This window comes from Sinomonas albida (assembly GCF_004919045.1).
Lineage (GTDB): Bacteria > Actinomycetota > Actinomycetes > Actinomycetales > Micrococcaceae > Sinomonas > Sinomonas albida.
In genome coordinates this window covers 1-41,246 of record NZ_SWDW01000021.1, presented here as the reverse complement: position 1 = coordinate 41,246, position 41,246 = coordinate 1, and the positions used below count along the sequence as shown (strand labels likewise).

Genomic DNA, 41,246 nt, shown 5'->3' with positions numbered 1-41,246 from the left:
CTTCGTCCCTCGCAGCGGCCTCCGCCGCCCGAGCCCAGAAACCGAAGTGCCTACAACGTCCTGAGACATCAAGTGTCAACAACGTCCTGAGACAGGAAGTGTCCACGAGGTCCTGAGACATCACACGGCCTGACGCGCGAGTAGCTGTACCCGAGACGGGAAAGGGCGGGCGGGGGCTACTCGACCGTGACGGACTTGGCGAGGTTGCGCGGCTGGTCCACGTCGAAGCCCTTCGCGGCCGCGAGCTCCGCCGCGAAGATCTGCAGCGGCACGGTGGTGAGGAGCGGCATGAGCAGCGGAGGCGTCTCCGGCACGTACACGACGTGCTCGGCGTACTCGCGCACGGCCTCGTCGCCTTCCTCCGCGATCACGAGCGTGCGCGCCCCGCGGGCCCGCACCTCTTGGATGTTGGAGACGACCTTCGCGTGCAGCGAGTCGCGGCCGCGCGGCGACGGCACCACGACGAAGACCGGCTGCCCCTCGTCGATGAGCGCGATCGGGCCGTGCTTGAGCTCGCCGGCGGCGAAGCCCTCGGCGTGCAGGTACGCGATCTCCTTGAGCTTGAGTGCGCCCTCGAGCGCCACGGGGTAGCCCACGTTGCGGCCGAGGAAGAGGACGGACTTCTCGTCCTTCATGCTCCGGGCGAGCTCGCGGAGCGGCTCGGCGCTGTCGAGGACGGTCTGGATCTTCTCGGGGATCTTGTTGAGGTCCGCGAGGACGTCCTTGATCTGCCCTGTGAAGATGTTCCCCCGGAGCTGCGCGAGGTACAGCCCCAACAGGTACGCGGCCGTGATCTGGGCGAGGAACGCCTTCGTCGAGGCGACGGCGATCTCGGGACCGGCGTGGGTGTACAGCACCGCGTCGGACTCGCGGGGGATCGTCGAGCCGTTCGTGTTGCAGATGGAGACCGTCTTGGCGCCCTGCTCGCGGGCGTACCGGACAGCCATGAGCGTGTCCATCGTCTCGCCGGACTGGCTGATCGAGACCACGAGCGTGTTCTTGTCCACGATCGGGTCGCGGTAGCGGAACTCGTGCGCCAGCTCAACCTCGGTGGGGATCCGGCACCAGTTCTCGATCGCGTACTTCGCGACCATGCCGGCGTACGCGGCGGTGCCGCACGCGAGCACGATGATCTTGTTGACCTGCTTGAGCTCGGCCGCGTCGATGCGGAGCTCGTCGAGGATGAGGTGGCCCTGGACGTCCGAGCGGCCCAGGAGCGTGTCGTGCACCGCAGCAGGCTGGTCGTGGATCTCCTTCTCCATGAAGGAGGAGAAGCCGCCCTTCTCCGCCGAGGCCGCGTCCCACGAGACCTCGAACTCCTTGCCCTCGGCGGGGCGACCGTAGAAGTCCGTGATGACGAACGAGTCCGGCGTGATCGTGACGATCTGGTCCTGCCCGAGCTCCACGGCGCGGCGCGTGTGGTCGATGAAGCCTGAGACATCGGAGCCGAGGAAGTTCTCCCCCTCGCCGAGGCCGACGACGAGCGGCGAGTTCCGCCGCGCCGCGACGACGACGCCGGGCTGCTCCGCGTGGACGGCGAGGAGCGTGAACGCGCCCTCGAGCCGCTGGGCGGCGAGCTCCATCGCCTTGGTGATGTCGCCGTCGGCCGCGCCGCGGTAGAAGTCGCCGATGAGCGCGGCGGCGACCTCGGTGTCCGTCTCGGACTCGAACTTCACGCCCTTCGCGACGAGCTCCTGCTTGAGCTCCGCGTAGTTCTCGATGATGCCGTTGTGGATGACGGCGAGGCGGCCCTGGTCCGCGAGGTGCGGGTGGGCGTTCGCGTCGGTCGGGCCGCCGTGGGTGGCCCAGCGCGTGTGTCCGATCCCGGTGAGCGTCGCCGGCAGCGGGCGCTCCCCCAGCTCGGCGATCAGGTTGCCGAGCTTGCCGGCCTTCTTCCGCGATTCCACAGCCCCATCCGCCACGACGGCGACGCCCGCCGAATCGTAGCCCCGGTACTCGAGGCGGCGCAGACCCTCGATGACGACGTCAAGGGCACTGTGATCTCCGTTTCGACGCGCTTGAGCGCTGCCGACGTAGCCGACGATTCCACACATGCGCTTCATCCTACCGGGCACTCATTTCGCTCTAGGCGGCCGTGTTGGCAGAATCACCCGAGTGAGTCTGCACAGGACTGAGTTCGACGGCGACGGCGCCACGCCCTTCGTCGAGCTCGACCGTGTCCGCTGGTCCCAGCTGGCGAACCGCATGGAACAGCCGCTCAACCAGGAGGACATCGACCGCCTGCGCGGCCTCGGCGATCCCCTCGACCTGCGCGAGATCCGCGATGTCTACCTGCCGCTCAGCCGGCTCCTCTCCCTCTACGTCGAGGCCTCGGGCGCGCTGCATTCGGCCACGTCGCAGTTCCTCGAGGAGCAGACCCAGCGCACGCCGTTCGTGATCGGCGTGGCTGGCTCGGTGGCCGTGGGCAAGTCAACGATCTCCCGCGTGCTGCGCGAGATGCTGCGCCGCTGGCCCTCCACGCCGGACGTCCAGCTCGTCACGACCGACGGCTTCCTCTACCCGCTCGCCGAGCTCACCCGACGTGGCCTCCTGGAGCGCAAGGGCTTCCCCGAGTCCTACGACCGCCGCGCGCTCTTGCGCTTCGTCGCGGAGATCAAGTCCGGCGCCGAGGAGGTGCGGGCGCCCTGGTACTCGCACCTCACGTACGACATCGTGCCTGGCCGCGAGGTCGTGGTGCGCCGCCCGGACGTGCTCATCGTGGAGGGGCTCAACGTCCTCGCGCCGGCGCGCCCGCGAATCGACGGCACTACCGGCCTGGCCCTGAGCGACTTCTTCGACTTCTCGATCTACGTGGACGCGAAGACGAGCTACATCGAGGAGTGGTACGTCCAGCGCTTCCTCAAGCTCCGCTCTGGCGCGTTCGCCCAGCCCGAGAGCTACTTCCACCGCTACGCCTCCCTGTCCGATGCCGAAGCGGTGAAGACCGCCCGCGGGATCTGGAAGAGCATCAACGAACCCAACCTCGTCCAGAACGTGCTGCCCACGCGGGGGCGGGCCCAGCTCGTCCTCACCAAGGACTCCGACCACTCGATCCGCCGGATGCTCCTGAGGAAGGTCTGACCCACGGCCGACGGCGGCGATCGCCCTTCGGGGGGCGCGACACATGGCGCGGGTTACCCGAAATTCACATAACAGTCCATATGGCCACGCTATTCTTGGCGCCATGCTGAGCGGATTCAAAGCTTTCATCATGAAGGGCAACGTCGTAGACCTTGCCGTCGCCGTCGTCATGGGCGCCGCCTTCGGCGCGGTCGTGACGACCTTTGTCAACAACGTCCTCATGCCGATCATCTCCCTCATCGTGGGGCAGCCGAACTTCGACAACTTCCTCGTCTTCGGTCCGGTCAAGGTCGGCGTCTTCCTCACGGCCCTCGTCAACTTCGTGCTCGTTGCGGCGGCGATCTACTTCGTCATCGTGATGCCCATGAACCACATGATCGAGCGCCGCAACCGCAAGCTCGGGATCAAGGAGGTCACGGAGGAGGCGCCCGTCGACCCGCAGGTCGCCCTCCTCACGGAGATCCGCGACACCCTGCAGGCCCGGCAGAACTGACCAATCAGGCCCGGCGGCCGCCTACCCTCGCAGGGTGGGCGGCCGCTTTCGTTGCTGCCAGAGAATTCCCAGCAATACGGAATATGTGAAAATGAAATTTGCACATTCGGGCGGGGGTCAATTTGCGATCCAATGTGAGGACACCTAGACTAACGCGAACCGCCCTGTGCCCCGTGGCCTACTCGCAGCTTGACCTCAGGAGCCGCCCATGGACCCCTTGGCCGATAACTTCCCACCAATTTCACATCGCGTTCGCGGCCGCCGGGTCGTGCCGCTGGGTCCTGCCGAGACGGCCCCTCCCCCGCAGATCAGCCTGCCGGAGGAGTGGGAGCCCCGCGACCCCGAGTTCGACGGCTCCCAGGACCGCCGCCCCGCCGGCCGCGGCCGCCGGCCGGCGGACCGCCCGCGCCGCCGGGGGCGCGTGCGCAGGGTCCTCAAGGTCACCGGGATCGTGGTGGTCGTCGCGTTCGTCGCGAGCATCCTCACCGCCATCGCCTACAACTGGATCACGCCGCCCCGGACGTCCTACATGCTCCAGGCTGGCGAGCCCACGGTCTATCAGTACGTCTCGCTGGACCACATCAGCCGCAACACCATCGCGGCCGTGATCGCCCACGAGGACGAGGAACTCGGGAGCCGGGTGGGTGCTTTCACGGAGGCGGACTTCCAAGCCCGGGCCCAGGCCTTCATCGACGGCCAGCCCGATCCGAGCGGCTCGACCGTGCCGCAGCAGCTCGTCAAGAACATCTTCCTGTGGCCGAGCCACGACGCGCTGCGCAAGGCGATCGAGGCGCCCCTCTCCGAGGAGTTCGACCTCCTGCTCCCCAAGCAGCGCATCGCCGAGCTCTACCTCAACTACGCGCAGTTCGGCCCGAAGCTCTTCGGCATCTGCGCCGCAAGCTGGTACTACTACAACACCCCGCCGTCGCAGCTCAACACCTACGAGTCAGCCCAGCTCATGGGCGTGCTCCCCGACCCCGACAACGTGCGGCGCGCGCCCGGGGGCGGCCTCGACATCAGCTCGAAGGCCGACCCCATGGCGGTGGACCTCATCAATGGCGCCGCGAACGTGTGGCTTCCGCGCCAGCTCGCGGGCATGGGCGGATGGCAAGCGGCCGTCGCGACCATCGGCATCAAGGACGAGGCCTCGGCGCACGCCGCGACCGAGGGAGGCCCGGACGGATGCTCGACCATGCCGCAGAGCGTCACCGAGAGGCTCAAGTCGGAGGGCGCCAAGTAGCGCGACCTGAGCCGAAGAATTGAGAAAGGCCCGCGTGGAAGAATTCCACGCGGGCCTTTCTCATGGCGAATTCAGACCGCCACCAATTCGACAATTCCATAGGCACCGGAATCGATCACGCGGCCCCGGATAAACCCGGCCCCCGATGCGAGTTCGAAGAATTCCTCGGCCGAACGCTGCCGCCCCTCGGTCTGCGCGAGCATCATCACGTCGGAGATGGACACGGGGAACTCGGCACGGTTGGGCTCCTGGAGCCACTCGAGCACGAGGACCTTCGCGCCGACCGGGGCGGCCGAACGCACCGTGCTCAGGATGCGCCGGCACTGGGCGTCGTCCCAGTCGTGGAGCACGTCCTTGAGCAGGTAGAGGTCCGCGGGAGCGTCGAAGCCCGTGAACAGGTTCCCCTCGACCGCGGTCACACGCTCTGCAACGCCGCGCGCCGCGAGGTACTCCCCCGCCCCGCGGAGCGGCCCGGGCTGGTCCACGAGCATGCCGCGCAGGCTGGGATGCGCGCGCAGCACCTCCGCGAGCATGGTCCCGACGCCGCCGCCCACGTCGCACACGGTGCCGGTAGCGGGCCAGGGGTACGCAGCGACGAGGAGGGGCGCAGCCATGAGTGTGAGCTCGCGCATCGTGCGGGCGAACCCCGCCTCCTCCTCGGGATGGGCCGCGAGGTACTCCCAGATGGTCTGGCCGGTTGCCGCGTTGAAGGCCGGCTGCCCGTCGCGCAGTGTCTGCGGGAGCCGCGCCCAGCCCGCGAGCACCATCGGCGACGTCGAATAGCGGATCCACGCGGCCATCGAGTGCGGGTGGTCCTCCAGGAGATGCCTCCCGGTCGGGGTGAGCGAGAACCGGCCGCGCCGATCCAGACGGGTCAGGCCATAGACGGCGAGGCCTCGCAGCACGCGATGGACCGTGTCGGCGTGGAGGTCGAGGCGCCCGGCCACGCCAGCCGCCGTGAGCGGCCCGGAGGCGAGGGGCTCAAGGAGTCCCGTGTCGACGGCGGCGCGGAGCAGCATGAGCGGCGCGACCCCGCCGCTCACCTCGAGCACCCTCGCCTGAGGCGACGTGAGGACGGCACTCGCCCGCCCGAGCGCGGAGCTGAGTCGCTGGGCAAGACGAACCATGGGCCGCTGGGCGAAGCGGACGACGGCGGCTGGCGGCGTGCGCATGGCGCTAGCCTACGCGCGTGGTTCAGCCGTGTGGTCGGGCCGGGTTGGACAGGCCGGGTTGGACAGGCCGGGCCGCGCCGCGGCGGCCGGGTCAGGCCTGCTCGATGCGGACCATGTTGCCGGCGGGGTCGCGGACGGCGGCGTCACGCGCGCCCCAAGGCTGGGTGGCCGGCTCCTGCAGCACCTCGACCCCGGGTGCCGCGGCGACCTTCTCGAACGTCGCGTCGAGATCGTCGGAGCGGAACTGGACGGTGCGGAATTCGCCCTTCGCGAGCAGGGCGGCGAGCGCGTCGCCGTCCTCCTGCGAGCGGCCCGCATGGGGCTGAGACAGGACGATCTGGATCTCGGGCTGGCTCTCGGTGGTCAGGACGACCCAGCGGAAGCCGCCGTTCGCCACCTCATTGAATACCTTGAGGCCCAAGGTGTCGCGATAGAAGGCGAGGGCGGCCTCAGGGTTGTCGACGAGGATGTGGACCGTGCTGATGGAGATTGTCATGGGACTGACATTAGGCGGGCGTGGTCGCCGGCGCTTCTCCGAAACTGCTCACTTCCCCGGGCTTCTTCGTCGGGGCCTTCCGAGGGCGGGTCAGAACCATGGTCTGGCATCCGGGGACGCCGCGCAGCTCCTCGTGGCTGCGCGCGCGGTACTGGGACGGCGTCTCGCCCACGAGCTCGGTGAATCGGGCCGAGAACGAGCCGAGACTCGTACAGCCGACTGCGATGCATACGTCAGTGACGCTCAGACCGCCCTGCCGGAGCAGCGCCGTCGCCCGTTCGATGCGACGCGTCATGAGGTACGAATACGGCGTCTCCGAGTACACGTCACGGAAGCGCCGGCTGAAGTGCCCCGGCGACATGAGGGCCGTGCGGGCCAGCGCGGGCACGTCGAGCGGCTCCGCGAACTCGCGGTCCATCCTGTCGCGCGCGCGGCGGAGACGGCGGAGCTCGTCAAGGTCGGCACTCATGGGTCCATTCTGCAACGAGGCGCGGCGCAGCGCCTCACCCCGTCACGCGAGCGCGAGCTGGTTCTGCACCACGGCCGCGAGGCGGCCGGCGATGGCCTGCGCCGTCTCGTGGTCGGCCGCCTCAACCATGACCCGAACCACCGGCTCGGTGCCGGACGGGCGCAGCAGCACACGCCCGGTCTCCCCGAGCTCGGCCTCGGCCGCCGCCACGGCCAGCCGCACGCCGTCGTCCGCGGTGACCCGCGCCTTGTCCACGCCCTTGACGTTGATGAGCACCTGCGGAAGGCGGGTCATGACGGAGGCGAGGTCCTTGAGCGAGCGGCCCGTCTTCGCGACCTGCGCCGCGAGCTGGAGTCCCGTCAGGACGCCGTCGCCCGTCGTCGCATGGTCGAGGAAGATCACGTGCCCGCTCTGCTCACCGCCCAGGGAGTAGCCGTGGGCGCGCATCTCTTCGAGGACGTAGCGGTCCCCGACCGCGGTCTCGCGGATCTCGATTCCGGCTTCGCGGAGGGCGATCTTGAGGCCGAGGTTGCTCATGACCGTGGCCACGAGGACGTCGTCGCGGAGGCGCCCGTCGGCCTTGAGGGCGAGGCCGAGGATCGCCATGATCTGGTCGCCGTCCACGATCGTGCCCTCGTGGTCCACGGCGAGGCAGCGGTCGGCGTCGCCGTCGTGCGCGATGCCGAGGTCCGCGCCGTGGGCGACCACGGCGTCCTGCAGCACGCCCAGGTGGGTGGAGCCCACACCGTCGTTGATGTTGAGGCCGTCCGGCTCGGCGCCGATCACCACGACCTCGGCGCCCGCGTCCTTGAACACCTGCGGCGAGCAGCCTGAGGCCGCACCGTGCGCGCAGTCGAGGACCACCTTGAGGCCTTCGAGGCGGTGCGGGAGGGTGGTCAGGAGGTGGACGATGTAGCGATCTTCGGCGTCGGCGAAGCGACGCACGCGACCCACGCCCGCACCCGTAGGGCGGACCGGATCGTTCGCGAGCTCGGCCTCGATCTGATCCTCGATCTCGTCCGCGAGCTTGTGGCCACCCCGAGCGAAGAACTTGATGCCGTTGTCCGGGGCCGGGTTGTGCGACGCCGAGATCATGACGCCGAAATCGGCATTGAGGTCAGCGACCAGATACGCGGCGGCCGGCGTGGGGAGGACGCCCGCGTCGTAGACATCGACGCCCGCGCTCGCGAGCCCTGCCTCGACGGCGGCGCTCAGGAACTCCCCGCTGGCCCGCGGATCGCGGGCCACAACGGCACGTGGCCGCACACCCTCCGCCACCTGACGGTGCCCGAGCACCATTGCGGCCGCCTGTGAAAGCTTGAGCGCCAGCTGCGCGTCGAGGAGGCCGTTGGCCAGCCCACGCACGCCGTCCGTACCGAAGAGCCTAGTCATCGGGAATAGTCTACGTGGCGCATCAAGCCGCTTCTTCCGGCACATGCCTTGGAGGGAATGCCTGTGATGGCATGCCTGCGGGGGAAGCATGCCCGCGGGGCGACCGGGAGGCCGCCCCGCTGGAGCTGCGAATAGGCCCCGCATCCCTTCGTGGACCCGAGCTGAGGCTCTCACGGACGGAGCGCCGGCGCACCACTTGGACGGCGCCCCCGAGTACTCGACTTTTGCACGTGCTTCGGGGGCGGTACGGGTCATTACCCGACTTTGCCGGGGGCTGTACTCGTCTTTGTCCGAGGCTCTAGTAGAGGCTTCCGGGCGCACCCTACGGTGAACGCCATGATCAGCAGCACTGGGGAGCTCGCGATCGACATCGTCGTTCCGGTCTTCAACGAAGAACGCAGTCTCGCGCACTGCGTCACGACCCTTGTCGAGTATCTCCGAGGGGCCTTCCAGGTCCCTTGGCGCGTCACCATCGCGGACAACGCGAGCACGGACGGCACCCGCGGCATCGGCGAGGCGCTCGCTGCCGAGCACGAGGGCGTGGTCTACCGCAGGCTCTCGACTAAGGGCCGCGGCTACGCCCTGCGGGACGCGTGGGAGGCCTCCCCCGCCCGGGTCCTCGCCTACCTCGATGTGGACCTCTCGACTGATCTCGCCGCCCTCCCACCCCTCATCGCGCCACTGCTCTCGGGCCACTCGGACCTGTCCATCGGCACTCGGCTGCGGCGGGATTCGCGCGTGGTGCGCGGGCCCAAGCGAGAGTTCATCTCGCGGACCTACAACGCGATGCTGCACGGCGCGCTCGGGGTCCGCTTCTCCGACGCGCAGTGCGGATTCAAGGCCGTGCGGGCCGACGTCGCGCGGGCGCTACTGCCTCACGTCGAGGACAACAAGTGGTTCTTCGACACAGAGCTCCTCATCCTCGCGGAGCGGGCCGGGCTGCGCATCCACGAGATTCCCGTCGACTGGACGGACGACCCCACAAGCTCCGTCGACATCGCCCGAACCGCGCTCGACGACATGCGCGGGATCGTCCGCGTGGCGCGCTCCCTCGCGCGCGGCCGCGTGCCGCTTGCGGCAATCTACTCCGAGCTCGGACGGCGCCCCCTTCTGCCCGGGCGGGCGCCGTCCTTCTTCGGCCAGGTGCTGCGCTTCGGGGCCGTCGGGATCTTCTCGACGCTCGCGTTCGCCCTCCTGTACCTCGTGTCGCAGCCTCTCATGGGCGCGCAGCTCGCGAACTTCGCGTGCCTCCTCGTCACCGCGGTGCTCAACACCGCGGCCAACCGGCGCTTCACGTTCGGCATTCGCGGGCCGGACAACTACGGCATCCAGCAGTTCCAGGGGCTCATCGTCTTCGGGCTCGCGTGGGCGCTCACCTCGTCCTCCCTGCTCGTGCTGCACGCCGCCGCAGCGCAGCCCGGCGCAACCTCCGAGCTCGTGACGCTCACCGCCGCGAACATCGTCGCGACCGTTCTGCGGTTCGCCCTCCTCAAGGCGTGGGTCTTCAGGGCGCGGACGACGGCGGGGCGGGGCGTTGGCGTCGAGGCTCGCCGCGCGGCCCCGGCGGCGGAGGCCGCGTGATGGCGGCGGTCGCCGAGCTTCCTCGTCTTGCCCTGACTCGGCGGGCGGTCGGCTCCGTCAGCCGCCGGGAACGCTTCCTCCTGGCAGCGATGCTGGCGGCGACGTTGCTCTCCTACCTCATGGGCTTGGACCACAATGGCTGGGGCAACCCCTTCTACGCGGCCACGGCGCAGGCCGGTGCACGCGATTGGACAGCCTTCTTCTTCGGCTCGCAGGACTGGAACAACGTCATCACCGTTGACAAGCCCCCGCTGTCGCTCTGGCCGGTGGCGCTCTCGGTCCGCATCTTCGGGCTCAGCTCGTGGTCGGTGCTCATCCCGCAGGCCCTCATGGGGACTGCCACCGTGTGGCTGCTGTGGGCGACGGTTCGCCGGGTCTTCCCAGCGACGGTTGCCTTCATCGCGGCGATGATCTGCGCGACGGCCCCAGTGTTCTTCCTCATGAGCCGGTACAACAACCCTGAGCCCATGATGGGCCTCCTCATCGGCTTGGGGCTCTACTTCGGCGTGCGGGCAGCCCAGGATTCCCGATGGCACTGGTACTTGCTCATGGGGACTTCCTTTGGCTTGGCGTTCCTGGCCAAGCAGTTTCAGGGGCTGGTCCCCGTGCCTGCCATCGGCTTGGCGATCCTCCTCCTCGGGACGGGGCGGCTGCGCGCGCGTCTCGCTCGGCTGGCTGGAGCGGGGGCGGCGATGGTCATTGCCGCGGGATGGTGGGTTGCGATCGTTGAACTCACACCGGCATCCGCTCGGCCATACATCGGGGGCTCCCTGACGAACAGCGTCGTCGAGCTCACGCTCGATTACAACGGCGCGGCCCGCCTCCTCCAGTTCCCTATGGCAGTCGGCGGAGGCCCGGCCACGGCAGATTCGGAACTGTCGCCTTACGACGGCGGATTCGCCCGGCTCTTCAATGGGAACTTCGCGCCTGAGAACGGTTGGCTTCTGGCCACTGGCATTGCAGCGGTGTTCATCCTCGCGCTCTATGGCAGGGGTCTTGGCGGTCGGCTCCAGCACGCTTTGGTTCTCGCTGCCTGCGTGTGGTTCATGTCGGCATGGCTGCTGATCAGTTTCATGGGCACGATGGTCCACTCGTACTACGTCTACACTGTCGTGGCGCCGATGGCTCTGGTCGTCGCTTTGGGCCTGTGGGCTGCGTGGAGCCGATCCGACGCTCTTGTAGGACGCCTGTTCGGTGTCTTCCTGATGGGCGCAACCGCGTTCATGGGCATCAGGGTCATGCAGTACAGCGACGCGTGGAGCTGGTGGGGACCAACGCTGCTGCTGGTCCTAGCGACGGCCGGGTCGGGTATCTGGCTCGTCAAGGGCCGCGAGGCGCCTCAGGAGATCTTCTGGGCGATGGTGCTCGGATCGATCATCGCTGGCCAGGTAGCGACCGACGTGTTCACTGCCTCTGCGTCGATTGAGGGCACCCAGCCCCTCTCTGGACCGATCAGCAACAACCCGGACGCGATGTCTCGGCATCTTCGCGACATCAAGACGACCGGCCAGCCGGATTGGGCTCCCCACGTTGCGTTCGGCGTGACTCCGTCGCCCGAGCTGCTCAAGGTCTTTTCGTCGGAGGGGAGCGGTACTGGACGCTGGATAGCCGCAACGTACCCTGCCCAGGACGCCGCCTTGACCCAGCTGACGACCGGCCGCGCAACCCTGTCGATCGGCGGCTGGCTTGGCCTCGACCCTGCGCCCACTCTCGACCAGTTCAAGTCCTGGGCGCTCAAGGGCGACATCGAGTTCTTTGTCGACCACCCGGCGATGAAGGCCTACGGCCTCGGGCAGCAAGCTGAAGCCATCGAGGCTTGGGTCCAAGCCACCTACCGCGGGGAGAAGGTGAACGATGCTGTCGTCTATCGTCTCGACGACGCCCACCGGAAGTAGGCTGGCGTCCCGCCTTCGGCCTCCTGAGGTCGCTGCTTTGGTCGGTGTCCTGTCCCTGAGCGCCGGCCTCAACTTCTGGAACCTGAGCGCGAACGGTTGGGCCAATGCCTTCTACACGGCCGCTGTGCAATCGGGGCTGCACAGCGGCGAGGCCTTCCTGTTCGGCTCAAGTGACTGGGGCAACGCGATCTCTGTCGACAAGCCACCGTTGAGCTTGTGGCTCATGGGAATCTCGGTCCGCATCTTCGGGTTCAACAGCTGGGGAATCCTCATCCCGCAAGCGCTCCTGGGAGTGGCGACGACCGCGCTCCTCTATTTCGTGGTGCGGCGCCGAGCGAGCGCTGCGGCGGCCGTCACGACAGCCCTCGCCTTCGCGACGACCCCCATCGTCGTGCTCCTGTCGAGGTACAACAATCCCGATCCCCTCTTGATCTTCCTCATGGTGCTCGGCCTCGCTGCCACCTTGCGTGGTATCGAATCGCGACGCGTCCGCTGGTTCTTGGCTGCAGGTGCAGTTTTGGGGTTGGGGTTCTTGGCCAAGCAGTTCCAGGTCCTCCTCATCGCGCCAGCGCTGGCCGGCGCCGTGCTCTCAACGGGGCGCTGGGGTTGGCGAAAGTCGCTTCTCAATGGCGGCGCAGCGATTCTCTCGTTCGCCGTCGTGGCCGGCAGTTGGCTCGCATTCGTCGACCTCACGCCCGCAACGTCGCGACCCTACGTGGGGGGCTCGACAGCCAACAGCCTCACTGAACTCACCGTCGGATACAACGGCATCAACCGCATCACTGCCGCCGACGGTTATGTCACAAGCCTCATTCCCCAGGAGTTCGGTGGCACAGGGTCGGATGCGGGCTTGCTGCGGTTGTTCAATGCCAACTACAACCAAGAAGCATCGTGGATTCTCTTCCTCGGACTGGCATGCGGAGCAATGAGTGCCTGGTGTCTCAGGCGTACGCGCGCCAAGGCTATCGCGATTGCCTCGGCGTTGTGGCTCGTGACTGCCTACGTCTTGCTTTCCTTCATGGGGCTCGACATCCACACCTACTACACCGTCAGTCTCGCGCCCCCGCTCGCCCTCACCGTGGGCTTGGGGCTCGAGGCCCTGTCTCTCGCCCCTCGCTCAGCGCGGCGAAGAGCGACCATGGCGCTCGGTATCGGCGTCAGCGCGCTGGCGTCCTGGTTGACGCTTGGGTCGCTCGTCCCGAGCGAGCCGATGCACGGTCTCGCGGTCACCACGCTAGTACTCGGACTCGGCGGAGCCGTTCTCACCGCCATCCCACCGCCCCTGCCGTGGATCAACCGGGCAGCCGCCTGCGCTGCAGTCATCGGTCTCAGCATCGGCCCCGTTGCCACGGATTTCGCTACGGTCAGTCGCGGTCAGACGGGCTCGAGTCCTGCGTCAGGCTCGCTCACGGCAAGCCCGAGTTCAATGAGCCGATTCCTTGCAAGCCTGAGAAATAGCGATCCGAAATGGGCCAGCGAACTGGCGCTCGGAGCTTCTCCCCCCGCACCTCTCGTGGAAAGATTGGCAGATTCCAACAGTTCTTGCCGTTGGGCAGGCGCAACCTTTCCGGCGCAGACGGCCGCCAATTGGCAGCTCGCCATCGATCGCCCGGTAATGCCGCTAGGCGGATTTTCGGCAATTGACCCGAGCCCGACGCTTGATCAATTCAAGAAGCTGGCCGGCGAAGGGTCAGTCTGCTATTTGATCGACTACCCAGAAATGGATCCCATCACCAGCAATCAACCGGCAATATCCGAGATCATTGCCTGGGTCCGGAACACCTTTTCCGCGTACACCGTGGAGGGCGCGACGGTATATCGGCTAAGAGCCGCGCAATAACCGGATGTGGATTTAGCCAGAAACAGCGAAGGCCCGTTCCGCGAAAGCGGAACGGGCCTTCTGTTGAAGTACTGAAATCAGCGCTTCGAGTACTGCGGAGCGCGGCGGGCCTTCTTGAGACCGGCCTTCTTGCGCTCGACCACGCGGGCGTCGCGGGTCAGGAAGCCGGCCTTCTTGAGCGCCGGGCGGTTGTTGTCAACGTCGATCCCGTTGAGCGCTCGGGACACGCCGAGGCGAACGGCACCGGCCTGGCCCGAGGGGCCACCGCCGTGGATGCGGACGATGACGTCGTAAGCGCCCTCAAGGTCGAGGAGCTTGAACGGGTCGTTGACTTCCTGCTGGTGAAGCTTGTTCGGGAAGTAGTTCTCCAGCGAGCGGCCGTTGATGGTCCACTGGCCGGAGCCCGGGACGACGCGCACGCGGGCCACAGCCTGCTTGCGGCGACCGACGGCGGCACCGGCCACCGTGAGAGCCGGACGCTCGCGCTTGGCGGCCTCAGCCGCAGCCGGGGCGCTCTCGGAGGTGTAGCTGGTCAGGTTCTCCTCGGCCTCTACGGCCGTGTTCAGCTCGTCGTTCTGAGCCACAGTGTTCTCCTTGGTGATTCTTGGGTAGTGGCCAGGACTACTGAGCGACCTGGGTGATCTCGAAGGTCTTCGGCTGCTGGGCAGCGTGCGGGTGGTTCGGACCCGCGTAGACCTTGAGCTTGGAAATCTGCTGGGCCGCAAGCTTGTTCTTCGGAAGCATGCCCTTGACGGCCTTCTCGACCGCGCGAACCGGGTTCTTCTCGAGGAGCTCGGCGTAGCTGACGCTGGTCAGACCGCCCGGGAAACCCGAGTGGCGGTACGCGCGCTTCTGGTCGAGCTTGGCACCAGTGAGGGCCACCTTGTCGGCGTTGATGATGATGACGAAATCGCCCATGTCCATATGGGGCGCGTAGGTCGGCTTGTGCTTCCCGCGCAGCAGTGTTGCGGTCTGGCTGGCAAGACGACCAAGGACGACGTCAGTGGCGTCGATGACGTGCCACTGACGGTCGGCGTCGCCGGGCTTCGGAGTGTACGTACGCACAGTAATTGCCTTCGTTCTCGGTCTTTGTAGGCGCCGTGAGGTGCACCTGTGTACTTCGGTGCGCTACCGGAGAAGAGGTGAGGGCTCTACCGACCAGTCATCCCTGAGCCTCGAATGCGCCGGCGGGCTGGTTCGTCCTGCAACTGGACACCCTCCGGACGCGTCCCATCGAGGTAGGACACGCACAACGACTATCAAGCGTACCCCGGGGCGGTAGGCGGGGTCAAAGCGGCCAGCGAGTACCTCGCCGGCCGCCACCCCAGAGTACTCGCCCCGAGTACTCAGCGTCCGAGCCAAGTACCGACCGTAATCGCGTCTGCAAAAGACAAGTACCAATACGGATGGTGGCCATGGGCCGCATATGGGACTTTTGTTGTGGCCGGCACCCGAGGCACTTCATATGGGGGCATCGATCTGGCGCCGGACCCACCTCCCAAAGAAAAGGAAAATCCAATGAACGCTCTCCTCGCCTCCGTGATTGCCTTCTGGAACGACCTCACCGACCGCACCAAGAGCGAAAAGGGTGCGACCGCAACGGAATACGCGCTGCTGGTTGGCCTTATCGCGCTCGTCATCATTGCCGGCGTCACCCTCTTCGGCAACAACCTGCAGACGTTCTTCAGCACCCTTGGTTCCAAGGTCGGGACGTGGTGAATAGCGATATCGATCGCGAGTCCGCGCAAAACGAATACGATCGCGACCGGGGCGCGACGGCCACTGAATATGCCTTGCTCGTTGGCCTCATCGCGCTCGTCATCATCGCTGGCGTCACCCTCTTCGGCAACAACCTGCAGACGTTCTTCAGCAGTCTGGGGTCCACGGTCGGAACCTGGTGATCTGGTCGGGGTGGGCACCCACAAGGCGCCCACCCCACCCCCGAATCTGAAATGAGTCCACCTTTGGAGGTCACGATGCCGTCCATGAAGCGCCGGCGGGAGCGCGGGGCCGTGGCCGTCGAGTTCGCGTTGGTCGTCCCCTTCCTGCTCCTGATCGTTGTCGGAATCGTCGAGTTCTCACGCATCTACAACGTGCAGATCACTCTGAACCAGGCTGCAAGGGAAGCCTCGCGCTCCATGGCCATCGCTGACGACACAACAACGGCTCAGAACCAGGCAATCACAGCAGCGCCAGGGCTATCCCCCGCGCTTTCTGCGTCCAACGTAGCCATCACGCCAGCTTCCGGATCGTGCACCAACGGGGCTGAGGCCAACGCAACGGTCACCTACACGCTCACGACGCTGACCGGATTCTTTGGCCAGTCGGTGACCCTGACAGGCAAGGGAGCTATGCGATGCGGTGGATGATCCTTCCACACGATGAGCGTGAGCGCGACAGGGGCGCCGTCGCCGTCATGGTTGCAATCCTCGCCGTCGTGCTCCTCGGTGTCGGGGCTATCGCCGTCGACATGGGCCGTATCTACAGCAAGCGGGCCGAACTCCAGAACGGTGCAGACGCCGCCGCCTTGGCCATCGCGGACAACTGCAAGCGGAACGCTGCGACGACGGGCTGCAACACCGGCGGGACGCCCACAAGCCTCGCCCTCAAGTACGCGCAGGACAACTCTCTGACCTCTACGGCCAACGTCCCGACGCCCATCATCACCATCAATGGGACTTCCGGAACGGTCACCGTCACCGCGACGGTGAAGGAGCCGAACGGGAACAATTCACTCTCGCTGTTACTCGCCAATGCCCTGGGCATCTCAAGCGCCCAAGTGGGCGCGACGGCGACTGCCAAGTGGGGTGTTCCGGCCAGCGGTCAATCGATCCTCCCGTTGGCGATCGATTCCTGCGAGCTAGACCTCAACAGCTCGTCGGCAACCCCGGTCAAACAGAAAATACTCACGCAGGGCGGGGGCACCCCTGACTGCAACGGGAAGAACCCGTCGAATCAGACTGTTCCGGGGGGATTCGCCTGGCTCTCGCCCACGGGGCCCGGGCCGTGCCAAGTCACCGCGACAGCTGGTCCAGAATCCGTCCTTTCGACTTGGATGAAGACGAGTAACGGAGCGGCCATCCCGCTCGGCTGCGGAGGTCTCTTCACCGCCGGCAACCCAAACTACGTTCTCGATCAGACCGTGGCGATCCCTGTCTACGACGACCTGTCGAGCTCTCCGCCCACTCCCAATCCGAGCGCCAACGGAAACAACACCTGGTACCACGTCGCCAAGTGGGCCGGATTCCATCTGCTGGGTTGGAAATTCCCTGGCTATTCGGCCGGGCCCAATGTCTGGACCGGATCTGAGAAGGGCATCTACGGCTACTTCGTAGGGTTCTCCGCCGACCCGTCCCTGTTCAGCAACTTCACGACCGATCCGAACGCCACGGGCAACCTCTACGTCGTGGAGCTAACCAGGTAGTCGCTCATCGCGGCTGCACCGGAACAATAAAGGAGTCACCGTGAGGACCCGCCTACTGGGAGGCGTGGCTGCTCTGATTGTCGCAATCATCGGCACCGTCCTTCTTCTCACCTACGTCAACGGCGCTGACCGCCGCGCTCTCGCCAACGTCGAAACCGAAGACGTCTACGTCGTCCAGAAGACAATTCCGACAGGAACGCCTGCAGTCGGTGTCAGCGACTACGTGTCCAAGAAGCCGATTCCCAAGTCCGCGATCCCCGCAGATCCCATCACGGATCTGTCGGCGATCCAGGGCAAGGTCGCCTCGACCGCCCTCCAGCCCGGGGAGGAATTGCTTGCCAGTCGCTTTGTCGACCCCTCCGCGCTCGAGTCGCCTGGGCGAGCGGCCGTCCCCGCCGGGATGCAGGAAGTGACGCTCAGACTTCCGGTCGAACGGGTAGTCGGCGGCAGCGTCACTGCTGGCGACACCGTGGGCATCGTCATCTCGTTCCCGAAAGAAGATGGCCTTCCTGCCCAGACACAGATGACCTTCAATAAGGTCCTCGTGACGGCAGTCCAGCTGCCCAGCGGCGCCCTCGCACAGAGCTCAACCCCAACGCCGCAGGCAAGCCAGGGCGGCAGTCTCAGCGGGGGCGGATCCAACGCCCAAGCCTCGGGCGACTACCTCGTGACCGTCGCGCGCCCCGCACCCGAAGTGGAACGCCTCGTTTACGCACAGCTAAACGGCACGATCTACCTCTCGAAGGAGCCGGCCTCCGCGACCGACGCCAACTCGGCACCAATCGACCGGACGAAGGTGCTCCGATGAGCCGCTTCGCCCTCGTCACAGCGCATCCGGAATTCGACCAACGCATTCGTCTCGCCGCCGCAGGGCTTCCGGGAAGTCTGCAGGCGTTCCGCGCCGATTATCTGCCGCCCACGATCGACGACATGTTTGGGCAGCTCGTCGGCGAACCGCTCGAGGTCCTCGTTCTCGGCCCCGATCTGCCGTCGACCGACGTCCTGAACTTCGCTGCCGCCGTCGATGTCAGGTCTCCGCACGTCAGCGTGATGTACGCCGCGGACGCTTCTCCCGAGCTGGCGCTCGCCGCCATGCGATCAGGCGTTCGCGACCTCGTCACCCCACAAGCCGACGTCGACACACTGCGAGTTCACCTTGAGCAGGCCGCCACCGCCGCGTCCTACCGACTCTCAAGCACAGCTGGGGCCCTGCAGGCGACCGTCGATCACGAGGGTCAGGGCAGGGGCCGAGTCATTACGGTGATGTCCCCGAAGGGCGGCGTCGGAAAGACCACCATCGCGACGAACATCGCAGTTGGCCTCGCCAAGGCGTCTCCGATGTCGGTCGTGATCGTCGATCTCGACCTCCAATTCGGGGATGTCGCGAGCGGCCTCATGATGAAACCCGAAAGCTCGATCGCCGAAGCCGTCAACGGCCCGATGGACATGCTCTCCCTGAAGACCTATTTGGTACCGCACCCGACGAAGCTTTACGCACTCTGTGCTCCCCTCACTCCAGCCGATGCCGACAAGGTTTCAGCTGAACAGGTGAGTGACCTGGTTGCCCGTCTCGCGACGGAATTCCAATACGTTGTCATCGACACGTCCCCTGGACTCGGCGAGCACGTCCTCGCAGCGCTCGATCAGGCCACGGACGTCGTCTGGGTGTGCGGGATGGACCTTCCGAGTATCAGGGGCCTCAAGTCTGGCCTCGAGATTCTGGGCGAGCTCGACATGTTGCCGGAGCATCGGCACGTCGTGGTCAATATGGCAGACAAGAAATCCGGCATCACCGTGCAGGACATCGAGGCGACTATCAGCGTGCCGATCGACGTGATCTTGCCGCGATCCAAGGGAATGCCCCTCGCAACCAATCGCGGCGTTCCGGCCCTCGCCGACGGCCTGCGCGACTCAACGGTCAAGGGCCTCCGAAGTCTCGTCGAACGGTTCCAGCCCACATGGCAAGATCGCGGCCACCGTCAGACGCACCGAAGGGTGGTATTCCAGTGAGCCTGAGTGATCGTCTTCAAGGGCGGCGTGGCACGTCCGCCCCTCCTACGGCTTCTCCCAGCGAAGCGCGAGTACACGAGAGCGGATTTGGTACTCCGACGGCATCTGAAAAGGCCCCCTCGCCATCGGTTGAGGTCGGCCTGTCGACCCTTAGCGTCCGACTGGACGCAAGGGTCGCCGCGGAGGCCGAAGCCCGTCTGGCAGGACACGAACCCGTGGGCAGCGTTCGCGCAAGTCAGGCTCTCCGCGAGCTAAAGGAGAAGTCCACGGCCGAGCTCTACGAACGGGTTGGGAGCCGAATTACGGACTCAACACTCAGCGAATCCGACCTCCAGGACTATGTCCACACTGAGCTCAGGGCGGTGGTTGCCGACCAGCAAGTACCCCTCACGTCGAGCGAGCGAGAGCGGCTCATCAACGAGGTCATGGACGATGTCCTCGGACTTGGACCGCTCCAGCGATACTTGGAAGACACAAGCGTCACGGAAATCATGGTCAACCGCGCTGACCAAGTGTACATCGAACGAAACGGACGGCTGCAGCCCACCGAGACAACGTTCACGTCCGAGGAACAACTACGGCGCGTCATTGAACGCATCGTCTCCCGAGTTGGCCGTCGGGTCGACGAATCCTCGCCACTCGTTGACGCACGCTTGGCCGATGGATCTCGTGTGAACGCGATCATCCCGCCTCTGGCCGTCAACGGGGCGGCGCTCACGATCCGAAAGTTTGCCCGAGACGCTCTGACCGCTGAGAAGCTGATCGAACTCGGTTCGTTGAGCAGCGAGATGGCCGAGCTACTGCGAGCATGCGTCGAGGCGCGAATGAACGTGATCGTGTCTGGAGGCACAGGCACAGGCAAGACCACTCTCCTCAATGTGCTCTCCTCGTTCATCCCGACAAGCGAGCGCATCGTGACTATCGAGGATGCGGTCGAACTACAGCTTCAACAGGAGCACGTCGTCCGGCTGGAGAGCCGTCCGCCCAACATCGAGGGCATTGGCGCGATCACCATCCGCGACCTCGTCCGGAACTCCCTCCGTATGCGGCCAGACAGGATCGTCGTCGGTGAGGTTCGTGGCGGCGAGACCCTGGACATGCTTCAAGCCATGAACACCGGGCACGATGGTTCCCTCTCGACAGTCCACGCAAACTCGCCGCGCGACGCTATCGCTCGGCTCGAGACGCTCGTTCTCATGGCGGGGATGGATCTGCCTCTGAGAGCCATTCGCGAGCAAGTGGCCTCCGCTGTGAATCTCATCGTTCATCTCACCCGTCTACGAGACGGCACCCGCAGAGTCACCCATGTAACTGAGATACAGGGCATGGAGGGCGACATTGTCACTCTGCAGGACGCATTCCTGTTCGACTTCTCTGCCGGAGTGGACGCCAATGGCCGGTTCCTGGGTAAGCCAATCCCCACTGGAGTCCGTCCGCGGTTTACAGAGCGATTCGCGGATCTGGGGATCAAGATCAGCCCAGCTCTCTTCGGCCAGCAATTTGCGAGGAGGTAGAACAGGATGGACTCCCCCATTGTGCTGGTCGCAGGTCTAGCTGCAATTTATGCAGCGCTAGCCGTCCTGGCCGTCATCACGCTGAAGTCCCGCCGCACGGTGCCGCTCGATCGGCGGCGTCCGCAGACTAAGGACTCGGTGTCGGCGCTCTCGAAGATGACGGACGGCGCAGTCGGCGCGATCAACAAAAGCCTGCAGGGAAGGCAGCTCCGCCTCCTCACCGCGGACAAGTTCGAACAGGCAGGGCTCAAGATCCGGGCAGCCGATTTCCTTCTCATATGCGGGGCATCGTTTTTCGCCTTCGGCCTTGTCGGCTTCATCCTCGGCGGCCTCGGCATCGGACTCGTCACCGCCGTCTTCGCACCGCTGATCCTGCTCGTCTGGCTCAACATGACCGCAGCCCGGAGGCAGTCGAAGTTCGCAGATCAGCTTCCGGACATGCTCACGATGATTGCCGGAAGCATGCGGGCGGGGCACAGCTTGCTTCGAGCTGTGGACGGAGCCGCAGACGAATCCGAGGCCCCCATGGGGGAAGAGCTGCGCCGTGTCGTCAATGAGACTCGGATCGGCAGAGACTTGGTCGAATCACTGCTTGACGCCGCTGGGCGCATGAAGAGTCAGGATTTCCTGTGGGTGGCGCAGGCCATTGAGACCCAGCGCGACGTCGGCGGCAATCTTGCCGAACTTCTCGAAAACGTGAACGAAACAATTCTTGACCGCGCCAAGCTGTCCCGTCAGGTCAAGGCTCTCAGCGCGGAAGGACGGATGTCGGCGGGAGTCCTCGTGGCACTGCCGATCTTCATGCTCATCGTGATCTGCTTCATGAACCCGAGCTACGCCGCGACATTCTTCACCACCGTGCCGGGCTGGATCATGCTCGCAGCGGTCGCGGTCATGCTCGGTGTCGGCACGTTCTGGCTCAGTCGAATCATCAAGCCGAAGTTCTAGGGGTCAACATGTCCATCATTGCCATCGGAGCAATCATCGCGATCGTCGTACCCCTGAGCTATTTCACGTGGTCCTTTGTGGGAGCTGACCGAAGCGTTCGAAGAACGATTGAGCAGAACCTGGGCCTCGCGCAGCCGGCTCAGAAGGCGGCGCCCTCGTCAATCCCAGAAGCTTTCACAGGTGCTGCCCGCCGCATGACGTCGAAAAGGTACACAGCGTGGCTGGATAGAAAACTCGCGGGTGCGGGGCGCCCCAGGAGCTGGCCGCTCGATAGGGTGCTCGTGGCGAAGCCGTTGTTGGCGTTCATCTGCTTCGGATTGGGTTTGGTCATCGGTCTGAAGAACCCGGGACCGCAGATCTTCCTCATCCTTGTGGCGGTGTCTGCGCTTGCGTATTTCGTTCCCGATATCCTCCTGCACAACTCGGCCCAGAAGCGCCGATCGGCGATGCAGATCGCCCTTCCCACCATGCTCGACCAGATGCTGATATCAGTGGAGGCGGGCGTCGGATTCGAGGCTGCGATGGATCGTGCAGCCCAAAGTAGCAGCGGTCCGCTGGCGGATGAGTTCGTACGGACGCTCCAAGACATCCAAGTTGGCCGGCCTCGCCGCGAGGCATATCTCGATCTTGCCCAGCGGGCTGCGTTCCCGGAACTTCGTTCATTCGTGCGGTCAATTGTCCAGGCTGATCAATACGGCATCGCCATCGCAAATGTGCTCCGGGCGCAGGCTCGCGAAATGCGCCTCAAGCGGCGCCAGCGAGCCGAGGAACATGCGATGAAAATCCCGGTGAAGATCCTGTTCCCGCTGGTCTTCTCCATTCTCCCTGCACTTTTCGTGATCATCTTGGGCCCCACAGTCATGAACATCGTCAAAGTTTTCTCGTAAAGAAGGACGGTCATGGACAGCTCAGATTCGACGCACAGCGAGGGCCGGGATCGAGGAGCAACGGCCACCGAGTACGCCATCCTGTGCGGATTCATCGCCATGGTCATCGTTTTCGGAGTCGCGGCCTTCGGGACTTCACTCGGCGACTACTACAACCACCTTGTCACTGGGGTGCAGACCACCCTGCATCTGCCGTGACGGCTTCTGTCCCGTCCGGCACTCCTCGGCCCAAGGCCCCCTGACTGGAGTCCTCTCCCGGTGCCCAGAGCCGGGAGGGGACTCCGCTTACACTCGGCATCGCCGGTTTCGAATCACCACGCTCCGCACCGTCCTGAGCACGTCGCTAAGCCCACCGACACCGAGGACAGCTGACACCGAACGTAGAAGTACCTGAAGAGTGCCCGCAAAGCAAGGGGGAGCGTCATGGTGGAGCCGGAGCCGGACTTCAAGTCGAACCACGCGGAAACAACATACTTGCGGGGCCCTCTTCAGGTATCCACGATCTGGAGGGGACTGCAGCCTTTGTCCCGCGCCCTGGATCCAAGGCACAACTCCCTCAACGCAATGCGCCTCGTCTTCGCGTCAGCGGTCATCGTGTCCCATGCGTGGTACCTCGGCGGCTACGGCCCAGAACCGGTCCTGTACGGAATAAAGCTCGGCACCGCCGGAGTGATGGGGTTTTTCTCGATCTCTGGGTACCTCATTACGTTCAGCGCACAGCGCTCTCTATCGGCACGCGAGTACGCTGTCGCACGACTGACTCGGATCTACCCAGCACTCGTGATCGCGGTCATCTCGGTTGGTTTTGTCGCGGCTCCCCTTGGGTCTCTCCTGACAGAAGGCCGCTACGATGTTGGAGGAGCTTTCACTTTTCTCGGTGCAGCCGTGGGACTCCTTCTAGGCTTTCTCCCAACGCCACCAATAGGGACGTCGTTGCGGGGCAACTATGATGCTGTCGACTGGAACGGGCCACTCTGGACTCTCACGTGGGAAGTTGTCTGCTACGTGCTCGTTGCCATCGTTGTTCTGGCGGCGCGTCGAATCCCGCAAGGCGGAAGGCCTGACTTAGCCACAGCATTCCTCTTCGCAGCCGTGACCTCCGGAATCGGACTAACGCTCCTTCGCGGCGGGTTCGGTCCAACGCGATCTGACTTCGCACTGCCGCTCCTGGCGTTCTTCCTTTCTGGTTCGCTGCTGGCTCATTTTAGGGACCGGGTGCCAATTGGCCCTGTTCCGCTCACGCTGGCAGTTGTGATCAGTTGGGCGTCCCTTGCATCGGACCTAGCGCCCATCCTCGTCCCGCTCCCGCTCGCTTATCTCGTACTCTGCCTCGGCTCGCTTCGCACCTTCTCCAAAATCGGCTCCCGTTACGACATCTCCTATGGTGTCTACATCTACGGCTGGCCCGTCCAGCAGCTCCTCGCCGCGGCACATCTGCCTGCATTCCTCCCGCCACTCGCCTATGGGGCGGTAGCGCTGGCAGCTGTCTGGCCGCTCGGATTCCTGAGCTGCGTGGCGATCGAAAAGCCAGCGCAGCGCTGGCGCCGCGCTTGGCAGGCCCGTCAGAGCGCAAGGGCCGCGGAGTCGGAGGCGATTCCTAGCTGATCTTCGATTCTTCGCGGGCGCCAACCGCTTGCCCTAGCTGCAGAAGTCGGGGCACGGCAAGCAGGATCGTAAAGGGAATGACAGGCGTGAGCACCGGTGAAGCAAGGACCACCGCGGGCGCGATCAAAAAAGCCCATCCCGTGCAGGCTGCAAAGACCACGAGTCCAACGGCGAGCAGACCCCGCGCGACGAAGCTGACGCTGCTGTCGGGTGTACCGCTCCTATTGTCGAGAAGGAACCCCACCCACGCATGCCATACGGACGGATCGAGGGCATAGGAGACGGCGACTATCACTGCTGTCGCGCCGATGCCTTGAAATAAGCGCTTCCAGTCTCCCCGCGCCGCGTACCACAAGAGGCCGACGCCGGCCGTGACCTTCGTGAGGATGGCGAATGACCACGCCGCTGGCTTCTGCAGGCCAACTACTGCCGAAACGGCCAGCAGGACGTAGATGTTGCTCACGACCAGCTCTGGGAGTCCCAACAGGAATAGGGGGATGGCCCAACGCAGACGCAGAGGCGCCACTAACCACACGAGAGCAGCCGCCTCTATCGCCACCCACGCGGTAGCGAACAGCGGCCAGGGAAGCATCGCGAGTGGCTTGATCACCGTGACGAAGACTGGTGAATAGAGGTAGGCATCGCGCTGCCCTGGGACCGCCCCATAAATGAGGCCGCCCTGAGCTGCCAACCAATAGGCGTGGGAGTCTTGTCCGATCGCTCCATCCATAACGATCTGTCGCACGGAAACGAAGACCGCCATGAGACTCAAGGGCCAAATGAGAATCAACGCCGCGCGCGTGGGCAAAGGGAATCTCCGTGCAAAGGAATCCCCTTGACCAAGATCGAGCGGCGAAGATGTTAGATTTGAGCCCCCAATGCCCTTCATGCTCGCGATAATGCCACAATCCGCACTCGAGATGGCAGACCTAAAGTCCCCTTCAATTGAGCCAACCGCAAGGGAAACCACAAGAGTCGTGTCCTAGCGCTGGATCATGCGAGGCTTCCCCAAGCTTCGCCCTAGAACAGCACCCGCGGCATCCGCACGCTCCTAATGTCAATGGTGGAGCTGGCAGTCGAGCCAGCCGACATCCCCCACACAGGAGCTAGACAAAATGCTTTCTCTCATCGCCTCTCTCCACGTCCTGGGCATCAAGACCAAGGAGCGCCTCCTCTCGGGCGAGAAGGGTGCCACGGCCGTCGAGTACGGCATCATGGTGGCCCTCATCGCCGTCGTCATCATCGTCGCCGTCACTCTCCTCGGCGGCAACCTCAAGGCGATGTTCAACAACGTCGCCACCCAGGTTCCGACCTCGAACCCGTGATCCGCGGCGGGATCCGTTCCCTCGCCCGCAAGGTGACCTCGGGCGAGAAGGGTGCGACCGCCGTCGAGTACGGCATCATGGTGGCCCTCATCGCCGTCGTCATCATCGTCGCCGTCACGCTGCTCGGCGGGAATCTCTCGGCGATGTTCAACAACGTGGCGACCCAGGTCCCAACGTCCAACCCGTGACCCACGCCTCGTGCCCGGGCCAGGCTCTCAGCCGGCCCGGGCACGGCAGCGAGCACACAGTCTCACCCCGGACCGAGGAGTCCCCATGACCGCCCAGCACCGCGAGCGAGGAGCCGCCGCAGTCGAGTTCGCGCTCGTCCTGCCGGTGCTCGTCGTCCTGGTCATGGGCATCATCGACTTCGGCCGGGTGTTCAACGCCCAGCAGACGCTCACGTTCGCGGCGCGAGCCGGGGCGCGCGTCATGGTCCTCCAGAACAGCCAGTCGGCGGCTGTCACCGCAGCCCAGAACGCTTCGGCGACGCTCGGCTCGCTGCCCTCTTCGGCCTTCTCGGTCTCCCCCACCACGTGCACCGCAGGAACCCAGGTGACCTTCACCGTGAATTACACGATGAAGGGCACGGGCTTCTTCGGGAACTTCCCGCTCACGGGAACGGGGGTCATGCTGTGCGGCGGCTGATTCACACGAACGACGGCGCGCAGCACCGCGAGCGCGGTGCCGTCGCCGTGGTCACGGCGCTCCTCATGGTCGTGCTTCTCGCCGTGGGCGCCCTCGCGGTCGACGGCGGCATGCTCTACGCGAAGCGCGCCCAGCTGCAGAGCGGCGCGGACGCTGCGGCCCTCGCGATCGCCCAGAAGTGCGCCGCGTCGCTGAGCGACCCGCAGTGCACCTCGACGTCGTCGCTCGCCACCTCGCTCGCCCAGTCGAACATGCAGGCCGGCCAGGCCGGCATGGCTTCGCTCAAGGTGGACACGTCGGGCCAGAAAGTCACGGCCACGACCCAGCCGCTCCAGCCGGGAATGCAGCCCGGTTCGGTCTCGCTGTTCCTCGCCCAGACGATCGGGATCACTAGCGCGGCGCTCGGCGCAACGGCGTCAGCCGCATGGGGCAGCCCGAGCTCGGGGGTCACCGCGTTCCCCCTGACGTTCTCCGTGTGCCAGGTGCAGGGGCAGATCAACGGCGGGGCCCAGCTCCTCCAGGACCACGGTTCGGGAGCCAACGCAAGCTGCAATTACGGACCCTCGGGGCAGGTCACCCCTGGCGGCTTCGGCTGGCTCACCCAGGACCCGGGCAGCTGCGGAGCCACCATCAACATCGCGCAGTCCGAGGCCGGGGGCAGCACCGGCAACAGCGGGCCGTCGAACTGCGATGCCGTCCTCCAGCAGTGGATCACGCAGCTCCAGAACGGGCAGAAGGCCGTGGTGCTCCTGCCGATCTTCACGGCCGTCAACGGCACGGGAAGCTCCGCGGTCTACACGCTCATCGGCTTCGCGGCCTACAGCATCATCGGCTGGAAGTTCTCGGGTGGGACCTCACCGCCGTACGTCTACAACAACCAACCCTCCGGCCTCCCGAACAGCCTCTCGTGCACGGGCAGCTGCCGCGGCATCATCGGCACGTTCATCACGTACGTCGCGCTCGACAACAACTTCCAACTCGGCCCGTCGAGCAGCCTCGGCGCCGCAGTCGTCCGGCTCACGCAGTAGCCACCCAGCAACCCGCCTCATCACCCCCCAACCCGCACTCGCACCTCAGGAGCATCGTGAAGTCCAGACTCGTTGCCGGCGCCGCCGCCCTCGTTGCGGCCATCCTCGGCGTCGTGCTGGTGATCTCATACGCCAATGGCGCCGACGCCCGCGCCCAGGCCGGAATGAAGCCGACCGACGTTCTGGTCGTCACGAAGCCAATCCCCCAGGGCACACCTGCGGCGAACATCGGCGACTCGGTGCAGCTCAAGTCGCTCCCTGCGAGCGCGGTCGCCCCCACGGCGCTCCACGCCCTCGACGGGATGTCCGGGAAGGTGGTCTCCACGGCCCTCCAGCCCGGCGAGCAGCTCCTCTCGGATCGCCTCGCCGATCCGAGCAGCCTCACGGCGCCGGGCACGGTCCCGGTTCCGGCGGGCCTGCAGGAGGTCTCGTTCCAGCTCGGCGCGGACCGGGCCGTGGGCGGGCGCCTCCAGGCGGGCGACGTCGTGGGGATCTTCCTCTCGTTCGACCACGGAGCCGTCTCCTCCGGCGGCCCCGAGAGCACGGCGCTCGTCTACCACATGGTGCTCATCACGAACGTGCAGGGCCCCCAGACGGCGGACAACTCGGGCAAGCCCGCCACCGCGCCGCTCATGATCACCGCCGCGGTGACCGACGCGCAGGCCACGAAGATCGTCTTCGCCGCGCAGTTCGGCACCATTTGGCTGAGCAAGGAACAGGCCAGCTCCCCGCAGGGCAACTCGGCAACGGTCGACCGATCGAAGGTGTACCAATGAGCCGCTTCGTCCTGATCTCCCCGAGCCCGGAGTTCGCCGCGGCCATGCAGACAGCGGTCGACGGCGCCCTCCCGGGCGGCGTCTACACGGTCGCCACCGCGGAACTCCCCGAGCAGCCCGAGCAGATCTTCGCGCTCCTCGGCGGGGTGCGCCCCGCCGTCGTCGTCCTCGGCCCCGGCGTGCCGCTCGACGGCGCGCTCCGCCTCGCCACCGTGTTCGACGTCCGCTTCCCCGACGTCGCGGTGCTCCTCGTGGCCGACGCCGACGCGGACCTCATGCTCCAGGCCATGCGGGCCGGGGTGCGGGACATCGTATCCCCCGCCGTCGAACCGCACCAGCTCCGGATCGTCCTCCAGCGCTCCGTCCAGGCCACGGAAGGCCGCCGCCGCGACCCCGAGCCGGCAGAGCCGGGCACCCGCCGCGGCCGCGTGATCGGCGTCTTCTCCCCGAAGGGCGGCGTGGGCAAGACGACGCTCGCCACGAACATCGCCGTGGGCCTCGGCAAGACGGCTCCCATGAGCGTGGTGATCGTCGATCTGGACCTGCAGTTCGGCGACGTCGCCACGGGGCTCGACCTCGACCCCGAGCACACGGTGACGGACGCCGTCACCCGCGCGGCGGCCCAGGACTCGATGGTGCTCAAGGCCTTCCTCACCCTCCACACGGCGGGGATCTACGCACTGTGCGCCCCGCGGGACCCGATCGAGGCGGACGGCATCGAGGCCGATCAGGTGGGACGCCTCATCCGCCAGCTCGCCGACCAGTTCGACTACGTCGTGGTGGACACGGCCCCCGGGCTCGGCGAGTGCACGCTCGCCGCGCTCGAGGAGTGCACGGACGGCGTGTGGGTCACAGGAATGGACGTTCCCGGGGTCCGCGGCCTCCGCTCGAGCCTCGAGGTGCTCGGCCGCCTCGGGCTCCTCCCGGAGACCCGCCACCTCATACTCAACATGGCGGACGCGAAGGCGGGCCTGAGCGTTCGCGACGTCGAGGCCACGGTGGGCGTGCCCGTCGACGTGAGCGTCCCGCGCTCGCCCGCGATCTCGTACTCGACCAACCGCGGCGTGCCCGTGCTGCAGTCGCCCCGGCGCGGCGACAAGGCGAGCTCGGCGCTGGGCGAGGTCGTCGAGCGGTTCACCCCGGAGGGCGCCGCGCGCCTCCGCCGCAAGCTCCACCGAAGGGTAGTTGTCTCATGAAGCTCTCAGAGCGCGTCAACCTCGCGGAGGGCCGCCCCGCCTCGGCGCCGTCCGTCGCGGCACCCTCGGCCGCGCCGTCGGCCGTCGCCCTCGCCGAGCCCCCGGCTCCGGCCGGTCCGGGCGCGCAGACGCTCGCCGGCAAGGCGGCCGCAAGCAGCCCGGTCGCGCCCCGAGCCATGCCCGCGGACGCCCTCGCGGGCCTCAAGCAGCGCGCGGCCGCGGCCTTCTTCGAGCGCATGGGCTCGCGCTTCAGCGATTCGACGGCCACCGAGGACGAGCTCCGCACCGCCGCGCGCGACGAGCTCACCCAGGTCATCGACGACGAGCACGTGCCGCTGAGCGCCACCGAGCGCTCACGCCTGCTCCGGGACATCGAGGACGACGTCCTGGGCTACGGCCCGCTCCAGCGCCTCCTCGACGACGACGACATCACCGAGATCATGGTCAACCGCCACGACCAGATCTACATCGAGCGCAAGGGCCACCTCGTCTCCTCGGGCCTGAGCTTCAGCTCGGAGGAGCAGCTCCGCAACGTCATCGAGCGGATCGTCTCCCGCGTGGGCCGCCGCATCGACGAGTCCTCGCCGCTCGTGGACGCCCGCCTCGCGGACGGCTCCCGCGTCAACGCTGTCATCCCCCCGCTCGCGGTGGGCGGCTCGTCGCTGACCATCCGAAAGTTCGGCAAGGTGCCGCTCACGGTGCGCGACCTCATCGGCTTCGGCACGCTCACGCCGGAGATGGCCGAGCTCCTCGAGGCGTGCGTCAAGGCCAAGCTCAACATCATCGTCTCGGGCGGCACCGGCACGGGCAAGACGACGCTCCTCAACGTGCTCTCCTCCTTCATCCCTGGCGACGAGCGCATCGTCACGATCGAGGACGCCGTCGAGCTGCAGATCCAGCAGGACCACGTGGTGCGCCTTGAGAGCCGGCCGCCGAACACGGAGGGCAAGGGCGAGATCACCATCCGAGACCTCGTCCGGAACTCCCTCCGCATGCGCCCGGACCGGATCGTGGTCGGCGAGGTCCGAAGCGGCGAGTCGCTCGACATGCTCCAGGCCATGAACACGGGCCACGACGGCTCGCTGTCGACCGTGCACTCGAACTCGCCCCGCGACGCTATCGCGCGCCTCGAGACCCTCGTGCTCATGGCCGGCATGGACCTGCCGCTTCGGGCCATCCGCGAGCAGATCGCGTCCGCCGTGAACCTCATCGTGCAGATCTCGCGTCTGCGCGACGGCACACGACGCATCACGCACGTCACCGAGGTTCAGGGCATGGAGGGCGACGTCGTCACGCTCCAGGACGCATTCGTGTTCGACTTCAGCGCCGGCCTCGACGCAACCGGCCGCTTTGCTGGCAAGCCCATCCCCACGGGCGTGCGCCCTCGCTTCCTCGAGCGCTTCGAGGACCTCGGGATCCACGTCCGCCCGGGCGTGTTCGGCCCGTCGATGATGTCCCAGGAGCACCCATGGAAATAATGCTCGGCTGCGGCCTCATCCTGGCCGGCGGGCTCGCGGGCGCCGTGCTCGCCGTGCGGCCCGGGCAACGCACGCTCCCCGTGTCTCGCCGCCGCCCGGCCGTGGCCGGCCCGAGCTCGGCGTTCGGCCGCGCCGCCACAAGCGCCGCGGATGGCCTGCAGAGCTGGCTCACCACGAGGCGGCTCACACTGGTCTCCCCCGACGCTCTCGAGCTCGCGGGGGTCCGGCTGCGACAGGCTGACCTGCTGCTGCTGGTGGTGGGGGCCATGGCGCTGTGCGCGGTGATCGGCCTCATGATCGGGAGCCTCGGGCTGGGGCTCCTCCTCGCCGTGCTCATGCCGTTCATCCCGCGCATCCTGATCCGCTCCCGGATCTCCTCCCGCCGGAAGCGATTCGGCGACCAGCTCGCAGACACCCTGCACCTCCTTTCGGGCGGCCTCCGCGCGGGGCACAGCATCCTGCGCGCCGTCGACGCGGCCGCCTCGGAGAGCCCGGAGCCGACTGCACACGAGATGCGCCGCATCGTTCAGGACACGGCGCTCGGCCGCGATCTCCTCGTGTCCCTCGAGGACACGGCGCAGCGCATGGACAGCCAGGACTTCGTGTGGATCGCGCAGGCGATCCAGATCAACCGCGAGGTGGGCGGCAACCTCGCTGACGTGCTCGACCAGGTCAACGAGACCATCCGCGAGCGCGGCGAGATCAAAGGCCACATCGCGGCGCTCGCGGCCGAGGGCAAGTTTTCGGCGTACATCCTCATGGCCCTGCCCATCGCGATCGTGCTCCTCCTCATGGCCGTCAACCCCACGTACATGACCGTCATGTTCACGAGCCCCATCGGCTGGGCCATGATCGCAGCCTCGGGGATTCTCATGACGATCGGCGGCCTCTGGCTGCGCAAGATCATCGACATCAAGTTCTAGGCAGGAACCATGCCCATTCCTCTTCTCGCCGCGCTCCTCGTGGCCGTCGCGGTGGCGACCCTGTGCTGGTCCGTGCTCTCGGTGGACCGGCGCGAGACCCGTGCCATCCGCGCGAACCTCGGCCGCGGGATCACCTCCTCGACCGAGGCCGAGTCCGGCTCCGGCGTCCTGGAGCTGCTCGAGCGGGTCGCGCGCCGCCTCACGCCAGGCGCCTACGTCCGCCGGCTCGACCGCCTCCTCGCCCTGGCCGGCCGCCCGGCGTCGCTCCCGCTGGGCCGGCTCCTCGCTGCGAAGCCCGCCCTCGGCGCCGTCGGCGCGGCGATCGGTGCGCTCATCATCTCGACGAGCCCCGAGCCGCTCATGCGCCTCGTCGCGCTGTTCGTCGTCGTCCTCGGCTACATGCTGCCGGACCTCATGCTCCTGAGCCGCGGGATGGAGCGGCAGACCCAGATCCAACGCGACCTGCCCAACACGCTCGACCAGCTGCTCATCTCTGTCGAGGCAGGGCTCGGCTTCGAGGCGGCCCTGAGCCGAGCGAGCTCAAACGGAAAGGGCCCGTTCGCGGAGGAACTCGTGCGGACGCTCCAGGACATGCAGGTGGGACGCTCGCGCCGCGAGGCCTACCTCGGGCTCGCCGAACGCACCACCACCCCGGAGGTGCGCAGCTTCGTCCAGGCGATCGTGCAGGCGGACGCGTACGGCATCGCGATCTCGCGCGTGCTCCGCGTCCAGGCCAAGGCGATGCGCGTCAAGCGCCGTCAGCGAGCGGAGGAGCAGGCCATGAAGCTCCCGGTCAAGGTCCTGTTCCCGCTGCTGTTCTTCATCTTCCCGGTCCTCTTCATCGCCATCCTCGGGCCGGCCGTCATCAACACTCTTGCTACTCTCTCAGGGCGGTAATGTTGACATGAATCTCAAGGAGACAGTCATGGCGGCAGGCGGATCCACGGCGGAGTGCCCGGATCACACCCTGCCGCTCGTAGACTCTGCCGCGCTCGACGCCTTGGCCGAGGATGTCGGCCCCGCCTCGGCGGCGGCGTTCGCCCGCGACTTCGCGGCGATGTGGCCGCGCCGCCGGGCAAGGCTCGTTCGGGCGCTCGGGCGCGGGGATCGAGACGCCGCGCTCGAGGCGGCCCTGAGCCTCCGCACCTCGTCAGTCATGGTGGGCGCTGCCCGGCTCGCGGGCCTCGCCGAGCGCGTCGAGGGCCTCGTCCGAACGAACGACGGCGCGGTCGCCCCAGACCTGCTGGCCGCCGTCGGCCTGTGCGGTGACCTCACCGTGAGCGTCCTCTGCCGGGGCGCCGGCGGCGCCGGGCAGGCTCCGGCCTAGCTCTCCCGCTCAACCGGTTCCCCGAAGTCCCCGGTCCCCAAGTCACCCCTGCGTGCCCGCAAGTCACCCAGTAGGGAACTTCTCTGCAGACAAGGGGACTTCCGGCGCCGGGCCTCCGACGCTACGAGGCCGGAGGCGCGAGGCGATAGCCGACCCCGCGCACGGTCACGAGCCAGCGCGGCTGCCGCGAATCGTCGCCGAGCTTGCGGCGGAGATTGCCCAGATGGACCTCGACGGCCCGCTCGTCCGCTTCGCTCACGTAGGAGTCCTCGCGATACCGCTCCCCGCGGGCCACCCGCACGAGCTCGGACCGGGTCAGCACGCCGCCGCCGGCGCGCAGAAGGGCGTGAAGCAGGTCGAACTCGCTCCGCGTGAGGTCGAGGGGCGTGCGGCCGAGGGCCACCGTCCGCGTCCGCGGATCGAGGGTGAGCCCGCTGTGGCGGAGGAGCGGGCCGGGACGCGCCGCGGGGGCCTGGGCGGCCCCGGCGCTCGGCGAGGTTGCACGGACCGGACTGGAGGGCGCCGTCGTCCGCTCGCGGTCATCGCCCGCCGGTGCGGCGGGGCGCCCTTCTGGCGTCGCGTCGGCAACGCCACCCCGCGGCCGCCGCATCATGGCGGCGATGCGCGCCCTGAGCTCGCGCGGCCGGAAAGGCTTGGTGAGGTAGTCATCGGCGCCGGACTGAAGGGCCAAGATGGTGTCCGGCTCCTCGTCGCGCGCCGTGAGCATGACCACATACGCGTCGCTCGAGGTCCTGATCCGGCGCAGCACCTCAAAGCCGTCGATGTCCGGAAGTCCGAGATCGAGCGTCACCACCGTCGGGGCCTCGCGGCGCGCAATCTCGGCGCCCTCGCGGCCCGTCGCGGCGCTCAGCACCTCGAAACCCGCTTGCCGCAGCACGTCCTCCACGAGATGGCGGACGTCGTCATCGTCCTCGACCACGAGGGCAAGACCAAGATCGTCCATTTTTTCTCTCCTCTGCGACACCGTCTACTGCGCCGGTCACCACTGCGACAGGTCTTTGTCATATTCTCATTACGCAGATGAATATCACACTGCTCAATCTGTCAAAGGGGGATGGAGGGAAGGAGCCACGTGTCGATCACCGAGCAGGCGCTTGTCCGGTGGGCGCGCCGGAATTTCCAACAGCTCGGACTCCGTGCCAGGGCGGCACTCTGCCAGCTCCCCCTCGTGGCTTCCGTTCTCGCGGCCCCCCTCGCGATGCCCGCCGAATGGACCCGCGCCGGCGAGCGTCCGCTGTTCCTAGCGGGGCTCCTCCTCCTGGTCGCGGCGACCGCGGCGTGCTTCGCGATCCCGTGGGACAGCCTCCCGCCGAACGCCTTGCTGGCAGTACCGATCCAGGACTTCGTGGCCATCGGCCTCCTCAACCAGGGCTCGGTGGATGGCCTGCGCGGTCTCGGGGCGCTGTCCATCATCCCCGTCATCTGGATCGCGGCGAGCATGCCGTCGACACGGACCGCGCTCGCCCTGAGCCTCGCGGGGCCGGTGTTCATCGCCCTGCCAGCGATGATCGAGGCCCTCGTAGGATTCAGGTCCACAGGGCTCGGCGACGCCCTCCTCCTCCCGCCCCTCCTGCTCACGGTGGCCGTCGCGGTGCGCGCCGCCCGGGCGGGACTCACCATCCAGGAACGGCAGCTCCGGGCCCAACAGGCCCGCCTGCAGAAGCTGCTCGTCGAGTCGCAGTCCACCGAGCGCCTCCTGACCACGCTCCTCGATGCGGTCAATGTGGGCATCGTCGCGGTAGGGCCCGACGCGCGGCCCATCAGGTCCAACCGCCGCTTTCGCGAACTGGCCGCAGAGTCGGGATGGTCCATGCCGGGGGTGGAGGGGAACGCGTCCGCCGGGCTTGACCTCTACGCCCGCGACCGCCGCACGCCGCTCACCCCCGAGCAGCTTCCCCTGTGCCGCGCCGCCGCGGGCGAACGAATCAACGACGAGATCGTGTGGCTGGGCCGAGGGTCCGATTCCCGCGCGCTCTCCGTCGTCGCGCGGCCAGTCGAGGGGCCGGAGGGCGGCGCAGTCATCTCGTTCGGCGACGTCACGGCGCTCGCGGGCGCAGTAGAGGACAAGGCGGAGCTGGTGCGAACGGTCGCCCACGAGTTCCGCTCGCCGCTCACAGCCGTGCTCGGCAACCTCGACCTCGTCCTCGAATCGGCCTCCCTCGCCCCCGAGGACCGCTGGCGCCTCGACGTCGCACAGCGCAGCGCCGAGCGCCTCATCGAGCTCGCCGCCGACCTCGCGGTCTCCTCTCCGGACACGCTCGCCGTGCGCCTCGAGGCGGCGGAGCTGTGCGCCGTGCTCACCGCCCGAGCGGACGCCGCGCGGCTCTCCGCCGCGGCCGCGGGCGTCCAGCTCGACGCGGACCTGCAAGAGCCGCTCTGGGTCCGGGCGGACCCGCTGCGCGTGGGCCAGGCCGTGGACAACCTGCTCTCGAACGCGATCAAGTATTCGCCCGACGGCGGGACCGTGCAGCTCCGCGCGGCCCAACGGGACGGCTGGGTCACAGTCGAGGTGAGCGACCGCGGCATGGGCATCGCGGCCGGCGAGCAGGGCCGGGTCTTCGAGCGCTTCTTCCGCACGGCAGAGGCGCGGCGCTCCGAGATTCCCGGCGTGGGGCTTGGCCTCGCCCTCACGCAGTGGATCGCGGAGCGGCATGGCGGTCGGCTCGAGGTCGAGAGCGAGCCGGGCCGCGGGAGCGTGTTCACGCTCCTCCTGCCCGTGCATGGCCCCGGGCTCGCCTGACGCTGGCACGCATCAGGGCCCAGGGCTTAGGGCTTAGGGCCCAGTGCCCAGGGCTCAGTGCCCAAGACTCAGTGCTGAATGCTCAGTGCTGAATGCTCAGTGCTCAGGCCGGATCGCGCTGGGCCCGCGTCTGCTCGGCGCGCGCGGCGAGCTCCTCCGCCGTGTCGGGGTAGCCGACCTCCTCGAGGACGAGCGGATGGGGCGGCGCGAGGCGGGTCTTCGCGTCCCTGACCTTCGCGAGCATCCGCTCGTGCAGCCACTCCGGCCGCTCGAGCCCCTCCCCGACGCGCAGCGACGCGCCGACCAGGGCCCGCACCATGTTGTGGCAGAACGCGTCCGCGCGCACGTGGGCGAGGACCACGCCGTCGTGCGTTCGCTCGAAGGAGAAGTCCTGGAGCTCGCGCACCGTGGTCGAGCCCTCGCGCGGCTTGCAGAACGCGAGGAAGTCCTGGAGCCCGAGCAGCTGGGCGGCCGCGCCGTTCATGCGGCCCACGTCGAGCCCCGCCTTGTGCCACAGCGTCACACCACGCAGGGTGGGGTCCCAGTGCTCGGGTCGGTCCGCGATGCGGTACGAGTAGCGCCGCCACAGCGCGGAGAACCGCGCGTCGAACCCCGCGGGAGGCACGACGGCGCCGCGCACCTCGAGCGCGCCCGTCTCCTCCCCGAGAACGCGGCTCAGCGCGCCGCGCAGGCGGCGGGCGAGGACGTCCTCCGGCGCAGCGTCCGAGCGACGCGGGAGTGACTCCCACTCCGCCGCGGCGAGGTCCACGTGGACGACCTGCCCGCGCGCGTGCACCCCAGCGTCCGTGCGCCCCGCGACCACGACGCGCGCGGGGCGGCGCAGGATGAGCGCGAGGGCGTCCTCGAGGGCACCCTGGACGGTCCGCAGCCCCGGTTGGACGGCCCACCCGCTGAACGGCCCGCCGTCGTACGCAACGTCGAGCCGCACGCGGACGCGCTCGCCCTGACCCTGCTCGCGCGCGGCCGGCTCCGGCGCAGCAGACTCCCGAGACGCGGGAAGGCCCCCGTTCCCGGAATCGGGAAGGGGGGCCTTCTCTGCTGTCATGCGCTCCAGTCTACTGAGATCGCCGGGCTGAAAGCTCAGCCGAGCCGCGCACGACGGCGGGACTCACTTCGCGTCGTCGTCGCCCTTGGCCTCGGCTGCGGGAGCCTCGGTGTCCTCGGCGGCGGTCTCGGCGGGAGCTTCAACCTCGGCCGGAGCCTCAGCCTCGGCAGGAGCCTCGACCACGGTCTCCTCGGTCTCGACGACCGGCTCGGCCTTCGGGGCGGCGGAGCGCTTGGCAGCGGCCTCCGCTTCCTTCACGACGGCCTGCTTCGGCGAGACCGGCTCCAGCACGAGCTCGATGACAGCCATGGGAGCGTTGTCGCCCTTGCGGTTGCCGATCTTGGTGATGCGCGTGTAGCCACCCTCGCGGTTGGCCAGCTGCGGCGCGATCTCCGTGAAGAGCTCGTGGATGATGCCCTTGTTCGTGTTCGTGCGCGCCGAGATGGCGGCCTGGACACGGCGGCGCGAGGCGAGGTCGCCGCGCTTCGCGAACGTGATGAGGCGCTCGGCGACCGGGCGGAGGCGCTTGGCCTTCGTCACGGTCGTCGTGATCCGCTTGTGCTCGAAGAGCGCGGCGGCAAGGTTGTTGAGCATGAGGCGCTCGTGCGCAGCGCCACCGCCCAGACGCGGGCCCTTGGCGGGTGCAGGCATAGTAGTTTCTCCTCGGGTGTGCCGCTTCCGGGCGCTGCCCGGAAACGGTCAATTCATGGTGGCTTAGAGGTCGTCGTCGCCGAACGGGGCCTCGTCCTCGTCGATCGCGGCTGCGCGAGCGGCGAGATCGAATCCGGGAGGCGAGTCCTTGAGCGAGAGGCCGAGCTCGACGAGCTTGGCCTTGACCTCGTCGATGGACTTGGCACCGAAGTTCCGGATGTCCATCAGGTCGGCCTCGGAGCGCGCCACGAGCTCACCCACGGTGTGGATGCCCTCGCGCTTGAGGCAGTTGTACGAGCGCACGGTGAGGTCCAGGTCCTCGATCGGCAGCGCCATGTCCGCGGCGAGCGCCGCGTCTGTCGGCGACGGGCCGATCTCGATGCCCTCGGCGGCCGTGTTGAGCTCGCGGGCCAGGCCGAAGAGCTCAACGAGCGTGGTGCCCGCGGAAGCGACGGCGTCGCGCGGCTTGATGGCCGGCTTCGTCTCGACATCCACGATCAGGCGATCGAAGTCGGTGCGCTGCTCGACGCGGGTCGCCTCGACGCGGAAGGTAACCTTCAGCACGGGCGAGTAGATCGAGTCAACGGGGATGCGGCCGATCTCGGCGTCCGCGGACTTGTTCTGCGCCGCGGAAACGTAACCGCGGCCGCGCTCGATGGTGAGCTCGAGCTCGAACTTGCCCTTGGCGTTGAGCGTCGCGATGTGAAGATCCGGGTTGTGGATCTCCACGCCGGCCGGCGGAGCGATGTCCGCAGCCGTGACGACGCCCGGGCCCTGCTTGCGCAGGTAGGCGACGACCGGCTCGTCCTGGTCCGAGGAGATGGACAGGCTCTTGAGGTTCAGGATGATCTCGGTGACATCTTCCTTGACCCCGGGAACCGTGGTGAATTCGTGCAGCACACCGTCAATCCGGACGCTGGTGACCGCGGCACCCGGAATAGAGGAAAGCAGAGTACGACGCAGCGAGTTGCCGAGCGTGTAGCCGAAGCCGGGCTCGAGCGGCTCGATCACGAATCGGCTGCGGTTGTCGGACACCACTTCTTCAGACAGTGTGGGGCGCTGTGCAATAAGCACGGGGTTTCCTTTCAGCGAGCATCCGCTATATGACGCAACACAGATGGATGGAAAACGGTCTGACTAAGTAACGGGCAGCTGGCCGGCCGGGGTTCCCCTCGGCCAGCCAGGCCCTGCGACAACCAGTTAGACGCGACGACGCTTCGGCGGGCGGCAGCCGTTGTGGGCGCTCGGGGTGACGTCCTGGATGGAGCCAACCTCGAGGCCAGCGGCCTGGAGCGCGCGGATCGCGGTCTCGCGGCCCGAGCCCGGGCCCTTCACGAACACGTCGACCTTGCGGAGGCCGTGCTCCTGCGCACGCTTCGCGGCAGACTCGGCGGCCTGCTGGGCGGCGTACGGCGTCGACTTGCGCGAGCCCTTGAAGCCGACCTCGCCGGCCGAGGCCCACGAGATCACAGCGCCCGAGGGGTCCGTGATCGAAACGATCGTGTTGTTGAACGTGCTCTTGATGTGCGCCTGACCGAGCGCGATGTTCTTCTTGTCCTTGCGACGCGGCTTGCGGACCGAGGTCGCACGAGTCTTCGGGGGCATGAGTACTCCTACTTCTTGGTGACGCTAGCCGCGATCAGCGGCCGGCCTTCTTCTTGCCGGCGACGGTCCGCTTCGGACCCTTGCGGGTGCGAGCGTTGGTCTTGGTGCGCTGACCACGCACCGGGAGGCCCTTGCGGTGGCGCAGGCCCTCGTAGCTGCCGATCTCCACCTTGCGGCGGATGTCGGCGGCGACCTCGCGGCGAAGGTCACCCTCAACCTTGTAGTTGCCCTCGATGTAGTCGCGCAGCTCGACGAGCTCGGCGTCCGTGAGGTCCTTCACGCGGACGTCCGGGTTGATGCCCGTGGCAGCGAGCGTCTCCTTCGCACGGGTGCGGCCCACGCCGTAGATGTAAGTAAGCGCGATTTCCAGCCGCTTTTCGCGGGGAATGTCAACGCCAGCGAGACGAGCCATAGTGGCGGTTCTCCTTTGTTGTCCGGAGGTCGTAGGCAGTACACCCGCACTTTTCTGTGCGGCCCCAGCCTCCGGGCCGGGGGTTAGCTGTCCGGGTTCTGAATTCGTCCCAGCGCAGCTTGTGCTGCCTTCTATCTATTTATTGCGTGGGCGGCGGCCCTGGCTGTCTCCCCGAGGGGAACTCAGCCCTGGCGCTGCTTGTGGCGCGGGTTCTCGCAGATCACCATGACCCGGCCGTTACGGCGGATCACCTTGCACTTGTCGCAGATCTGCTTGACGCTCGGCTTGACCTTCATGGCTTTCCTTTGCGTGTTCTGCAGGTGGTCAGCATGACGGCCGGGTGCCCCCGGCCGCGCTGCTTACTTGTAGCGGTAGACGATCCGGCCGCGGGTCAGGTCGTATGGGCTGAGCTCCACCACTACGCGATCCTCCGGGAGGATTCGGATGTAGTGCTGACGCATCTTCCCGGAGATGTGAGCGAGCACGACGTGCTTGTTCGTCAACTCAACGCGAAACATCGCGTTGGGCAGCGCTTCGGTCACGACGCCCTCAATCTCGATGACACCGTCCTTCTTGGCCATAGCCTCCGCTAACTGTTGTGCCGCCGGGCATACGGGCACCCGGTGGACGTCTATGGTTGATTCAACCGCCGGTCGCCACCCCGAAAAGGGCACGGCTGGGCCGACAGCCAACAAATAACTGTACGCCACCTCGGACGGGAAGTTAAATCGGCCCATAGTACACGCCGCCAGTTCCCACCCACAGTCGGTCAGACGCGCCCGCCCACGGTCCGCCGGCCACCAGCGCCGGACTCTCACCACGTTCAACCGGCCAACCGCGGCGCGTCGGGCCAAGGCGCCGGCGAGCCCCGCCGTCGTACGCCGTAAAAGTGGTGAAACTCCGACGCCGCACTAGAGCGCGTCGAGGTCCGGAAGCCCGCCGAGTGCAAGGCGCGCCTCGACGATGGCCGCGACCTGCCTCACCATTGACTCGGGCCGGTGCACGATGTCGGCGTAGCCGAACCGAGCCACCGCGAAGCCCAGCGACTGAGCCGTGTTGTCGCGACGGTAGTCCTTGTGCCGGCGTCGCGGAGCCTCGTGCTCCTTTCCGTCGGTTTCGACGTCGACGCAGCCTTCGACCAAAAGGTCCATGGATCCCACTCCGCGAATGGCCACCTGGGGCTCAACGTGGAAGCCCGCCCGGCGCAGCTGCGTGCGAGCGAGCGTCTCGAGGAGCGACTCCGCACCGATGTCCACGAGGTCGAGGATCCGGCGCGCCGCGGCGTTGCGTCGTCCGGGCAGCCGGTCTCGGAGGAAGTCCATCGAGAATCCTTGTCCGAACGCTGATTCCACGAGGACGAGGGCCTCCAGCTCAGGAAGGCACCGTAGGGCGTGCAGCAGGACGTCCGCCTTCGAGGCGATCCACCCGTCGGGTTCCCCGGGAACCCAGGTCTTGCGGTGCACCACGGCCCGCTCGGACGAGAAGGTGCCGTCTGGCCTCAGCACGTGCACGTCGTCCGGCTGGCGGAGCGTCCAGAGCCCGTAGTGCCCGGCAGCGGAGATGCAGGTGAGCCGCGAGTTGGTTGCGGCGCACCGGACTACCACCGGATCGGCGGCCGGGAGGGCGTAGATCCCGGTCCGAACCCGCTCGACGTGCCCAGCGCTGACGGCACGGCCGAGCTCGCGTTCTCCGATCCCTGCTTCGAGCAGCCCGCGCGTCCGCGCGACGCCGCCGCGGCTGCGCAGATGCTGCACCAAACGGTCCATTCAGCCATGCTGGCCCTCCGACGCTTGGGCGAGGGCCGCCGTCGCTGGCTATGTGGATAACCTCCCCGTCGGGGTCTCACCAGCTTTCAAGCGCACGACGGCGGGACTCGCCGGGCGGATTCCATCTGTCAAGTGCAATCGCTTCGCCGTGTCGGGGTCGGGTTCGGCTGTCAGGCGGCGGCGGGCAGGAGGAGTTCGGTGAGGGCCTGGGCGGGGGTGCGGAGTCCGAGTGTCGGTCGG

The 41,246-nt window shown here is 67.1% G+C and carries 45 protein-coding genes; 28 read left to right on the top strand and 17 right to left on the bottom strand.

Annotated features, from left to right (window positions below):
* Positions 1–176 precede the first annotated feature (176 nt).
* Positions 177–2,054, bottom strand: coding sequence for a glutamine--fructose-6-phosphate transaminase (isomerizing) (glmS, locus tag E6A26_RS16835; protein WP_136612362.1), 1,878 nt, complete (start codon positions 2,052–2,054; stop codon positions 177–179).
* 61 nt (positions 2,055–2,115) lie between these two features.
* Here glmS and coaA point away from each other — a divergent pair, with 61 nt between their 5' ends.
* From coaA to E6A26_RS16820, 3 genes are all read left to right on the top strand, one after another.
* A complete protein-coding gene (gene coaA, locus E6A26_RS16830) occupies positions 2,116–3,081 on the top strand; it encodes a type I pantothenate kinase (RefSeq protein ID WP_234865630.1) in 966 nt (321 codons plus the stop codon).
* A gap of 103 nt (positions 3,082–3,184) precedes the next feature.
* On the top strand, positions 3,185–3,574 hold the full coding sequence (gene mscL, locus E6A26_RS16825) for a large conductance mechanosensitive channel protein MscL (protein WP_136612360.1): 390 nt from the start codon (positions 3,185–3,187) through the stop codon (positions 3,572–3,574).
* Between the two features lie 208 nt (positions 3,575–3,782).
* Positions 3,783–4,814, top strand: a complete 1,032-nt coding sequence (locus E6A26_RS16820; protein WP_136612359.1) for a transglycosylase domain-containing protein — start codon at positions 3,783–3,785, stop codon at positions 4,812–4,814.
* A gap of 71 nt (positions 4,815–4,885) precedes the next feature.
* Here the strand turns inward: E6A26_RS16820 and E6A26_RS16815 are convergent, their stop codons facing one another.
* The 4 genes from E6A26_RS16815 to glmM form a co-directional block, all read right to left on the bottom strand.
* Positions 4,886–5,986: a methyltransferase gene (locus E6A26_RS16815; RefSeq protein WP_136612358.1), complete on the bottom strand. Its 1,101-nt coding sequence runs from the start codon at positions 5,984–5,986 to the stop codon at positions 4,886–4,888.
* Positions 5,987–6,077: 91 nt separating this feature from the next.
* Positions 6,078–6,482 (bottom strand): VOC family protein, encoded by a 405-nt coding sequence (locus tag E6A26_RS16810; protein ID WP_136612357.1) that lies wholly within the window; start codon positions 6,480–6,482, stop codon positions 6,078–6,080.
* 10 nt (positions 6,483–6,492) lie between these two features.
* Entirely contained in the window at positions 6,493–6,951 is a 459-nt protein-coding gene (locus tag E6A26_RS16805) for a helix-turn-helix transcriptional regulator (RefSeq protein ID WP_136612356.1), read from the bottom strand.
* A 42-nt stretch (positions 6,952–6,993) separates the two neighbouring features.
* On the bottom strand, positions 6,994–8,343 hold the full coding sequence (glmM, locus tag E6A26_RS16800; RefSeq protein WP_136612355.1) for a phosphoglucosamine mutase: 1,350 nt from the start codon (positions 8,341–8,343) through the stop codon (positions 6,994–6,996).
* A 336-nt stretch (positions 8,344–8,679) separates the two neighbouring features.
* On the opposite strand from glmM, the gene E6A26_RS16795 reads away from it, so the two are divergent.
* Genes E6A26_RS16795 through E6A26_RS16785 form a run of 3 tightly spaced genes read left to right on the top strand, consistent with a single transcriptional unit; the run spans position 8,680 to position 13,659 of the window.
* Positions 8,680–9,924 carry a bifunctional glycosyltransferase family 2/GtrA family protein gene (locus E6A26_RS16795; RefSeq protein ID WP_136612354.1) on the top strand — a complete coding sequence of 415 codons (1,245 nt, stop codon included), beginning with the start codon at positions 8,680–8,682 and terminating at the stop codon, positions 9,922–9,924.
* Positions 9,924–11,819 carry a glycosyltransferase family 39 protein gene (locus E6A26_RS16790; protein WP_234865633.1) on the top strand — a complete coding sequence of 632 codons (1,896 nt, stop codon included), beginning with the start codon at positions 9,924–9,926 and terminating at the stop codon, positions 11,817–11,819. Before E6A26_RS16795 ends, E6A26_RS16790 begins: the two co-directional genes overlap by 1 nt.
* Before the next feature lie 37 nt (positions 11,820–11,856).
* Positions 11,857–13,659, top strand: a complete 1,803-nt coding sequence (locus E6A26_RS16785) for a glycosyltransferase family 39 protein (RefSeq protein WP_168928773.1) — start codon at positions 11,857–11,859, stop codon at positions 13,657–13,659.
* Positions 13,660–13,736: 77 nt separating this feature from the next.
* Here the strand turns inward: E6A26_RS16785 and rpsI are convergent, their stop codons facing one another.
* Together rpsI and rplM are read right to left on the bottom strand one after the other, a co-directional pair.
* Positions 13,737–14,243, bottom strand: coding sequence for a 30S ribosomal protein S9 (gene rpsI, locus E6A26_RS16780; RefSeq protein WP_136612351.1), 507 nt, complete (start codon positions 14,241–14,243; stop codon positions 13,737–13,739).
* A 37-nt stretch (positions 14,244–14,280) separates the two neighbouring features.
* A complete protein-coding gene (gene rplM / locus E6A26_RS16775) occupies positions 14,281–14,724 on the bottom strand; it encodes a 50S ribosomal protein L13 (protein WP_136612350.1) in 444 nt (147 codons plus the stop codon).
* 453 nt (positions 14,725–15,177) lie between these two features.
* On the opposite strand from rplM, the gene E6A26_RS16770 reads away from it, so the two are divergent.
* The 11 genes from E6A26_RS16770 (at position 15,178) to E6A26_RS16720 (ending at position 24,047) form a co-directional block, all read left to right on the top strand.
* Positions 15,178–15,378 (top strand): Flp family type IVb pilin, encoded by a 201-nt coding sequence (locus tag E6A26_RS16770; RefSeq protein ID WP_136612349.1) that lies wholly within the window; start codon positions 15,178–15,180, stop codon positions 15,376–15,378.
* On the top strand, positions 15,372–15,560 hold the full coding sequence (locus tag E6A26_RS16765; RefSeq protein ID WP_211129209.1) for a Flp family type IVb pilin: 189 nt from the start codon (positions 15,372–15,374) through the stop codon (positions 15,558–15,560). Before E6A26_RS16770 ends, E6A26_RS16765 begins: the two co-directional genes overlap by 7 nt.
* Positions 15,561–15,635: 75 nt before the next feature.
* Positions 15,636–16,028, top strand: coding sequence for a TadE/TadG family type IV pilus assembly protein (locus E6A26_RS16760; RefSeq protein WP_327407886.1), 393 nt, complete (start codon positions 15,636–15,638; stop codon positions 16,026–16,028).
* A complete protein-coding gene (locus E6A26_RS16755) occupies positions 16,016–17,083 on the top strand; it encodes a TadE/TadG family type IV pilus assembly protein (RefSeq protein WP_136612348.1) in 1,068 nt (355 codons plus the stop codon). Before E6A26_RS16760 ends, E6A26_RS16755 begins: the two co-directional genes overlap by 13 nt.
* Positions 17,084–17,147: 64 nt before the next feature.
* A complete protein-coding gene (gene cpaB / locus E6A26_RS16750) occupies positions 17,148–17,891 on the top strand; it encodes a Flp pilus assembly protein CpaB (protein WP_234865628.1) in 744 nt (247 codons plus the stop codon).
* Positions 17,888–19,093 (top strand): AAA family ATPase, encoded by a 1,206-nt coding sequence (locus tag E6A26_RS16745; protein ID WP_136612346.1) that lies wholly within the window; start codon positions 17,888–17,890, stop codon positions 19,091–19,093. The genes cpaB (E6A26_RS16750) and E6A26_RS16745 overlap by 4 nt, the downstream gene beginning before the upstream one ends.
* A complete protein-coding gene (locus E6A26_RS16740; protein ID WP_234865625.1) occupies positions 19,090–20,607 on the top strand; it encodes a CpaF family protein in 1,518 nt (505 codons plus the stop codon). Before E6A26_RS16745 ends, E6A26_RS16740 begins: the two co-directional genes overlap by 4 nt.
* 6 nt (positions 20,608–20,613) lie before the next feature.
* Positions 20,614–21,555: a type II secretion system F family protein gene (locus tag E6A26_RS16735; RefSeq protein WP_136612345.1), complete on the top strand. Its 942-nt coding sequence runs from the start codon at positions 20,614–20,616 to the stop codon at positions 21,553–21,555.
* Positions 21,556–21,563: 8 nt separating this feature from the next.
* On the top strand, positions 21,564–22,442 hold the full coding sequence (locus tag E6A26_RS16730) for a type II secretion system F family protein (RefSeq protein WP_136612344.1): 879 nt from the start codon (positions 21,564–21,566) through the stop codon (positions 22,440–22,442).
* Positions 22,443–22,454: 12 nt separating this feature from the next.
* Positions 22,455–22,640, top strand: a complete 186-nt coding sequence (locus E6A26_RS16725; RefSeq protein WP_136612343.1) for a Flp family type IVb pilin — start codon at positions 22,455–22,457, stop codon at positions 22,638–22,640.
* Between the two features lie 225 nt (positions 22,641–22,865).
* Positions 22,866–24,047 carry an acyltransferase family protein gene (locus E6A26_RS16720; protein WP_136612342.1) on the top strand — a complete coding sequence of 394 codons (1,182 nt, stop codon included), beginning with the start codon at positions 22,866–22,868 and terminating at the stop codon, positions 24,045–24,047.
* Here the strand turns inward: E6A26_RS16720 and E6A26_RS16715 are convergent.
* The gene (locus E6A26_RS16715) at positions 24,040–24,936 is read right to left on the bottom strand and encodes a glycosyltransferase family 87 protein (RefSeq protein WP_136612341.1); all 897 of its coding nucleotides are present in this window, start codon (positions 24,934–24,936) and stop codon (positions 24,040–24,042) included. The genes E6A26_RS16720 and E6A26_RS16715 overlap by 8 nt on opposite strands.
* Before the next feature lie 226 nt (positions 24,937–25,162).
* Between E6A26_RS16715 and E6A26_RS16710 the strand changes: the two genes are divergently transcribed.
* The 10 genes from E6A26_RS16710 to E6A26_RS16665 all read left to right on the top strand — a co-directional run bounded on the left by E6A26_RS16710 (position 25,163) and on the right by E6A26_RS16665 (position 32,745).
* Complete coding sequence (locus E6A26_RS16710) at positions 25,163–25,372, top strand: Flp family type IVb pilin (protein ID WP_136612340.1); 210 nt, start codon at positions 25,163–25,165, stop codon at positions 25,370–25,372.
* Positions 25,369–25,560, top strand: coding sequence for a Flp family type IVb pilin (locus tag E6A26_RS16705; protein WP_234865622.1), 192 nt, complete (start codon positions 25,369–25,371; stop codon positions 25,558–25,560). The genes E6A26_RS16710 and E6A26_RS16705 overlap by 4 nt, the downstream gene beginning before the upstream one ends.
* A gap of 85 nt (positions 25,561–25,645) precedes the next feature.
* Entirely contained in the window at positions 25,646–26,017 is a 372-nt protein-coding gene (locus tag E6A26_RS16700; protein ID WP_136612339.1) for a TadE/TadG family type IV pilus assembly protein, read from the top strand.
* A complete protein-coding gene (locus tag E6A26_RS16695; RefSeq protein WP_136612338.1) occupies positions 26,005–27,045 on the top strand; it encodes a pilus assembly protein TadG-related protein in 1,041 nt (346 codons plus the stop codon). The genes E6A26_RS16700 and E6A26_RS16695 overlap by 13 nt, the downstream gene beginning before the upstream one ends.
* A 56-nt stretch (positions 27,046–27,101) precedes the next feature.
* Positions 27,102–27,821 (top strand): Flp pilus assembly protein CpaB, encoded by a 720-nt coding sequence (cpaB, locus tag E6A26_RS16690; protein WP_136612337.1) that lies wholly within the window; start codon positions 27,102–27,104, stop codon positions 27,819–27,821.
* Positions 27,818–29,017: an AAA family ATPase gene (locus E6A26_RS16685; protein WP_136612336.1), complete on the top strand. Its 1,200-nt coding sequence runs from the start codon at positions 27,818–27,820 to the stop codon at positions 29,015–29,017. The genes cpaB (E6A26_RS16690) and E6A26_RS16685 overlap by 4 nt, the downstream gene beginning before the upstream one ends.
* The gene (locus tag E6A26_RS16680) at positions 29,014–30,495 is read left to right on the top strand and encodes a CpaF family protein (RefSeq protein ID WP_136612335.1); all 1,482 of its coding nucleotides are present in this window, start codon (positions 29,014–29,016) and stop codon (positions 30,493–30,495) included. The genes E6A26_RS16685 and E6A26_RS16680 overlap by 4 nt, the downstream gene beginning before the upstream one ends.
* Positions 30,486–31,418, top strand: a complete 933-nt coding sequence (locus E6A26_RS16675) for a type II secretion system F family protein (RefSeq protein ID WP_136612334.1) — start codon at positions 30,486–30,488, stop codon at positions 31,416–31,418. The genes E6A26_RS16680 and E6A26_RS16675 overlap by 10 nt, the downstream gene beginning before the upstream one ends.
* A gap of 9 nt (positions 31,419–31,427) precedes the next feature.
* A complete protein-coding gene (locus tag E6A26_RS16670; protein ID WP_136612333.1) occupies positions 31,428–32,315 on the top strand; it encodes a type II secretion system F family protein in 888 nt (295 codons plus the stop codon).
* A 28-nt stretch (positions 32,316–32,343) separates the two neighbouring features.
* A complete protein-coding gene (locus E6A26_RS16665) occupies positions 32,344–32,745 on the top strand; it encodes an Hpt domain-containing protein (RefSeq protein WP_168928772.1) in 402 nt (133 codons plus the stop codon).
* Positions 32,746–32,866: 121 nt separating this feature from the next.
* Here E6A26_RS16665 and E6A26_RS16660 read toward each other — a convergent pair whose 3' ends face one another.
* Complete coding sequence (locus E6A26_RS16660) at positions 32,867–33,709, bottom strand: response regulator transcription factor (RefSeq protein ID WP_136612331.1); 843 nt, start codon at positions 33,707–33,709, stop codon at positions 32,867–32,869.
* A gap of 129 nt (positions 33,710–33,838) precedes the next feature.
* Between E6A26_RS16660 and E6A26_RS16655 the strand changes: the two genes are divergently transcribed.
* Positions 33,839–35,506 carry a sensor histidine kinase gene (locus E6A26_RS16655; RefSeq protein ID WP_168928771.1) on the top strand — a complete coding sequence of 556 codons (1,668 nt, stop codon included), beginning with the start codon at positions 33,839–33,841 and terminating at the stop codon, positions 35,504–35,506.
* 103 nt (positions 35,507–35,609) lie between these two features.
* Here E6A26_RS16655 and E6A26_RS16650 read toward each other — a convergent pair whose 3' ends face one another.
* From E6A26_RS16650 to E6A26_RS16615, 8 genes are all read right to left on the bottom strand, one after another.
* On the bottom strand, positions 35,610–36,572 hold the full coding sequence (locus tag E6A26_RS16650; RefSeq protein WP_136612329.1) for a tRNA pseudouridine synthase A: 963 nt from the start codon (positions 36,570–36,572) through the stop codon (positions 35,610–35,612).
* Positions 36,573–36,635: 63 nt separating this feature from the next.
* Entirely contained in the window at positions 36,636–37,223 is a 588-nt protein-coding gene (rplQ, locus tag E6A26_RS16645; RefSeq protein ID WP_136612328.1) for a 50S ribosomal protein L17, read from the bottom strand.
* Between the two features lie 63 nt (positions 37,224–37,286).
* Positions 37,287–38,297 (bottom strand): DNA-directed RNA polymerase subunit alpha, encoded by a 1,011-nt coding sequence (locus tag E6A26_RS16640; RefSeq protein WP_136612327.1) that lies wholly within the window; start codon positions 38,295–38,297, stop codon positions 37,287–37,289.
* 126 nt (positions 38,298–38,423) lie between these two features.
* Positions 38,424–38,828: a 30S ribosomal protein S11 gene (rpsK, locus tag E6A26_RS16635; RefSeq protein WP_043120112.1), complete on the bottom strand. Its 405-nt coding sequence runs from the start codon at positions 38,826–38,828 to the stop codon at positions 38,424–38,426.
* 34 nt (positions 38,829–38,862) lie between these two features.
* Positions 38,863–39,240 (bottom strand): 30S ribosomal protein S13, encoded by a 378-nt coding sequence (rpsM, locus tag E6A26_RS16630; protein ID WP_136612326.1) that lies wholly within the window; start codon positions 39,238–39,240, stop codon positions 38,863–38,865.
* 182 nt (positions 39,241–39,422) lie between these two features.
* A complete protein-coding gene (gene rpmJ, locus E6A26_RS16625) occupies positions 39,423–39,536 on the bottom strand; it encodes a 50S ribosomal protein L36 (RefSeq protein WP_011775570.1) in 114 nt (37 codons plus the stop codon).
* Between the two features lie 63 nt (positions 39,537–39,599).
* Positions 39,600–39,821 carry a translation initiation factor IF-1 gene (gene infA / locus E6A26_RS16620; RefSeq protein ID WP_011775571.1) on the bottom strand — a complete coding sequence of 74 codons (222 nt, stop codon included), beginning with the start codon at positions 39,819–39,821 and terminating at the stop codon, positions 39,600–39,602.
* Positions 39,822–40,151: 330 nt separating this feature from the next.
* On the bottom strand, positions 40,152–41,006 hold the full coding sequence (locus tag E6A26_RS16615) for a type IV toxin-antitoxin system AbiEi family antitoxin domain-containing protein (protein WP_136612325.1): 855 nt from the start codon (positions 41,004–41,006) through the stop codon (positions 40,152–40,154).
* Positions 41,007–41,246 lie beyond the last annotated feature (240 nt).

Excerpts from the sequence above, each read along its gene's own strand:
- glmS (WP_136612362.1), bottom strand. The coding sequence starts at position 2,054 with ATGTGTGGAATCGTCGGCTACGTCGGCAGCGCTCAAGCGCGTCGAAAC.
- mscL (WP_136612360.1), top strand. The coding sequence starts at position 3,185 with ATGCTGAGCGGATTCAAAGCTTTCATCATGAAGGGCAACGTCGTAGAC.
- E6A26_RS16820 (WP_136612359.1), top strand. The coding sequence starts at position 3,783 with ATGGACCCCTTGGCCGATAACTTCCCACCAATTTCACATCGCGTTCGC.
- E6A26_RS16815 (WP_136612358.1), bottom strand. The coding sequence starts at position 5,986 with ATGCGCACGCCGCCAGCCGCCGTCGTCCGCTTCGCCCAGCGGCCCATG.
- E6A26_RS16810 (WP_136612357.1), bottom strand. The coding sequence starts at position 6,482 with ATGACAATCTCCATCAGCACGGTCCACATCCTCGTCGACAACCCTGAG.
- E6A26_RS16805 (WP_136612356.1), bottom strand. The coding sequence starts at position 6,951 with ATGAGTGCCGACCTTGACGAGCTCCGCCGTCTCCGCCGCGCGCGCGAC.
- glmM (WP_136612355.1), bottom strand. The coding sequence starts at position 8,343 with ATGACTAGGCTCTTCGGTACGGACGGCGTGCGTGGGCTGGCCAACGGC.
- E6A26_RS16795 (WP_136612354.1), top strand. The coding sequence starts at position 8,680 with ATGATCAGCAGCACTGGGGAGCTCGCGATCGACATCGTCGTTCCGGTC.
- E6A26_RS16790 (WP_234865633.1), top strand. The coding sequence starts at position 9,924 with ATGGCGGCGGTCGCCGAGCTTCCTCGTCTTGCCCTGACTCGGCGGGCG.
- E6A26_RS16770 (WP_136612349.1), top strand. The coding sequence starts at position 15,178 with ATGAACGCTCTCCTCGCCTCCGTGATTGCCTTCTGGAACGACCTCACC.
- E6A26_RS16760 (WP_327407886.1), top strand. The coding sequence starts at position 15,636 with ATGCCGTCCATGAAGCGCCGGCGGGAGCGCGGGGCCGTGGCCGTCGAG.
- E6A26_RS16755 (WP_136612348.1), top strand. The coding sequence starts at position 16,016 with ATGCGGTGGATGATCCTTCCACACGATGAGCGTGAGCGCGACAGGGGC.
- E6A26_RS16745 (WP_136612346.1), top strand. The coding sequence starts at position 17,888 with ATGAGCCGCTTCGCCCTCGTCACAGCGCATCCGGAATTCGACCAACGC.
- E6A26_RS16735 (WP_136612345.1), top strand. The coding sequence starts at position 20,614 with ATGGACTCCCCCATTGTGCTGGTCGCAGGTCTAGCTGCAATTTATGCA.
- E6A26_RS16730 (WP_136612344.1), top strand. The coding sequence starts at position 21,564 with ATGTCCATCATTGCCATCGGAGCAATCATCGCGATCGTCGTACCCCTG.
- E6A26_RS16725 (WP_136612343.1), top strand. The coding sequence starts at position 22,455 with ATGGACAGCTCAGATTCGACGCACAGCGAGGGCCGGGATCGAGGAGCA.
- E6A26_RS16720 (WP_136612342.1), top strand. The coding sequence starts at position 22,866 with ATGGTGGAGCCGGAGCCGGACTTCAAGTCGAACCACGCGGAAACAACA.
- E6A26_RS16715 (WP_136612341.1), bottom strand. The coding sequence starts at position 24,936 with ATGAAGGGCATTGGGGGCTCAAATCTAACATCTTCGCCGCTCGATCTT.
- E6A26_RS16710 (WP_136612340.1), top strand. The coding sequence starts at position 25,163 with ATGCTTTCTCTCATCGCCTCTCTCCACGTCCTGGGCATCAAGACCAAG.
- E6A26_RS16700 (WP_136612339.1), top strand. The coding sequence starts at position 25,646 with ATGACCGCCCAGCACCGCGAGCGAGGAGCCGCCGCAGTCGAGTTCGCG.
- E6A26_RS16685 (WP_136612336.1), top strand. The coding sequence starts at position 27,818 with ATGAGCCGCTTCGTCCTGATCTCCCCGAGCCCGGAGTTCGCCGCGGCC.
- E6A26_RS16680 (WP_136612335.1), top strand. The coding sequence starts at position 29,014 with ATGAAGCTCTCAGAGCGCGTCAACCTCGCGGAGGGCCGCCCCGCCTCG.
- E6A26_RS16675 (WP_136612334.1), top strand. The coding sequence starts at position 30,486 with ATGGAAATAATGCTCGGCTGCGGCCTCATCCTGGCCGGCGGGCTCGCG.
- E6A26_RS16670 (WP_136612333.1), top strand. The coding sequence starts at position 31,428 with ATGCCCATTCCTCTTCTCGCCGCGCTCCTCGTGGCCGTCGCGGTGGCG.
- E6A26_RS16665 (WP_168928772.1), top strand. The coding sequence starts at position 32,344 with ATGGCGGCAGGCGGATCCACGGCGGAGTGCCCGGATCACACCCTGCCG.
- E6A26_RS16660 (WP_136612331.1), bottom strand. The coding sequence starts at position 33,709 with ATGGACGATCTTGGTCTTGCCCTCGTGGTCGAGGACGATGACGACGTC.
- E6A26_RS16650 (WP_136612329.1), bottom strand. The coding sequence starts at position 36,572 with ATGACAGCAGAGAAGGCCCCCCTTCCCGATTCCGGGAACGGGGGCCTT.
- rplQ (WP_136612328.1), bottom strand. The coding sequence starts at position 37,223 with ATGCCTGCACCCGCCAAGGGCCCGCGTCTGGGCGGTGGCGCTGCGCAC.
- rpsK (WP_043120112.1), bottom strand. The coding sequence starts at position 38,828 with ATGCCCCCGAAGACTCGTGCGACCTCGGTCCGCAAGCCGCGTCGCAAG.
- rpsM (WP_136612326.1), bottom strand. The coding sequence starts at position 39,240 with ATGGCTCGTCTCGCTGGCGTTGACATTCCCCGCGAAAAGCGGCTGGAA.
- rpmJ (WP_011775570.1), bottom strand. The coding sequence starts at position 39,536 with ATGAAGGTCAAGCCGAGCGTCAAGCAGATCTGCGACAAGTGCAAGGTG.
- infA (WP_011775571.1), bottom strand. The coding sequence starts at position 39,821 with ATGGCCAAGAAGGACGGTGTCATCGAGATTGAGGGCGTCGTGACCGAA.
- E6A26_RS16615 (WP_136612325.1), bottom strand. The coding sequence starts at position 41,006 with ATGGACCGTTTGGTGCAGCATCTGCGCAGCCGCGGCGGCGTCGCGCGG.